51 protein-coding genes, 3 tRNA genes and 1 pseudogene (1 of these 55 cut by a window edge) are annotated in these 56,113 nt (G+C 73.4%); 33 read left to right on the plus strand and 22 right to left on the minus strand.

What is annotated here, in order from left to right; genetic code table 11:
- Both RM572_RS08700 and RM572_RS08705 read left to right on the plus strand, forming a co-directional pair.
- Nucleotides 1-108: pseudogene (locus RM572_RS08700) on the plus strand (IS5/IS1182 family transposase); the annotation flags it as partial.
- Nucleotides 105-662 carry a tyrosine-type recombinase/integrase gene (locus tag RM572_RS08705; RefSeq protein WP_311672691.1) on the plus strand — a complete coding sequence of 186 codons (558 nt, stop codon included), beginning with the start codon at nt 105-107 and terminating at the stop codon, nt 660-662. The pseudogene RM572_RS08700 and the gene RM572_RS08705, both read left to right, overlap by 4 nt.
- Nucleotides 663-732: 70 nt before the next feature.
- Here RM572_RS08705 and RM572_RS08710 read toward each other — a convergent pair.
- Nucleotides 733-805: transfer RNA gene (locus RM572_RS08710), tRNA-Arg, on the minus strand.
- A gap of 207 nt (nt 806-1,012) precedes the next feature.
- Nucleotides 1,013-1,103 (minus strand) — tRNA-Ser (locus tag RM572_RS08715).
- Between the two features lie 321 nt (nt 1,104-1,424).
- Between RM572_RS08715 and RM572_RS08720 the strand changes: the two genes are divergently transcribed.
- The gene (locus RM572_RS08720; RefSeq protein WP_311672692.1) at nt 1,425-1,961 is read left to right on the plus strand and encodes an SSI family serine proteinase inhibitor; all 537 of its coding nucleotides are present in this window, start codon (nt 1,425-1,427) and stop codon (nt 1,959-1,961) included.
- Nucleotides 1,962-2,182: 221 nt separating this feature from the next.
- The gene (locus tag RM572_RS08725) at nt 2,183-6,139 is read left to right on the plus strand and encodes a PAS domain-containing protein (RefSeq protein ID WP_311672693.1); all 3,957 of its coding nucleotides are present in this window, start codon (nt 2,183-2,185) and stop codon (nt 6,137-6,139) included.
- Nucleotides 6,140-6,496: 357 nt separating this feature from the next.
- On the opposite strand, the gene RM572_RS08730 is transcribed toward RM572_RS08725, so the two are convergent.
- The 6 genes from RM572_RS08730 to ddaH all read right to left on the minus strand — a co-directional run bounded on the left by RM572_RS08730 (nt 6,497) and on the right by ddaH (nt 12,325).
- Entirely contained in the window at nt 6,497-8,155 is a 1,659-nt protein-coding gene (locus RM572_RS08730; RefSeq protein WP_311672694.1) for a long-chain fatty acid--CoA ligase, read from the minus strand.
- Between the two features lie 122 nt (nt 8,156-8,277).
- Complete coding sequence (locus RM572_RS08735; protein WP_311672695.1) at nt 8,278-8,922, minus strand: SigE family RNA polymerase sigma factor; 645 nt, start codon at nt 8,920-8,922, stop codon at nt 8,278-8,280.
- A 259-nt stretch (nt 8,923-9,181) separates the two neighbouring features.
- Nucleotides 9,182-10,003 (minus strand): DUF1906 domain-containing protein, encoded by an 822-nt coding sequence (locus tag RM572_RS08740; protein WP_311672696.1) that lies wholly within the window; start codon nt 10,001-10,003, stop codon nt 9,182-9,184.
- 313 nt (nt 10,004-10,316) lie between these two features.
- Nucleotides 10,317-10,538 (minus strand): hypothetical protein, encoded by a 222-nt coding sequence (locus RM572_RS08745; protein WP_136183338.1) that lies wholly within the window; start codon nt 10,536-10,538, stop codon nt 10,317-10,319.
- Nucleotides 10,539-10,669: 131 nt separating this feature from the next.
- Entirely contained in the window at nt 10,670-11,425 is a 756-nt protein-coding gene (locus RM572_RS08750) for a YoaK family protein (RefSeq protein ID WP_311672697.1), read from the minus strand.
- Between the two features lie 126 nt (nt 11,426-11,551).
- Nucleotides 11,552-12,325: a dimethylargininase gene (gene ddaH, locus RM572_RS08755; RefSeq protein WP_311672698.1), complete on the minus strand. Its 774-nt coding sequence runs from the start codon at nt 12,323-12,325 to the stop codon at nt 11,552-11,554.
- Between the two features lie 138 nt (nt 12,326-12,463).
- Between ddaH and RM572_RS08760 the strand changes: the two genes are divergently transcribed.
- From RM572_RS08760 to RM572_RS08770, 3 genes are all read left to right on the plus strand, one after another.
- The gene (locus tag RM572_RS08760) at nt 12,464-13,000 is read left to right on the plus strand and encodes a hypothetical protein (RefSeq protein ID WP_311672699.1); all 537 of its coding nucleotides are present in this window, start codon (nt 12,464-12,466) and stop codon (nt 12,998-13,000) included.
- Between the two features lie 475 nt (nt 13,001-13,475).
- A complete protein-coding gene (locus RM572_RS08765; protein WP_311672700.1) occupies nt 13,476-13,817 on the plus strand; it encodes a hypothetical protein in 342 nt (113 codons plus the stop codon).
- Between the two features lie 266 nt (nt 13,818-14,083).
- Nucleotides 14,084-14,680, plus strand: a complete 597-nt coding sequence (locus tag RM572_RS08770) for a hypothetical protein (protein WP_311672701.1) — start codon at nt 14,084-14,086, stop codon at nt 14,678-14,680.
- 151 nt (nt 14,681-14,831) lie between these two features.
- Here RM572_RS08770 and RM572_RS08775 read toward each other — a convergent pair.
- Both RM572_RS08775 and RM572_RS08780 read right to left on the minus strand, forming a co-directional pair.
- Nucleotides 14,832-14,918, minus strand: a tRNA-Ser gene (locus tag RM572_RS08775).
- Between the two features lie 72 nt (nt 14,919-14,990).
- Complete coding sequence (locus tag RM572_RS08780) at nt 14,991-16,718, minus strand: S1C family serine protease (RefSeq protein WP_311672702.1); 1,728 nt, start codon at nt 16,716-16,718, stop codon at nt 14,991-14,993.
- Between the two features lie 231 nt (nt 16,719-16,949).
- Between RM572_RS08780 and RM572_RS08785 the strand changes: the two genes are divergently transcribed.
- From RM572_RS08785 to RM572_RS08795, 3 genes are all read left to right on the plus strand, one after another.
- Nucleotides 16,950-17,789, plus strand: coding sequence for a glycerophosphodiester phosphodiesterase family protein (locus RM572_RS08785; protein WP_311672868.1), 840 nt, complete (start codon nt 16,950-16,952; stop codon nt 17,787-17,789).
- Between the two features lie 174 nt (nt 17,790-17,963).
- Nucleotides 17,964-18,548 carry an ATP-binding protein gene (locus tag RM572_RS08790; protein ID WP_394813568.1) on the plus strand — a complete coding sequence of 195 codons (585 nt, stop codon included), beginning with the start codon at nt 17,964-17,966 and terminating at the stop codon, nt 18,546-18,548.
- A gap of 344 nt (nt 18,549-18,892) precedes the next feature.
- The gene (locus tag RM572_RS08795) at nt 18,893-19,861 is read left to right on the plus strand and encodes a DUF5926 family protein (RefSeq protein WP_311672704.1); all 969 of its coding nucleotides are present in this window, start codon (nt 18,893-18,895) and stop codon (nt 19,859-19,861) included.
- Between the two features lie 445 nt (nt 19,862-20,306).
- Here RM572_RS08795 and RM572_RS08800 read toward each other — a convergent pair whose 3' ends face one another.
- Nucleotides 20,307-21,149 (minus strand): bifunctional DNA primase/polymerase, encoded by an 843-nt coding sequence (locus RM572_RS08800; RefSeq protein WP_311672705.1) that lies wholly within the window; start codon nt 21,147-21,149, stop codon nt 20,307-20,309.
- Between the two features lie 592 nt (nt 21,150-21,741).
- Here RM572_RS08800 and RM572_RS08805 point away from each other — a divergent pair.
- The 4 genes from RM572_RS08805 (at nt 21,742) to RM572_RS08820 (ending at nt 27,063) form a co-directional block, all read left to right on the plus strand.
- On the plus strand, nt 21,742-23,331 hold the full coding sequence (locus RM572_RS08805; RefSeq protein ID WP_311672706.1) for a PP2C family protein-serine/threonine phosphatase: 1,590 nt from the start codon (nt 21,742-21,744) through the stop codon (nt 23,329-23,331).
- Nucleotides 23,332-23,509: 178 nt separating this feature from the next.
- Nucleotides 23,510-24,991, plus strand: a complete 1,482-nt coding sequence (locus tag RM572_RS08810) for an aminopeptidase P family protein (protein ID WP_311672707.1) — start codon at nt 23,510-23,512, stop codon at nt 24,989-24,991.
- Between the two features lie 334 nt (nt 24,992-25,325).
- Nucleotides 25,326-25,811 carry a cation:proton antiporter regulatory subunit gene (locus tag RM572_RS08815; protein ID WP_027765574.1) on the plus strand — a complete coding sequence of 162 codons (486 nt, stop codon included), beginning with the start codon at nt 25,326-25,328 and terminating at the stop codon, nt 25,809-25,811.
- A gap of 7 nt (nt 25,812-25,818) precedes the next feature.
- Nucleotides 25,819-27,063: a cation:proton antiporter gene (locus tag RM572_RS08820; RefSeq protein ID WP_311672708.1), complete on the plus strand. Its 1,245-nt coding sequence runs from the start codon at nt 25,819-25,821 to the stop codon at nt 27,061-27,063.
- Between the two features lie 82 nt (nt 27,064-27,145).
- Here RM572_RS08820 and RM572_RS08825 read toward each other — a convergent pair whose 3' ends face one another.
- Nucleotides 27,146-28,000, minus strand: coding sequence for an SAM-dependent methyltransferase (locus tag RM572_RS08825; protein WP_311672709.1), 855 nt, complete (start codon nt 27,998-28,000; stop codon nt 27,146-27,148).
- A gap of 278 nt (nt 28,001-28,278) precedes the next feature.
- Between RM572_RS08825 and RM572_RS08830 the strand changes: the two genes are divergently transcribed.
- The 3 genes from RM572_RS08830 to RM572_RS08840 all read left to right on the plus strand — a co-directional run bounded on the left by RM572_RS08830 (nt 28,279) and on the right by RM572_RS08840 (nt 30,142).
- Nucleotides 28,279-28,527: a DUF397 domain-containing protein gene (locus RM572_RS08830; protein WP_311672710.1), complete on the plus strand. Its 249-nt coding sequence runs from the start codon at nt 28,279-28,281 to the stop codon at nt 28,525-28,527.
- Nucleotides 28,528-28,615: 88 nt separating this feature from the next.
- Complete coding sequence (locus RM572_RS08835; RefSeq protein WP_394813559.1) at nt 28,616-29,515, plus strand: DUF5753 domain-containing protein; 900 nt, start codon at nt 28,616-28,618, stop codon at nt 29,513-29,515.
- A 162-nt stretch (nt 29,516-29,677) separates the two neighbouring features.
- Complete coding sequence (locus RM572_RS08840; RefSeq protein ID WP_311672711.1) at nt 29,678-30,142, plus strand: MarR family winged helix-turn-helix transcriptional regulator; 465 nt, start codon at nt 29,678-29,680, stop codon at nt 30,140-30,142.
- Nucleotides 30,143-30,167: 25 nt separating this feature from the next.
- Here the strand turns inward: RM572_RS08840 and RM572_RS08845 are convergent, their stop codons facing one another.
- Together RM572_RS08845 and RM572_RS08850 are read right to left on the minus strand one after the other, a co-directional pair.
- Nucleotides 30,168-30,716, minus strand: a complete 549-nt coding sequence (locus RM572_RS08845; protein WP_311672712.1) for a carboxymuconolactone decarboxylase family protein — start codon at nt 30,714-30,716, stop codon at nt 30,168-30,170.
- Nucleotides 30,717-31,042: 326 nt separating this feature from the next.
- Nucleotides 31,043-31,498, minus strand: coding sequence for an ATP-binding protein (locus RM572_RS08850; protein ID WP_311672713.1), 456 nt, complete (start codon nt 31,496-31,498; stop codon nt 31,043-31,045).
- 256 nt (nt 31,499-31,754) lie between these two features.
- Between RM572_RS08850 and RM572_RS08855 the strand changes: the two genes are divergently transcribed.
- From RM572_RS08855 to RM572_RS08900, 10 genes are all read left to right on the plus strand, one after another.
- On the plus strand, nt 31,755-32,570 hold the full coding sequence (locus RM572_RS08855; RefSeq protein WP_311672714.1) for a hypothetical protein: 816 nt from the start codon (nt 31,755-31,757) through the stop codon (nt 32,568-32,570).
- 233 nt (nt 32,571-32,803) lie between these two features.
- Nucleotides 32,804-33,577, plus strand: coding sequence for a YcnI family copper-binding membrane protein (locus RM572_RS08860; protein ID WP_311672715.1), 774 nt, complete (start codon nt 32,804-32,806; stop codon nt 33,575-33,577).
- A gap of 31 nt (nt 33,578-33,608) precedes the next feature.
- Nucleotides 33,609-34,271, plus strand: coding sequence for an SCO family protein (locus tag RM572_RS08865; RefSeq protein ID WP_311672716.1), 663 nt, complete (start codon nt 33,609-33,611; stop codon nt 34,269-34,271).
- On the plus strand, nt 34,268-34,867 hold the full coding sequence (locus tag RM572_RS08870; RefSeq protein WP_311672717.1) for a copper chaperone PCu(A)C: 600 nt from the start codon (nt 34,268-34,270) through the stop codon (nt 34,865-34,867). Before RM572_RS08865 ends, RM572_RS08870 begins: the two co-directional genes overlap by 4 nt.
- 14 nt (nt 34,868-34,881) lie before the next feature.
- Complete coding sequence (locus RM572_RS08875; RefSeq protein ID WP_311672718.1) at nt 34,882-36,933, plus strand: copper resistance CopC/CopD family protein; 2,052 nt, start codon at nt 34,882-34,884, stop codon at nt 36,931-36,933.
- Nucleotides 36,934-36,954: 21 nt separating this feature from the next.
- A complete protein-coding gene (gene efeB, locus RM572_RS08880; protein WP_311672719.1) occupies nt 36,955-38,271 on the plus strand; it encodes an iron uptake transporter deferrochelatase/peroxidase subunit in 1,317 nt (438 codons plus the stop codon).
- A 43-nt stretch (nt 38,272-38,314) separates the two neighbouring features.
- Nucleotides 38,315-39,250 carry a prephenate dehydratase gene (gene pheA / locus RM572_RS08885; protein ID WP_311672720.1) on the plus strand — a complete coding sequence of 312 codons (936 nt, stop codon included), beginning with the start codon at nt 38,315-38,317 and terminating at the stop codon, nt 39,248-39,250.
- 543 nt (nt 39,251-39,793) lie between these two features.
- On the plus strand, nt 39,794-41,074 hold the full coding sequence (gene serS, locus RM572_RS08890; protein WP_311672721.1) for a serine--tRNA ligase: 1,281 nt from the start codon (nt 39,794-39,796) through the stop codon (nt 41,072-41,074).
- Nucleotides 41,071-41,889 carry an HAD family hydrolase gene (locus RM572_RS08895; RefSeq protein WP_311672722.1) on the plus strand — a complete coding sequence of 273 codons (819 nt, stop codon included), beginning with the start codon at nt 41,071-41,073 and terminating at the stop codon, nt 41,887-41,889. The genes serS and RM572_RS08895 overlap by 4 nt, the downstream gene beginning before the upstream one ends.
- A 267-nt stretch (nt 41,890-42,156) precedes the next feature.
- A complete protein-coding gene (locus tag RM572_RS08900; protein ID WP_311672723.1) occupies nt 42,157-42,852 on the plus strand; it encodes a hypothetical protein in 696 nt (231 codons plus the stop codon).
- Nucleotides 42,853-42,971: 119 nt separating this feature from the next.
- On the opposite strand, the gene RM572_RS08905 is transcribed toward RM572_RS08900, so the two are convergent.
- Entirely contained in the window at nt 42,972-43,853 is an 882-nt protein-coding gene (locus tag RM572_RS08905; protein WP_394813569.1) for an SMP-30/gluconolactonase/LRE family protein, read from the minus strand.
- A gap of 152 nt (nt 43,854-44,005) precedes the next feature.
- On the opposite strand from RM572_RS08905, the gene RM572_RS08910 reads away from it, so the two are divergent.
- Nucleotides 44,006-44,443, plus strand: a complete 438-nt coding sequence (locus tag RM572_RS08910) for an Lrp/AsnC family transcriptional regulator (protein ID WP_311672726.1) — start codon at nt 44,006-44,008, stop codon at nt 44,441-44,443.
- A 6-nt stretch (nt 44,444-44,449) separates the two neighbouring features.
- On the opposite strand, the gene RM572_RS08915 is transcribed toward RM572_RS08910, so the two are convergent.
- Nucleotides 44,450-44,743: a DUF397 domain-containing protein gene (locus RM572_RS08915; protein ID WP_311672727.1), complete on the minus strand. Its 294-nt coding sequence runs from the start codon at nt 44,741-44,743 to the stop codon at nt 44,450-44,452.
- Entirely contained in the window at nt 44,740-45,555 is an 816-nt protein-coding gene (locus RM572_RS08920; RefSeq protein ID WP_311672728.1) for a helix-turn-helix domain-containing protein, read from the minus strand. The genes RM572_RS08915 and RM572_RS08920 overlap by 4 nt, the downstream gene beginning before the upstream one ends.
- Nucleotides 45,556-45,677: 122 nt before the next feature.
- On the opposite strand from RM572_RS08920, the gene RM572_RS08925 reads away from it, so the two are divergent.
- Both RM572_RS08925 and RM572_RS08930 read left to right on the plus strand, forming a co-directional pair.
- The gene (locus RM572_RS08925) at nt 45,678-46,115 is read left to right on the plus strand and encodes an ATP-binding protein (RefSeq protein WP_311672729.1); all 438 of its coding nucleotides are present in this window, start codon (nt 45,678-45,680) and stop codon (nt 46,113-46,115) included.
- Nucleotides 46,116-46,271: 156 nt separating this feature from the next.
- Nucleotides 46,272-47,270, plus strand: coding sequence for a hypothetical protein (locus tag RM572_RS08930; protein ID WP_311672730.1), 999 nt, complete (start codon nt 46,272-46,274; stop codon nt 47,268-47,270).
- Between the two features lie 48 nt (nt 47,271-47,318).
- Here RM572_RS08930 and RM572_RS08935 read toward each other — a convergent pair whose 3' ends face one another.
- The 4 genes from RM572_RS08935 to RM572_RS08950 are packed head-to-tail and all read right to left on the minus strand — an operon-like array spanning nt 47,319 to nt 50,980.
- Complete coding sequence (locus RM572_RS08935) at nt 47,319-48,047, minus strand: ABC transporter permease subunit (protein WP_311672731.1); 729 nt, start codon at nt 48,045-48,047, stop codon at nt 47,319-47,321.
- A 14-nt stretch (nt 48,048-48,061) separates the two neighbouring features.
- Nucleotides 48,062-48,979, minus strand: coding sequence for an ABC transporter ATP-binding protein (locus tag RM572_RS08940; protein WP_136183307.1), 918 nt, complete (start codon nt 48,977-48,979; stop codon nt 48,062-48,064).
- Nucleotides 48,976-49,914, minus strand: a complete 939-nt coding sequence (locus tag RM572_RS08945) for an ABC transporter permease (RefSeq protein WP_311672732.1) — start codon at nt 49,912-49,914, stop codon at nt 48,976-48,978. The genes RM572_RS08940 and RM572_RS08945 overlap by 4 nt, the downstream gene beginning before the upstream one ends.
- The gene (locus RM572_RS08950; protein ID WP_311672870.1) at nt 49,904-50,980 is read right to left on the minus strand and encodes an ABC transporter ATP-binding protein; all 1,077 of its coding nucleotides are present in this window, start codon (nt 50,978-50,980) and stop codon (nt 49,904-49,906) included. The genes RM572_RS08945 and RM572_RS08950 overlap by 11 nt, the downstream gene beginning before the upstream one ends.
- Nucleotides 50,981-51,230: 250 nt before the next feature.
- Between RM572_RS08950 and RM572_RS08955 the strand changes: the two genes are divergently transcribed.
- Nucleotides 51,231-53,162 (plus strand): SDR family oxidoreductase, encoded by a 1,932-nt coding sequence (locus RM572_RS08955; protein ID WP_311672733.1) that lies wholly within the window; start codon nt 51,231-51,233, stop codon nt 53,160-53,162.
- Between the two features lie 170 nt (nt 53,163-53,332).
- A complete protein-coding gene (locus tag RM572_RS08960; RefSeq protein ID WP_311672871.1) occupies nt 53,333-54,379 on the plus strand; it encodes a MerR family transcriptional regulator in 1,047 nt (348 codons plus the stop codon).
- A 376-nt stretch (nt 54,380-54,755) separates the two neighbouring features.
- Here RM572_RS08960 and RM572_RS08970 read toward each other — a convergent pair whose 3' ends face one another.
- On the minus strand, nt 54,756-55,466 hold the full coding sequence (locus RM572_RS08970; RefSeq protein ID WP_311672734.1) for a class I SAM-dependent methyltransferase: 711 nt from the start codon (nt 55,464-55,466) through the stop codon (nt 54,756-54,758).
- A gap of 108 nt (nt 55,467-55,574) precedes the next feature.
- Between RM572_RS08970 and RM572_RS08975 the strand changes: the two genes are divergently transcribed.
- Nucleotides 55,575-56,113, plus strand: partial view of an RNA 2'-phosphotransferase gene (locus RM572_RS08975; protein ID WP_311672735.1) — the 5' portion only. It continues 43 nt past the right edge of the window; 539 of the gene's 582 nt are visible here — the first part of the coding sequence; the start codon lies at nt 55,575-55,577; its stop codon lies beyond the right edge, outside the window.

The following is a 56,113-nucleotide window of genomic DNA, read 5'->3' on the forward strand; positions in this document are numbered from 1 at the left end:
AACAGGCTCAAGAACTCCCGAGCCGTCGCCACCCGCTACGACAAGAGGGCCTACGTCTTCCACGGCACCGTCACAGCCGCAGCCATCCGATTGTGGCTCCGACCATGATCCGCCGGACAGACCCTAGCCGGGCGGAGCGCGCCCCCGCCCGTTCGCCCGCCGGTCGCCGCTCTGCCGCTGGCAGCACCTCACGAACCGCCGAACCCCCCTTCCCGTTCGCAGGGTTCCGTGCGGGCCGCGTGAGAGATCGCGAGACGGGAGAAGGCCATCTCCACTGCGGAGGTGGCGCCTTCGACGTGCCGGCCGGGCCTCATCGGACGGTTCGCCACCCAGGTAGCGCACCCGCTTGCGCCCGGCGACCAACTCGCCGGCCGACCGATCCGGGGCGCCTCCACCGGATGCTCACCGTGCTCTGCCGGAATGCCGAGGTGCGACGCGTTCGGGTGCACGACCTCCGGCACACCTGCGGGTCGCTTCTGCTCGCGCAGGGAGTGGACGCGTGGACGATCATGGAGACGCTGGGCCGCAGTACCACCACCATGACGCTCGACACCTACGCGCACGTGAGGGAGACGACCCTCACCGCAGCGGCGGATCAGAAGAACGATGCGCTCGGGGGTGACGACGAAGGCGGCCCGACGGGGGGCCCGGCGGTCGTCTGAGCGGTGCACTGATGTCACCCGCTGATGCCAGAAGCCCCCTGCGGATTCCGCAGGGGGCTTCTGGCCTGTGCGCGCTCGGCAGGATTCGAACCTGCAACCTTCTGATCCGTAGTCAGATGCTCTATCCGTTAAGCTACGAGCGCTTGACGTCCGGCCTCTTCCGTGCCGGTCGGCGTTGCGGGGACAACATTACATGACCGGCGCCGCCAGGCGAAATCCGATTACCGCACCCCTTTCGACCTGCGAAAACGGCCTTCCAGGGCACCACTCGGGCGCCGTTCACCCAGGGCCCCGGAAACGCAGAAGCCCCGGCGGTCGGCCGGGGCTCTTCGTGATCGCTGCGGATCGAGCGGAGGCTGAGGGATTTGAACCCTCGATGGGCTTTAAGACCCAAACCGCATTAGCAGTGCGGCGCCATAGACCAGACTAGGCGAAGCCTCCAGACACACCCGTGACCCACACACGGCGGTCGGGGTATGCGTGCAGATGATGACACAGCCGGGGCCGCGCTCACCAATCGCCCTCCACGTTACTAGGCCCGGGGGCTGCCGGGCAAAGCCCTTGCCCCAGGTCGGAGCGTGGCGTTGCCCGCCACCTGAGCGAGATGCCGCCACTCGACGCCGCGATCCGCGTTGAACCGGGAAGAGACGGACATGGCGGTCCGGCCGACGGGTGCTCCGGCTCCCGGCACGCCCGAGCCGTCCCTCCGCCCGCCCCGCGCACGCACCCGCGTGCGCGCACGCACGCCCCGGGAGTTCCGCCATGCCTCGCCGTACCGCCCCCACCCTGGCCGCGCTCGCCGGCGCCGCGGCCGTACTGGCCACCCTGCTCGGAGCGGGAGCCGCCTCCGCCGCCGCGCCGCAGGAGACCGGCTTCTCGACCATGCCCCCGGCACAGGCCGACTACCTGAGCATCACCGTCTCCGGCACCGGCGACGCGCGGCACGACGGCACGCGCTCCCTCTTCTGCCACCCCGCTGGCGGCACCCACCCCCGGGCGCAGGCCGCCTGCGAGGCGCTGGACGCCGCGGTCTCCGCCGCGCGTACGGCCGGCCGCGACCCGGAGGGCCCGGTCGGCCGGTCGGGCGACACACAGCGCGCCCTCCGCGCACCGGCCGCCGGGCCGTTCGCACCCGTACCGTCCGAGGCGGTGTGCACGATGGTGCACGGCGGCCCCGCCCACGCCCGGATCAAGGGCGTTTGGCACGGTAAGCCGGTGGATGCCCGGTTCGACCGCAGCAACGGATGTGAGATGTCCCGCTGGGACCGGCTCGTCCCCGTCCTTCCCGCGCTGAACTGACCACCCGGCCCACCGCCCCAACTGGGGTTTCACCGGAAGGTGTTGACCTCACGCTCACGCTTCCCACCCGGCGCCCCCGCGCATCCGCCGCCTGAGGGGGCGCCGGTCCCCGTAGACTCTGCCTCTAGTGACGCCCCGGGGACTGCGGGCAGACTGACGGCCTCGAGCGGGCCGTTCGGCCCCGCCTCCGGTACCAGCGGCAACAGGGAGGAAGCACCGTCGTGAGCAGCAGGCCACCCCGAGGCGCTGCTCGTCTCGCCGCCATACTCGACGCGCTGCCCGATGCACTGCTCCTGGTGAACTGCAACGGCACCGTCGTCAACGCGAACAAGATCGCCCTGGAGGCCCTGGAGGCCCCGGGGACGGCACTGGTGGGCCGCGGGCTGCTCGACCTCCTCCCGGAGTTCGACCCCAACCGCATCCCCGGATCGATGCGCCGGCCGGGCGAGGACGAGGGCGAGGCCCGGACCAAGCCGACGCGCATGACCGCGCGCCGCACCGACGGCAGCGAGTTCCCGGTCGAGGTGACCAGCGCCAACCTGGAGGACGGCCGCAGCACCTACGCCTCCTCCTTCGAGGCCGCCTGGTCCGACCACGGCACCGGCGGCGGGCGCAACGCGCACTACACCGGCGACGAACTGCTGATGCTCGTCGTCCGCGACCTCACCGGCACCCTGGACACCGAGGCCGAGCTCGCCCGGCAGCAGCGGCAGACCGAGATGATCCTGCGCGCCGCCTCCGAGGGCGTCGTCGGCGTGGACACCTCGGGCCGTGTCGTCCTGGTCAACCCGGCGGCCGCGCAGATCCTCGGCTACCGCGCGGGCGACCTCGGCGGCCACGAACTCCACCCCCTGGTGCACCACTCCCGCCCGGACGGCTCGACGCTGCCCTACGAGGAGACCCCGCTCGCCGACACGCTGCGCTCCGGCCGCAAGCACCGCGTCCGCGCGGCGCAGGTGCTCTGGGCGAAGGACGGCAGCCCGGTGCCCGTCGACATGACGACGGCGCCCGTACGCGACGGCGACCAGCTCGTCGGCGCGGTGCTGACCTTCACCGACCGGCGCCCGTACGTCGCCCTGCGGGAGCGGCACGAGCAGCTGCGCGCCGTGCTCGACGAGGCGCTGCGCGGGCCGCTCGACCAGCTTCGCGACGAACTCGGCGGCCTCGCCGCCGACCCCGCCGGCCAGCTGTGGCCGGAGGCCAACCAGATCCTGCACCACCTCTCCGCCGGCTACGCGCGCATGACCACGCTGGTCGACAACGTGCTCGCGTTCCAGCGCCTGCAGACCGGCAGGGAGAAGCTGAGCACGGCACGCGTCTCGCTGGACACCGTCGTGGCCGCGGGCGTGGACGGCGCGGTCGAGCTGATCGGCCCGGGGCGCGCGCAGTTCGCCGTGCACGCCCCGCCGATCGAGGCCGAGGTCGATGCGGCGCGGCTCTCCACCGCACTGGCGCACCTGATCGCGGACGTGGCCGGGGTGGACGCCACCGGCAACCAGTCGCTGACGCCGCCGACCGGCGACTCCACGATCGTGGTCGCGGCCGCACAGCGCGGCGAGGTCGTGCGCATCGAGGTGCGCGGACCGCACCCGGGCGGCAGCCCGGTGCATCAGCCCGTCGTCAGCGGGATCGTGCGGCGGCACGGCGGCGTGCTGCAGACGCACGAGGTGCCGGGCGCGGGCGGCAGCGCGTACGTGCTGGAGGTGCCGTGCGCGGCCACCGGCGGCACCGGAGCGGCCGGCGCCGGCGCGAGCACGGACACGGACACGGGTACGGACGGCTCGGGCGGCTCGGACGGTTCGGCCGGCGCCGGGTTCGGCACCGCCGGAGCACTCGGTGCCGGCGCGGCCGGTGCCCCGGGCACGGCCGGTGCGGGGGTCCCGGGTGCGGGGACCGACGGGGCGGCCGCGAGCGGCGTGACACAGACCGGGCAGACGGACAACGAGACCACCGTGATGCCCGTCCCGGCCCAGCCCATGCGCGGCACCGAGGCGGCGCCGCACGCCGCGGTACCGGCCGCCCGTGCCCCCGAGCCGCCGCAGACGGCGCCCGCGGCGGAGCGGAGCGGCGTCCCCGCGCAGGGCGGCCCCTACGTTCCGGAGCAACAGGGCGGGACCCCACCCGGGGGAGAGGGCCCGGCGCCCACCGGACGCCGCCGGCGCGCACGCGCCGACCACCCCGAGACCCATCAACAGCCGTCCGGCGCCCCGGCGCCCCCGGCGCCCGCAGGCCCGTCTCCGGCCGGCGCGCTACCCGCGCTGCCCGGGCCCGCAGGTCCCGCACCGGCGCAGCCGCCGGGCGGCGGACAGGCCGGCGGGCAGGCGGGCGGGCAGGCGGGCGGCACGCCCCCGCAGGGCACCGGCCGCCGCGCCCGCCGCACGCTGGCCACCCCGTCCGGGGACGGCAACGAGGCTGCCGCGGCGACGCACGTACCGGCGGGTCAGCGGGCGCCGGGAGGCATGCCGGCCCTCCCCCCTGCCGCGCCCTCCCCCGCCCCGTCGCAGCAGACGGCCGCAGCAGACGGCGGCACCGTCCCGCACCAGATCCCGCCCGGCACCGGGCGCCGCGGGCGCCGCGCCGCACCTCCCGCGTCCGGGCCCGGTGGCGAGCCGGCTCCCCAGGTACCGGAGGAGGCCCTGCCGGAGCACGTGCCGGCCGGCGCCGCCGAAGGCGGCCGCCGCGCCCGCCGCCTGGCCGCGGCCCGCGCACGCGCCGCGGAGCAGGCCGCGGGGCAGGCGCCCTCGCACGAGCCGTTCGCGCTGCCGCCTGCCGAGGCGGACCGCGCCCCCGCCCAGCCCACGTCGAACGGCACGGGCACCGGCAACGGCTTCCACCCTCCCGGCAACGGTCCCGGCGCCGTCGCCGACCCCGCCTCCGCCGCAGCGGGGCGGGCACCGGCCGCGGATCCGGCCGCGGAGGAGGCACAGGCCGGGCAGCGCGCCGACCACTCCCGGGTCGCGGCCAGCCCGATACTGGGCGGCGGCCACACCCCCGAGGCGGCGAACCGCCCGGTCCGCCGGCCCGGCCTCCCCATGCCCGGCGGCGGCCAGGACGCCCACGCGGCCGAGCAGACCGGCGGCGGCATCAGCGTGCGCACCCTCGGGCAGGGGGTGCCGTTCGCCCGGCGCATCGCGGAGCACGGAAACGGGCAGGCCGCAGGCCACGCCGAGGCGCCGCCGTCTCCCGCCCCGGCCATCCCGTCCACCCCCTCCACTCCCTCCACTCCCGCGCAGGCGACGGGCTCCGGGAGGCGGCGCAAACTGGCCACCCGCGAGGGCGACGCGGCACCCGGTCAGGCCGGCCGGCCCCAGGGGCAGGGACGCGAGTTCGCCATAGGAGCACCGGAAGCAGGTGCCGCCGAGGGTCCCGAACCGCTGGACGGCCCGAACGGCGCCGTCGAGATCACCGACGGCGGCGGCATGACGATGCCGCTGCGGGCCGTCGACGACGAGCTGCCGCCCGAACCGCTGGACAACCCGCGGCGGCTGCTGGTCTGGCCCGAGCCCGACGTCTCCACGCAGCAGGCGCTGTCGGACCGCGGCTACCGGCCGGTCATCGTCAACTCCCGCGAGGAGGTGGACGCCCAGATCGCGGCCTACCCCGCCGCACTGTTCGTCGATCCCCTCACCGGTCCCATCACGCGCACGGCGCTCCAGTCGTTGCGGCAGGCCGCCGTCGCCGCCGAAGTGCCCGTGCTCGTGACCGCGGGGCTCGGCCAGGCGACCCGCGACGCGGCGTACGGCGCCGACCCGGCCGTGCTGCTCAAGGCGCTCGCCCCGCGCGACAGCGAGCAGCACCCGCCCCGGGTACTGCTCGTGGAGGAGAACGAGGTCGTCGCGCGCGCGCTCGCGCAGTCCCTGGAACGGCGCGGCATGCAGATCGCGCACGCCCCCTCGGACGCGGACGCGGTCAACGTCGCGGCGCAGATGCAGCCCAACCTCGTGGTGATGGACCTGATGCAGGTGCGTCGCCGGCGGGCCGGGATCATCGACTGGCTGCGGGTGAGCGGGCTGCTGCACCGCACCCCGTTCGTCGTCTACACCTCGGCGGGGATCACCCCGGCGGGACTGCCGCACCTCGCCTCCGGCGAGAACCTGCTGTTCCTCGCCGAACGCTCCACCAGCGACGAGGTCCAGTCCCGCATCGTCGACCTCCTCACCAAGATCGGCGCCCACTGATTCCTGCCGGGGGCGGCGCTCCGGCGACCGACAGCGCCCGCACGGCTCGCGCGGCTTCGGGCACCCTCTCTCGCGTGGGCTGCGGCGCGTGCGTCGCCGCAGCCCACGTCACAGCACCTGCCGTCACCGGGCATCGGCGCACGCGGCCTCCCGGAACCGGCGCCGACGGCATCGCCGTGGCGCCGAGGAGTGGGTGCGCGCCACCCACGCCCTCGCCGCTGACGGCGGGGCGGCGGGCGGCGGGCGGCGGGCGGCGGGCGGCGGGCGGCCACGAGGCGACGGGGTCCCCGGCGCGAGGACCCCGCCCGACGCACCACGCCCGCCGCACCTCCACCAGCGCAGCGCGCGTCCGCGCGCCTACCCGCCGACCGTCGTGATCTCCAGCTCGCGCGCCGCGTACTGCGCGCGCAGCACCTTCTTGTCGAACTTCCCCACGCTCGTCTTCGGCACCTCGCCGATCTGCGTCCACCGCTCCGGCAGCTGCCACCGCGCGATCCGGTCCGCGAGGAACGCCCGCAGCTCCTCGTACGTCACGTCCGCGCCGCCCTCCGCGAGCACCACCACGGCCAGCGGGCGTTCGCCCCACCGTTCGTCCGGCACGGCCACGACCGCCGCCTCGGCGACCGCGTCGTGCGCCATCAGGTGGTTCTCCAGCTCCACGGAGGAGATCCATTCGCCACCCGACTTGATGACGTCCTTCGCCCGGTCGGTCAGCGTCAGGTAGCCGTCGGGCGTGATCACCCCGACGTCACCGGTGCGCAGCCACCCGTCGGGGCTGAACTTGTCCTCGGGGCGCTCGGGCTCGCCGTCCGCGCCCCCGTAGTACGCCCCGGCGATCCACGGCCCGCGCACCTCCAGCTCACCGGCCGACTCGCCGTCCCACGGCTTGAAGTCGCCGTCGGGACCCACCAGTCGTGCCTCGACGCCGGCCGGGAAGCGGCCCTGCGAGATGCGGTATGGCCACTCCTCCTCGGGCGTCAGCCCGCCCGGCGGGTGGGCGAGACTGCCCAGCGGCGAGGTCTCCGTCATGCCCCAGGCGTGGCAGACGCGGATGCCGTACTGGTCCTCGAAGGCGCGCATCATCGCGGGCGGGCAGGCCGAGCCGCCGATGGTGACGGTCCGGAGCGAGGTGATGTCACGCGCCTTCTGGGCGAGTTCCGCGAGCAGCCCCTGCCAGATCGTCGGCACCGCCGCAGCGTGCGTGGGCCGTACGGTCTCGATCATCTCCGCGAGCGGCGCGGGCTGGAGGAAGCGGTCGGGCATCAGCATGCCGACGCCGGTCATGAACACCGCGTGCGGCAGCCCCCACGCGTTCACGTGGAACATCGGCACCACCGGCAGCGTGATGTCGGCGTCCGTGAGGCCCATCGACTCCGCGAGGTTGACCTGCATCGCGTGCAGGTAGATGGAACGGTGCGAGTAGACGACGCCCTTCGGGTCCCCGGTGGTGCCCGACGTGTAGCACATCGCGGCGGCCTCACGCTCGTCCAGCTCCGGCCAGTCGTACGTGGTCGGCTTGCCGGCGAGCAGGTCCTCGTACGCGTGCACGGCCGGCCGGCAGCCGTCCAGCACGGACGTGTCGCCGGGGCCGACGACGACCACGTGCTCGACGGTCTCCAGCCGCGGCAGCAGCGGGGCGAGCAGCGGCAGCAGCGTGCCGTTCACCAGCACGACCCGGTCGGCCGCGTGCCCGACGATCCACACCAGCTGCTCGGAGGGCAGGCGCAGGTTCAGCGTGTGCAGCACGGCGCCCATGCAGGGGGCGGCGAAGTACGCCTCGACGTGCTCGGCGTTGTTCCACATGAGCGTGGCCACGCGGTCCCCGCGGCCGACGCCCAGGTCGTCCCGCAGCGCGTGCGCCAGCTGCGCGCTCCGCTCCCCGATCTCGGCGAACGACCGCCGGTGCGGCTCGCCCTCCCCGGTCCACGTGACGACTTCAGACCTTCCGTGGACGGTCGCGCCGTGGCGCAGGATGCGCGTGACGGTCAGCGGTACGTCCTGCATCGTGCTCAGCACCGGGTGCCTCCCCGAGTTACGGCCGGGTAATGGTGCTGCGATTCTGGCCGCATACCGTTCGGTATGTCGACCCCCCGCCACCCCGCTTCCTGCCGCCGGCCCCCGCCGGGGGCCGGCACCGGTCAGGCCGCGGCGCGCTCCGTGGCCGGGGACGGGATCGGGACCGCCGCCGAGGTCGGGGTCGCGGCCGGGGTCGGGGAGGGCTCGCCGTGGATGTCGGCGGCGAGCCGGGGGTCCTCGCGGAGTTTGGCCAGGGCGCGGGACACCGCGCTCTTGACCGTGCCGACCGACACCCCGAGCACGCGGGCGGTCTGCGCCTCGCTCAGGTCCTCGTAGTAGCGCAGCACGACCATCGCGCGCTGACGGGCGGGCAGCGCGCACACCGCGCGCCACATCGCGTCGCGGACGGCCTGCTGTTCGGCAGGGTCGGGGCCGGGCACGGGCTCCGGCTCGGGCAGCTCGTCGACGGCGAACGTCTCGACCCGGCGCTTGCGCCACTCGGAGGTGCGGGTGTTGACCAGGGCGCGCCGCACGTAGCCGTCCAGCGCACGGTGGTCCTCGATGCGGTCCCACGCCAGATAGGTCTTGGTCAGCGCGGTCTGGAGCAGGTCCTCCGCGTCGCAGGGGTCGGAGGTCAGCGAGCGCGCGGTGCGCAGCAGCACCGGACCGCGGCTGCGCACGTACGACGTGAACGTCGGCGGCGTCCCGGTCGTGGCGGCGGCGGAGCCGGGGCGCCTCGCGCTCCGGACGGTCCCAGGCGTGGTCATGGCTCCACGCTAGGAGTGGGGCGGCGCCGGGGGATCGCCCGGAAGTCCCGAAGCGCCCTCCCCCTCAGGGAGTACGCCGCGCGGCCGCAGCACTCCCCGGGGTGGAGGGCGCTCCGCCGCGCGTCAGGGTTCCACCCGCCGGGTGGTGCCGCCGTGTCCGTGCGAGCTCCGGTACGGCGTCCGCCGGGCGGCCCGCCGGGGCCGCCCGGCGGGCGGGAGATCGCGGGCGCAGCAGCGCCGGTGCGCGGGACCGCCGACGCTAGCCGATCACGGCGACCGGCGCGTCGACCAGGTTGCGGTCGATGTTGACCGTGCGGCCGCCGTGCGTCTCCTTCACGTTGCCGCGGTACTGGTGGATGCGACGGTGCGGCTGCCAGTCGCCGGCGGACAGCGTGGGCTCGCGGGCGACGTCGGGGCGGTCGTTCCAGCGGGCGAACCACATCACCTCGGGCAGGTCCCGCTCGCCCGCGTCGCGTGCCTGCTGGAGGTGCGTCACGCCGGATCCGGCCGAGCTGTAGAAGCCGGGCAGGTAGCCGTGCCGGCTCACCTCGCGGTTCCAGCCCTGCACGAAGGTGAGGGTGACGTCGGCGCAGCGGGCGTCCTTGCGGTCGTACGCCTCCATGTCGAGGTAGAGCGGGCTCGCGGGCAGCATGCCCAGCTCCTCGGCCTGCCGTACGGCGTCCCGGCCCTCCGCGACACCCATGCGCCACGCACGGTCGGGGTCGATGGCGTAGCGGCGCTTGCGGTCGGAGTGCACGCACGGCGACTGCGAGCCGACGTACAGCGGGAGCAGGTTCCAGCCCATGTCCGTCACGCCCCGCACCCAGTCCGGGGTGAGGTGGTGCTGGTCCGGACAGGCACGGCCGCGGCCCCCGATGTAGACGCCGACGGCCCGGTACGGCGAGTCGGTCCAGGCCGCCATGGTGCCGAGGGACGGCGCCTGGCACGTGTCGAAGCCGCGCCCGGTGAAGATCTGCGCGCCGCCGAGGCGCGGGTCCTGGTCCGCGTGCGCCGGTGTCGTCGGGCCGACGACCAGCAGGGAGGCGAACGCGGAGAAGAAGACAACGAATCGTCGCATCATGTGCTTTTTGTGCCGCATGAGGCGAGTGAACGACCGGACCACCCGGCGGGGCCCACGACATGCCGAGCACCTGCTCACGGCACCGCATACTTCATCCGATCGCAGCAACCGCCCGCCCCGGCGCGCACGCGCTCCGCGTCCGCCCGCACGTCCGTCGCCAGCTCGCCCGCCCGCACGGAGCGAACGCGCACGAACGTCCGCGCGCCCGCACCGTCTTGTGCACGACGGTGCGGGCGCGGCGGACGACTACCCCTTCACTCCCCGGAAGGCCCCGGTGCGGTGGTGCGGTGCACCCGGCCTCCCGGCCCCGGGCCTACCAGAGCTCGGAGAAGTTGATGGACACGTTGTCCTGGTCGATCCAGGTCGGCCCGAGGCCGTTCACCCCGGCGTTGTTGGCCTGGTTGCCCGAACCGACCTGCGTGTTGACGATCGTGTTCGCACCGTTGTCGGCCTGTGCCACACCGCCCATCAGGGCGACCGCGAGCGGCAGGGAGGCCGCGGCGGCGATGAGGCGGGCGGTACGGATTCGTGCCATGTCTGTTCCCTCCCAGGAACCGGTGTCTCGGTGGACTGCGACGTCGCGCCCCGATGCTGCCCGTGCGACACCCCACGAACCCACCCGACCAGCCGATTCCCCCGCAAGAATGACGATCCGCCGATAAACCCCTAAGCGCCCCGCGCACGGTCGGGGCCCGGGGCGGCTCCGGCGCCCGGGCCCCCCTCCGGCGCGCGCCCGGGCCCGGGGCCCGTGCCCGGCCCGCCGAACAGGCTGACCGCCACCGCCAGCACCGCCGCCACCAGCAGCGGTGCCGTCACCCCGACGTGCAGCAGCAGCGTCCCCGAGGCCGCGCCCGCGAAGATGCTCAGCACCGCACACAGGTAACGCCAGCGATGCACCGTCGGCGTGGCACCCGGACCGGCCGTGCGCGCACGGCCGAACAGCAGCGCCAGCGCGGTGGTGACGAGGATCGTCGACATCCCCGGCACGGCGACCCGCTGCGCCGTGGCCGCACGCGCCCCCATGGCCAGCGCCAGCAGCGCCACCACCGCGTAGTGCCGGCCCGACAGCTGCGCCGACTCCTCGGCCACCAGCCCCCACGAGAGCGCCGACGCCGCGGTCAGCGCCACCGCCTCCGCGCCGATCGCACCGCGGAACCACCGGCGACCGCGCCGCTCCATTCCGCTCAGCAGCCAGTGCCCCAGGCCCAGCCCGGTCGCGAACGACGCCAGCGCCGTCGCCGTGTTGCTCACCGCCAACTGCGGTTCACCGGCCACCGCCAGGCCGAGGAACAGCACGTTCCCCGTCGCGAGCGCGCAGAAGACGCGCCCCAGCGCGATGAAGCCGACCGCGTCCACCATCCCCGAGGTGAACGTCAGCACCATCAGCCCGGCGATCTCCCGCGGGGACCGCTCCACGTCCACCCCGTCCGCCTTCCCTCGACACCGACACCTGCCGGTGCAACGGCACGGACGGCCGTGCCGTCACGGTCCCGCCGGCACGGCCGGGGTCTCACGCGGCGGGCGGCTTCACCATCGGCGCGGCCGGAGTCAGGGCCCGACCTCCCGCAGCCGCACCGACAGGCACGTCACGCACCCCTCCAGCTTCTCGAACTCCCCGATGTCCACCGGCACCGGCTGGTACCCCATCTCCGCGAAGAGTTCCGCACTGCGCGGCGCACCGGCCGACATCAGCAGCCGGCTGCCGCCCAGCAGCACCACGTGCGCCCCCTCCGGCTCCGGCACCCCACGGAACCGCGGGAACGCCGACGGCGCGTCCACCGCCTCCGGGTACCCGATCACCGTGCCGTCCGGCAGCGCCGTCACCGCCGACTTCAGGTGCAGCACGCTCGTCACCGGCACCCCGAACACCTGCGCGCCCGCCGGCTCGAACGCCGCCCGCAGCTGCCGCAGACCCTCGGCGTTCGTACGGCCGCCCTGGCCGACGTAGACGGTGTCGCCCACCTTCAGCACGTCCCCGCCGTCCAGCGTCCCCGGCTCCTCCACCCGCCGTACCTCGTACCCCAGTTCGCGGACGACCGCCTCGCAGCCCGGCACCTCACGACGCCGTTCCTCCGCTCCCGAACGCGCGAGCAGCGCCACGTCCCGGTAGACGACCACGGCGTCCTCCACGAACACCCCGTCCGGCGCCTCCTCCTCCGGAGGCACCTCGACCGTCTCCCAGCCGTTCTCCCGCAGCGCCGCGACGTACCCCTCCCACTGGCGCACCGCCCGTTCCGCATCCACGGGCGTGCGCTCGAGATGCGTGACGATCCCTTCCGCCACACGTCCGCTCGGCCGCCGTACCAACGCCTTCCCCTGCACCGCACTCGCCTCCGTTCGTCGCCCCTGCACGCACCTGCCCGGCGGCCGTTTGACCGCCTTCCGGCCAGGGCAGATTGAGTACCCCGGCGGTCCCGCCCGACTCCCCCATGCCGGATTCCCGACGACGAGGGGGAGTCCATGACCTTGGGCGCCGCCGTCCTGTCGGTTCTGCTCAGCCTGCTGAGCAGTGCCCTCTGGGCGCTCATCGTCTCCGGCGTGAAACGCCTGCCGAACCGCGAGACGACCCCGGCACCCCCACGCGGCCCCGTCCCCTTCGCCCCGATCCCCGGAACGCACCCGGGCCCGCGCCGACGGCCCTCCCCCGGCGGGCGCTCCGGCGACATCGGCCTCTTCCTCTGGCTGACAGGGCTGTGCGTCACCGTCCTCGTGCCGTTCGTCCTCGGCGGCACACTCCTCGCCCTCCTCGACGGCACCGGAGCCGCCCCCGGCTTCATCACCGAGCGCATGCGCGCCGAGGGCGGCCTCGGCTACGTCCAGTACTGGCTGGGCGTCGCCGTCCTCCAGACCCTCGCCGTCGCCCTGCTCTGGCTCCGCCCGTGGCGCGGCCGCGCCTTCGGCGTCGCGGCCGGCCTCCCGCTCCTCCTCTGCGTCCTCCTCATGTCCTGGCCCGCCTCCCGCGGCTACGACCTCTTCGACCTCACCCTCTACACCTGACGTCCCCTCGCGACGGCGCAGCGCGGCCACCGCACGCCCAGGCCGCAGCACAACGCGCGACTTCCGGCGGTCGTCCATAGTGCTTTCGTAGGCACGCGGTTGCGACTTCCGGCGGCGTTCACCGGCGCGGCCCCGGGGTACCTCACCGCACAGGTGCCGAACCGAACTCCGTTTCCGCGCCGGACCTGACAAGACCGACCCCACGGCCAGGCGCTCACCGCCCGGCCGTCGCCCCCGAGGAGCCGACTGATGGACATCATCATCCCGATCGTCGTCGCCATGATCATCGCTATCGCCATCACGTCGTCCAGGCGGCGCCGTCGCAAGTGAAACGCCCCCTGACGGGCCGGGCGGCCACTCCACCTCGTGACACGCGCGTCCGGCACGCTTGACGTGCCGGACCGAGTACCCGCACTCATGCGCTCCCCGCGCCGCGGACCTACGCTGCAGCGACGGACGACGAACGGGGTGGGGCATGCGACGTCGGTTCACCGGAGCGACCCTGGGGCCGGCGCTGCTGCTCGCCCTGATCGCGAAGGCCTGCGCTCTCCTCACCGGGCGCCACCGGCGGTGGGCGGGGAGGGCCGCCGACCGCGTGTACCCGGGGCTGCTCCACCCCTTCGAGGCCACCACAGCCTTCCCCGCGTCCCTCGGCTCGAGGGTCCGGTTCGCCGTCGAGGACAACCCCGACGCGGAGGTGATCCTCGGCTTCGAGCCCCGGGTGATGAAACGCGAACCTGCCTGCTTCGCACGGGAGTTGACGCAGACCCTCAACTCGGCGCGAGCCCTCGCCGACGACTGGCGCCATCTGGGATGACGCCTGTGGCTGCACGCCGGCGTCCCACCCACCGAGATGGCCCGGCGGGCAGGGCAGAGCGTGGAAGTCCTTTACCGGGCGTACGCCAAGGTGCTGCACGGCCTCCAGGATCGGACGAACGACCTGGTTCGATAAGGAATTGAGTCAATCCTGACAAGAGGCCATGTGGCCGATCTTCGTCTTACGAGAAATCACCCTGCCCCCAGACCATGGTGCCGACTCAACAACCACGACGATGGAGGTGAGGGGCGCCGCCCGTCGACATCATGGACAGGGGAAGCCACATAACGCTCATGGTCGGCGTCATCACTGCTTCCGTGGCTCTGCTGGGCTACTGGGTGAACCAGTACATTCAACGTCGTGAGATGAAGGCTCAGCTGTACGCAGATGCTCTGCAGGCGATCCACGACTACGAAGAGATGCCGTACGTCATAAGGCACAGGCCGGGGTCCGATGAAGAGGTGCGTGCGACGCTAGCTCAGAGGCTGAGCGAGGTCTTTGCGAGACTCAAGTACCACCAAAACCGTCTGACCATGGACTCGTCCGTCGTAGGAGAGGCGTACGCGCGCTTATTCGCGCGCACACGCCACCAGGGCGGCAACCACCGCGAGGAAGCGTGGCGTACGACCCCAGTCAGCGACGACGGGGCCATGCCCGGGGCGGCGTACTACCCCTACGACAACCATCAGGAGTTCGAGGCGTGTCTCCTGGCAATGCGACGCGAGCTGAGTCCCTGGGGGCCAGCGCTGCGGCCCACGACCCGGAGACGCCTGCGCCGTCTCTACCTGGGGCGTCCCGTCCGGAGAGAGCCTGAGTGGATGAGAGTTCGCCGACAGCAGCTGCTGAGCGCGGAGCAGGACTAGTTTCACTGCGCCCATCCTGGCCCGTGGCTGGCCCACAAGCACTGGTCGCAGGCGGGACACCGGCGGGTCAAGGTGAGGCAGGCATGCAGGTCAGCAGGGGTGCCACCGGGCCGGTGGCACCCCTGCTGACCTGCATGCCTGCCTACGTGGGCGGAGGCGGTGGGATTTGAACCCACGGTGACATCGCTGCCACGACGGTTTTCAAGACCGTTCCCTTAGGCCGCTCGGGCACACCTCCCGGTGCCGACGCCGGGGCGTCGGCACCGGGACAGCGTAGCCGTTCGGGCCGGGGCGCGGGTGGGCGGGACGATCAGCTGTCGCCCTTGCGGGACCCGAGCGTGATGTCCGTGGTCTGCCGTTCGCCGTCGCGGACGTAGGTGATCTCGACGGTCTCGCCCGGCTCGTGCGCCCAGATGGTCGCGATGAGGGTCGGGCTGCTGTCGATCCGGGTGTCGTCGAACTTGGTGATCACGTCTCCCGGTTCGATGCCGGCCTTGTCGGCGGGGCCGTCGGGGGTGACCGGTTCGCCGTCGCTGACGCGTTCGGCGATGACGGCGCCCTGGCCCTGCTGGCCGGTGGCGACGCGGACGCCGATGACCGGGTAGACGGGGACGCCGGTCTCGATCAGCTGGGTGGCGACGCGTTCGGCCTGGTCGATCGGGATGGCGAAGCCGAGGCCGATACTGCCGGCCGAGCCGCCGCCGAGGCCGCCGCCACCGCCGGACTGGATCGCGGAGTTGACGCCGATCACGGCGCCGTTGCCGTCGAGGAGCGGGCCGCCGGAGTTGCCGGGGTTGATGGAGGCGTCGGTCTGGAGGGCGTTCATGTAGGACGCTTCGCTGCCCTGGCCGTCGCTGGAGGCGACGGGGCGGTTCTTGGCGCTGACGATGCCGGTGGTGACGGTGCCGGAGAGGCCGTACGGGGCACCGATGGCGAGGGTGGTGTCGCCGACCTTGATCTTCTCGGAGTTGCCGAGCGGCAGCGGGTTGAGCTCGCGGTCGCCCGCGTCCTCGAGTTTGATCACCGCGATGTCGTAGCCCTCCGCGCGGCCGACGATCTCGGCGTCGTACTGCTTGCCGTCGGAGAAGGTGGCGGTGAGGCGTCCGCCGTCGGCGGCGCTGGCGACGACGTGGTTGTTGGTGAGGATGTGGCCCTGTTCGTCGAAGACGAAGCCGGTTCCGGTGCCGCTCTCGCCGCCGCCGGAGGTCTCGATGGTGACGACGCTGGGCAGCGTCTTCTGGGCGATGCCCGCGACGGAGTCGGGGTCGCGGCTCTCCGAGCCGGCCTCGGCGGAGATGGTGGTGGAGGACGGGGAGCTGTCGCTGCTCTCCGCCGCCCAGAAACCGATGCCGCCGCCGATGCCGCCCGCGACGAGCGCGGCGGCCAGCACGGCGGCGATGACCAGGCCGGGGCCGCGTCGCTTGCCGCCGTGCGGCGGCGGGGCCGGGGGTGCTCCCCATGGGCCCTGCGGGCCGCCGGGCCCGCCGTGGGCTCCGTGCGCGCCGAAACCGGAACCTGCCGGTCCGGGCGGACCGGGCGGGGTGCTGCCGCCGTAGCCACCGCCCGGCGGGGGCGGCGGAGGCGGGGTGGCGTGGCCGGCCGCGGCGTGTGCGGCGGGTGCACCGGCGCCCGGCGCGCCCGGCGCGGCCGGGGGAGCCGCGTGGGGCGGGACGGGCGGGAGCTGCGTGGTGTCGGCGTCGCGCGCCGGGGCGCCCTTGGACAGCGGGTCGGCCGGGGCGCCGCCGGGGGCGGGGGCGGCCGACGACGCCGGCGGAGGGGCGTCGGGGTCGATGCGCGGCAGGCGCGTGGTGTGCTCGGCGGGTGCGCCGGTTCCGGCGGGGGGCGCCTCCGGGGTGTCGGGGCGGGCCAGCGCGAAGTCCTCGTCCTCGCCGGGAGCGCGGCCCGGGGCGGCGGAAGCACCCGAGGCGGCCGAGGGCTCCGGCGCCGGGGTACCGGCCGGGGTGCCGGGCGCGGGCGCGTCCTGCGTGGGTGGCCCCTCCGCCGGCGTGGCGGCGGCGCCCTCGTTCTCGGTGCTCACAGCTCTCTCCTCAGGTACACGACATCGCCGAGTCGGACGTTCCTGTTCATCGGGTTTCCCCGAAAGCCTCCCCCATGAGCCGTAGGCGGGGCGTAAATCGCGGCCTGTGGCTCGGTCCGCAACACTTACAGCGGGCATTTCCGGCCCCTCGGGCGGTGACGCCGCCCGACGGCGCACGGTCGGTGGCACGATATCCCGGTGAGGCATGAGATCCGCCGGGCGGTGCGGCCCCTGGCCGCACGTACGGCCGACCGTATCGCCGTCGTGGCCCACCGCGGCTCCTCCGAGGACGCGCCGGAGCACACTCTGGCGGCGTACCGGAAGGCCATCGAGGACGGCGCCGACGCGCTGGAGTGCGACGTGCGGCTCACCGCGGACGGCCACCTGGTGTGCGTGCACGACCGGCGCATCAACCGGACGTCCAACGGCCGGGGCGCGGTCTCCCGCCTCGAACTGGCCGATCTGGCCGAACTCGACTTCGGCTCCTGGAAGCTGCGGCACGGGGGCGCGCGGGCAGGGGAGGAGCCGGGCACCGACCCGTACGAGTCCCCGGACACCGACAGCGGGCCGGACGCGCGCGCCGAGCGCACCGCGGTGCTGACGCTGGAGCGCCTGCTGCAACTGGTCGCGGACGCCGGACGTCCGGTGGGGCTCGCGATCGAGACCAAGCACCCCACGCGCTGGGCGGGTCAGGTCGAGGAACGCCTGCTGGATCTTCTGGACCGGTACCGGCTCGACTCGCCGGTGCGGGTGATGAGTTTCTCCGCACGCTCGCTGCACCGCGTGCGGCTGGCCGCGCCGGAACTGCCCACCGTCTTCCTGATGCAGCTCCTGCTGCCGCGGCTGCGCGACGGGCGGCTGCCGGCGGGGGTGCGGATCGCCGGGCCGAGCGTGCGCATCCTGCGCGCGCACCCCGAGTACGTGGAGCGGGCCCACCGCGCGGGCAACGAGGTGCACGTGTGGACGGTGGACGAGCCCGCGGACGTCGCCCTGTGCGCACGCCTCGGGGTGGACGCGATCATCACCAACCGCCCGCAGCAGGTACGGGAGCAGCTCGCCGCGCTCCGGTGACTCGCCCGGGCAACTGCCGGGCGCGCTCGGCGGGTTGCGTACGGCGGGGCGTGCACCGGCGCACTGAGGATGTAGTGGATCACCACGAAAACGTCAAGAGAGGAAGAACGTCCGGTTTCCTGCCGCCCGGCCTTGGGCATCCATCCCTCTGGCATGGCAAAGGAGGTCTCGGGGGTGGCGTTGGTGGTGGCACAGGAGGTGCCTACTTCGTCGTCGACCATGGCCGTGCCTCATGGTCCGGCCGGTGTGGGCACGGCACGGCGCCAGATGCGCGCCGAACTGCGTGCGTACGGGGCACCGGAAGGTCTGGTCGACGACGCCGTTCTGATCCTTTCCGAACTCCTCAGCAACGCGTGCAGACACGCCCGCCCGCTGCGCGCGGGGAGGGCCGAGGAGACCGAGGAGTACGTGCGCGCGGCGTGGAGCTGCGCGCCCGGCGGTGAGCTGACCATAGCGGTCACGGACGGGGGCGGGCCGACACGGCCGATGCCGTCCAAGCCGTCGGTCACGGCACGCGGCGGGCGAGGGCTGGCGATCATCACCTCCCTTGCGCAGGACTGGGGGGTCGACGAGCACCTGAACGTCGCCGCCAGACGGGCCCCCCGCACGGACGGCGTGCTGGGCGTGCGGCCGGCGGGGGTCACGGTGTGGGCGGTGCTCTCCGCCGGGGGCGAGGGGTTCGGCGGGGCGCTGGCCGGGCTGGATCTCACGGACCTGGACGAGGAGCTCGGAGAGCTGGGCGGCCTCGGCACGGCCTGAGGCGGACCGGCACGGCGTGAGGCGAACCGGCAGGGGCGAATCCGGCACGGCGCACGGCGAACCCCGCGCGGGACGCGTCGCGATGGCGGTTGGCCGGCCGCGCGCCCGGACGACCGGCACGGGCCCGGCGCCGGCTGCCGGGTACGGTTTCGGGCCCGGTCCGGCCGCGCGACGTGACGGCCGTCCCTCCCGCGGGTGAGTCGCACCTTCCCCAGGGCGGGGCGGCCCGGGCCCCAGAGGCCGAAACCCGGGGCGCACGCCGTCCGGCGGTACGGCTGGGGCGCGGCGGGGGCTAGGCTCGCGGCGGAAGAGTGACCGTCCGCAGACCGGGAGTACCGCACGCCATGGCCAAGAAGCGCCGCCCCCAGACGAAAGCCGGCACACCGCAGCGCGTGGACGGGGAGGTCCCCGTCGTCGGTGCGCGCGAGCCGTGCCCGTGCGGCTCCGGCCGCCGGTACAAGGCGTGCCACGGCCGCGCCGCAGCGCAGGCCGCGACGGAACTGGTCCAGCGCCCGTTCGAAGGGCTTCCCGGCGAGGCGGACTGGGTCGCGCTGCGCGAACTGGTGCCGGCCGCGACGGTGGAGCTGACCCTCAAGGACGGGCTGCCGGAGGGCGTCCCGGCCGTGCGGCTGGCGACCGTGCTGCCGATGGCCTGGCCCGCTCTGCGGCGGGACGACGGCGAGGTGCTGCTCGGCCTGCAGAACGACACCGCCTCCGGCGACCTCAGCCGCGACCTGGCGGACGTGCTGACGCGGGCGCTGGAGGCGGACCCGGGTACACCGGTGAGTGCGGCGCGGGGGGCGACCGACGGCCCGCGTCTCCAGGACCTCCTCGACGACGAGGCGCCGTTCGTCCCGCAGGTGCACACGGGCTTCGAGTTCTGGATCGACGACGCGGAGAAGGCGACGGGCGAGGTCGCGGCCTCCCTGGAGCGGGCCAACGCCGCGGCCATCCCCACTGCGCGGCTCTCGGGGGTCGAGGGCGCGTACTGGTGCGAGACGCCCGACAAGAACCACCTGCGCTGGGTGATGGCGCACCCGGAGGAGGAGCTGCTGGACGCGCTGGCGCGTCTGCACGCGGCCGGTACGTCCTCGCTGGGTGCGGACACCCGCCTGGTCGGCTCGTTCCGGGCGCACGGGCTGACCGTGCCGGTGTGGGACCTGCCGAGCGCGATGACGGCCGAGGACTGCGAGAAGCCGGCGGAGGAGTTCGCGGAGCGACTGGCCGTGGCGCTCAAGGCGGCGGAGCCGCTGACCGCGCAGGAACGCAAGGCGCGCAGCGGTCTCACCAACCGCCAGGTCACCCTGAGCTGAGAGCGCCGCACAGCTGGTCCGCCCCCGTCTCCCTGCTCAGGGCACCGCCAAGCGGAATCCACCCGCCCGCTCGTGGCGATTCCGTGGCGACCGCGTGCGGGTTTCGTGCGAACCCGGTGGGTGCGCGGCGACCTTCCGTCGCGTCCACCGGCCGTGTACCAGCGAGTAGTTCGCCCTCCGGAGCCGGGGGAGGCGAGTTTGCGTATGGCCGATCTCTTGTTACCGTTCTAAGTGCCCGGTCGCTGGTGCATCCCCCGTCGCCAGCGACCGGGCTCTTTGATGCCCGCGTCACGTAAGCGCTTCCGCGCCGGACGCCCGACGCCCGGTACCCGTACACCGCACGGCCACCCTCCGGTCCGACGCCGCCCGGACGTGCCGCCCCCGCACGCCGAGCACCGGCGGCGGCCCACGGCCCCCGCCGGTACGCGGCACACGGGCCCGATCCTCAGTACGCCAGCCGACTGCCGGTGTCCGGCGTCTCGGTGCTCGCCTCGACGAGCGTCTCGACCAGGGTCTCCATCCGTGGCAGCCAGGGGGCGGTGCCGACCGGCTTCCCGCCGGGCGCCGGGCCCGGCTGCGTACCGGGCCGCGCACCGGGCTCCGCGACGGCTGCCGTGGGTTCGGCCTCGGGCGGTCGCACCCAGTGGACGCCGCCGGTGGCCGCCGGGGTCGGCGGCAGCGCCGCATAGCCGCCGTCGCCGTGGAAGCGCAGTGAACTGGGCACCCGGTCCTGGGCGTAGAGGAGTTCGCCGAGTTCCGCGAGTTCGTACGGGCGGACCAGCAGGGCGTACCGGGTGGGCATGGCGATCACCGGTCCGACGCGGACGCCGAGCCGGTCGAACTCCGCGAGCGCGGCGCGGCCGGCCGCCGCGGGCAGGCTCAGCGCGCACGGAGCACGCCCCGCGCGGGTGGCCGCGCCGGTGGCGAGCAGCAGTGAGGCGTCGGGGCGACGCGTCCACCACCAGTCGACCATCCGGGCGTCGGTGGTCGCGGCCAGCAGCACGGGGTCGAGGGGATGCGCCCCGGGCACCACGCACTCCGGATCGCCGCAGGAGCAGCCCGCCGTGAGATCGGTCGTGACGTCGGCCGTGAGGTCGGTGGGAGTGGTTTCCGGGGAGCCGGGCGTGGGGGAGCCGGGCGCGAGCGAGGGGGCCGTCGGCCCGTGTCCGCCGTTCAGGCGGATCGACGCGCCGGGGAGCACAGGCCAGTGCCAGCGGGTGGCACAGGTGAGCGCTGCGTTCCGCAGCGATGACCGGGTCATGCGTCGCCTTCCGAGGATCTCGCGCATGAGCGCTCGTTCCTTTCCGTTAACGCCGGATCTTCTCGGTACTTCGGATCGTCGAACCCATCGTTGGCGCGTGGTTCTGGCATCGCTTCACACCCGCATGCGTACGACGGGCGAAGCGCTGCTTCGGGCGATCACGGGATCATGTCGCCGGACAAGCGTGGTACCTGGCGGGGGGTGGCGCGCACGGGGCGCTCTCCACATCGTGACTGCCCGCCGCTTCAATGGGGCACGGCCGTCGCGGACTGGGACGCGCGGGCTTCCTCTTGAGTTCCGTACCCGCAACGGACGGGGTGACTCTCCACCCGGGCCGCTCCGCCGCCTCTTTCGGGCCGCGACGGGAGCCGGGTTGTACTGCTCCGCCCAGTCGACCGTAAAACCTCCGAGCGGGGGTGGTTTTTCAGCCAATCTGAAACGATCTCGGCCTGCCCCCTGTGAGTGAGGGCGTCACAGGGACACCATCGAACCCCTGGGGACAATGCTGGACATCGTCACATCGGTGCGTGTACATCTGGATGCATTCATAGCGGAGCACCATGACATGGGGGTTTGCGATGCTATCGAGAAGAGTGAACTCGGCTGAAAGCCACCACCCATGAGCACCCCACATCTCCCGAAAGTGGCCGGTTTCAGCTCTACACTTTCGCCTCCCTCGCAAACTTCCCCGGTCGACCGCCTCGCCGCGGTCCAGGACCGCCTGGCCGGCTGGATCTCCGACCTCACCACTCTTCACGACCTCACCGAACGCCTCGCCCGCACCGACGAACTCGACGCCGCGCTGCGCGAGACCCTGGCCGCCGGTGCCACGCTGGTGGGCGCCCGCCGCGGCCTGGTCACGCTGGCCCCCGCCGACGGCCTGGGCACCGAGCACACTGTCGGGCTCGGCCTGGCGGCGGCCGATCTCGGCCAGATCGAGACGGTGCCGCGCGCGTCGGCCTCCCGCACCCGGCTGCTCGACGGTCTGGAGGACGGCCTCCCCGGCGGCCTGCGGACCGGACTCGCGAACGACATCCCCCACGGCAGCACCCACAGCAGCCCGAACGACCTGCCGACCGGCCTCGCCGTCGAGGGCCGGCCCGGTACCCGTACCACCGCGGACCTGGGCGGCGACGGGCCGGACACCCCCACCGGCCACGACACCCCCACCGCACCCGGGACACCCGCCACCGGCGAGGCCGGCGCTGCGGACGACGTGGAGCCGGAGCCGCAGGCCGACCTCGGCATCGTGCACCCCGACATCCCCGGCGACGAGACCCTCGACCCCCGGCACCGCGAGGTCGCCGCCCGCCTCGGCTTCGGCGCCAGCTACGCGCTCCCCCTGAACACGCACGACGGCACCCGGCTGGGCGTGGCCGTCTGGCTGTACGACGAGCCGGCCGAGCCCACCCGTCGCCAGCGCCACCTGCTGGAGCTCTACGCGCGCTGCGCCACCGAGCACCTGGCCCGCAGGCTGGAGCTGGCCCGTGCCCGCGAGGAGGTCGCGACCGTCCGCGAGGAGCTGCTGCCCAGCCGGCTCCCCCGGGTGCCCGGCGTACGGATGGCGGTGCGGCACCGGACCGGGCCGCGCGGCGGCGGCGACTGGTACGACGCGTTGCCGCTGCCCGAGGGAGCCCTCGGCCTCGCCGTCGGCGGTGTCACAGGCGCCGGGCCGGGTGCGATGGCGGCGATGGGACGGCTGCGCGCCTCGCTGCGCGCGTACGCGGTGATGGAGGGCGAGGACCCGGTCGCCGTCCTCTCCGACCTGGAGCTGCTGCTGCGCCTCACCGAGCCGGCGCGTACGGCCACCGCACTGTTCGCCTACGCCGAGCCCGCCGCCCGCAGAATCGTTCTCGCAGGTGCCGGGCACTGCCCGCCGCTGATCGTCGGCCCGGACCGCACGGAGTGGGTGGAGACCTCCCTCTCGGCCCCGCTCGGCATGCTGGCCTGCTGGGAGGCGCCGAGCGTGGAGCTGTCGGTCCGCAGCGGGGAGACGCTGCTGCTCTACAGCGACGGCCTGCTGCGCCGGACGGGCGAGTCCACCGACCGGGCGTACGCGCGGCTGCACGCGGTGGTGTCCGCGGCGCCGGCGGCCGGCCGCGACGACCCCGAGCTGCTCGCCGACCACGTGCTGCACACGATGCTGCCCGACGGCCGGGACCGTGTGGACGATCCGGAGGACGTCGTCCTGCTCGTGGCACGCTTCTGAACTGGGCGGACGTTCCACCCGCCGTCCCGTCCCCGCGGCGCGGGGCCGCAGCGGCCCGCCCGCCGCGCGCGCCCGGCCGCCCCGCTGACAGAAACGTCACAGGCTTTTGCCCCTGTACGGCGCGGGCCGCCGCCATACGATGGAGGGCGGTCCGGACACCCGCACGAGGAGGAGCGACGTGGCAGCCGCCGAGGAGCACACGGCCGACGAGCACACCACCGACGAGCAGACGGCCGAGGAGGAGCCGGTCAAGCAGCGGAAGAACGGCCTGTACCCGGGCGTCTCCGACGAGCTCGCCGAGAACATGCGCACCGGCTGGGCCGACACCGAGCGCACCGACCTCTCCCCGGTCCCGCAGGCCGGGCGGACCGCCGCCCGCCGCGCCGCGCTGTCCGAACGTTTCCCGGGCGAGCGACTGGTGGTCCCCGCGGGCAACCTCAAGGTCCGCTCCAACGACACCGACTACCCCTTCCGCGCCTCCGTCGAGTACGCCTGGCTGACCGGCAACCAGACCGAGGACGGCGTGCTGGTCATGGAGCCGAAGGCGGGCGGAGGCCACGACGCCGCGCTCTACCTGCTCCCCCGCTCCGACCGGGACAACGGCGAGTTCTGGCTCGGCGGCCAGGGCGAGCTGTGGGTCGGCCGCCGCAACAGCCTCACCGAGAGCGAGCGGCTGTACGGCCTGCCCTGCAAGGACGTCCGCAAGGTCGCCGAGGAACTGCGCGAAGCCACCGGCCCGGTCCGCGTGGTGCGCGGACACGACGCGGCCGTCGAGGCGGCGCTCACCGACAAGGTGACCAGGGAGCGCGACGACGAGCTGCGCACCTATCTGTCCGAGGCCCGCCTGGTCAAGGACGACTTCGAGGTCGGCGAGCTGCAGAAGGCGGTGGACTCCACGGTCCGCGGCTTCGAGGACGTGGTGAAGGTCCTGGACCGCGCCGAGGCGACCTCCGAGCGCTACATCGAGGGCACCTTCTTCCTCCGCGCCCGCGTCGAGGGCAACGACGTCGGCTACGGCTCGATCTGCGCCTCCGGCCCGCACGCGACCACCTTGCACTGGGTGCGCAACGACGGCCCCGTCCGCTCCGGGGACCTGCTGCTGCTGGACGCCGGCGTGGAGACGCACACCTACTACACCGCCGACGTGACCCGCACGCTGCCGGTCGACGGCCGGTTCAGCGACCTCCAGCGGAAGATCTACGACGCGGTGTACGAGGCCCAGGAGGCCGGTATCGCCGCGGTGAAGCCGGGTGCGAAGTACCTCGACTTCCACGAGGCCGCGCAGCGCGTGCTGGCGACCCGCCTCGTCGAGTGGGGCCTGCTGGAAGGCCCGGTCGAGAAGGTGCTGGAGCTCGGGCTCCAGCGCCGCTGGACGCTGCACGGCACGGGTCACATGCTGGGCATGGACGTGCACGACTGCGCCGCCGCCCGCCGCGAGGCGTACGCGGAGGGCACGCTGGAGCCGGGCATGTGCCTGACCGTCGAGCCGGGGCTGTACTTCCAGCCGGACGACCTGACGGTGCCGGAGGAGTACCGCGGCATCGGCGTCCGCATCGAGGACGACCTCCTGGTGACCGAGGACGGCAACCGGAACCTGTCGGCCGCGCTGCCGCGCACCAGCGGCGACGTCGAGGAGTGGATGGCCCGCCTGAAGAGCTGACCCCGCACCGAGAAAGCGGAAACAGCCGCCCGCCCCACCGGCCCGGTGGGGCGGGCGGCTGTTTCCGCTTTCTCGGTGCCTCCTACAGCCAACTTCGCCCCGCCCGGACGGACTTTCGCCCCACCGCATCCGTAAAAGGCGCCTTATGGGAACAATGCCGTCAGGTAATGTGTTGGTCAAAAGTCACCCCCCAGGCGGCCCGCGAAAGGGAACGCACCACCGCCTCGTGTCCCGACCCGGGCGGCGTCATACTCGTCCACCGCGGCCACCGGTCCGTCCCGCACGGGCGCCGGTGCCGCGCCACGACCGGCACACCGTCACCTGGAGCCCGCCCATGGAGCCCACCGCCCACTCCCGCAAGACCGTTCTCCCCGGGGTCGGCGCCCGGTACGACCTGAACACCGACGCCGGACACCACCTGTCCGTCGTCGCCCATCAGGACGGCCGCCGCATCCTGGCCTTCCACGACCCGGAGGACGACGACGCCTGCAAGGACGCGGCGCCGCTCGAACCCAACGAGGCCACCGCGCTCGCCCAGCTGCTCGTCCCCGACCCCGTCGCCCACATCCACCAGCATCTCGAGCTCGACCTGGTCACCGAACACATCGAGGTGACCAACCGGTCGCCGTACAGCGGCCGCACGCTCGGGGACACCCAGGTCCGCTCCCGGACCGGCGCGTCCATCGTCGCCGTGCTGCGCCGGACCGCCGCAGAGCCCTCGCCCACCCCCGACTTCCGTTTCGCCGCCGGTGACGTCCTCGTCGTCGTCGGCACCCGCGAAGGCGTCGACGCCGTCGCCGAACTGATCGCCGGAGGATGACCAGCCCGTGCACGACACCACCGCCATGCTCATCGAACTGGGCGCCATCATCCTCGGCCTGGGCATCCTCGGCCGGCTCGCGGGTCGCATCGGCTTCTCGCCGATCCCGCTCTACCTGCTGGCCGGCCTGGCCTTCGGCCACGGCGGTGTACTGCCCCTCGGCGCCAGCGAGGAGTTCGTCGCGACCGGCGCCGAGATCGGCGTCATCCTGCTCCTGCTCCTCCTCGGGCTGGAGTACACGGCCAGTGAGCTGGTCACCAACCTCCGCACGCAGTACCCGTCCGGCGTCGTCGACTTCGTGCTCAACGCGCTGCCCGGAGCCGCGGCCGCGCTGATACTCGGCTGGGGCCCGGTGGCCGCCGTCGCCCTGGCCGGCGTCACCTGGATCTCCTCCTCCGGCGTGATCGCCAAGGTGCTCGGCGACCTCGGACGTCTCGGCAACCGCGAGACCCCGGTCGTCCTCGGCGTGCTCGTCATCGAGGACCTGGCCATGGCGGTCTACCTGCCGATCCTGACCGCCCTGCTGGCCGGTGTCAGCCTGGCCGGCGGCAGCATCACCCTGCTCATCTCGCTGGGCACCGTCGGCGCGGTCCTCTACCTGGCGCTGCGGCACGGCCGGCACATCAGCAAGGCCGTCTCCTCCGACAACCCGGAGATGCTGCTTCTCGTCGTGCTCGGGCTGACGCTCCTGGTCGCGGGCGTCGCCCAGGAGCTCCAGGTCTCGGCCGCGGTCGGCGCCTTCCTCGTCGGCATCGCGCTGTCCGGCGAGGTGGCGGAGGGCGCGCACAACCTCCTCACCCCGCTGCGCGACCTGTTCGCCGCCGTCTTCTTCGTCTTCTTCGGCCTCCACACCGACCCGTCCAAGATCCCGGGCGTGCTGCTGCCCGCGCTGGTCCTGGCCGTGGTCACCGCCTGCACCAAGATCGCCACCGGCTGGTACGCCGCCCGGCGCGCGGACATCAAGACGGCCGGCCGCTGGCGTGCGGGCGGCACCCTGGTGGCCCGCGGCGAGTTCTCCATCGTCATCGCCGGCCTGGCGGTGAGCGTGGAGCCGCGGATCGGTCCGCTGGCCACGGCGTACGTGCTGCTGCTGGTCGTCATCGGCCCGCTCGCCGCACGCTGGACGGAGCCGCTGGCCCGCCGGCTGACCGGCGGCGGGAAGCCCGGCAGCGGGAAGCCCGGCCCCACCGAGCGCGCCGGCGCCGCTCCGGTGAAGACCGAACCGGCGGACGCGACGGCCACGCAGGGCTGACGCGCACCCCGGCAGAAGCGCCCCCGGGACGACGTCCCGGGGGCGCTTGAGTGTGCGGGCGCGCGCGGGTGCGGCGCGCGGGTCAGTGCTTGAGCGCCACCCCGGCCCACAGGCTGACGGCCGCGTCGTCCAGGCTGCCGATGTCCACCAGGCGCTCGGTGTCCGCGTCCGGGTGCCAGCGGTGCGGCACCTCCACGCCCGGCTCGACCAGCTCCAGGCCGTCGAAGAACCGCTCGATCTCGGCGCGGCTGCGCACCTGCGCGTTGCCGCCGTCCGCCTTGTAGACCTGGATGGCGCTCTTCCACTCCTCCGGCGCGAAGTCCGGCGTGCAGTGGGAGAAGACCAGGTACGAGCCGGGGGCGAGCTCGTCCACCAGTGCGCGCACCAGGTCGTAGGGCTGCTGGTCGTCGGTGAGGTAGTGGAAGAGGCCGACCAGGCTCAGCGCCACCGGCTGCGCCATGTCGAGGGTCTCGCGGAGCTGCGGCGAGTCCAGGATGTCGCGCGGCTTCATGATGTCCGCGTCGACGTACGCGGTGCGGCCCTCGGGGGCGCTGGTGAGCAGTGCCCGCGCGTGCGCCAGGACGATCGGGTCGTTGTCCGCGTAGACCACCCGGCTGTCGGGGGCGACGGCCTGCACCACCTCGTGCAGGTTGGGGCTGGTGGGGATGCCGGTGCCGATGTCGAGGAACTGGCGGATGCCCCGCTCGGCGAGGTGGCGGGCGGCCCGGTGCATGAAGGCGCGGTTGGTGCGCGCCGCGGTACGGAAGCCCGGGAAGGCGGCCAGCAGCTTCTCCCCGACCTCGCGGTCCGGCGGGTAGTTGGTCTTGCCGCCGAGGAAGTAGTCGTAGATCCGCGCGGAGTGGTGCGTGTCCAGCCCCAGGTCGCGTTCTGCCGCGGCAGGCCCGGCCGCCGGTTCGTGGTCGAGGTTGCCGCCCATGTGTGCCCCTGTCAGGTCGCCGTGGTCACCGTCCGATGCGCGGAATCGTAGTCCCCCGGACCGCGCGGCTTCCGGTCATTCTGCAACGTCAACTTCTCTGCCGGAAAGGGACGTTGAACGATCAGTACCGGTCTCTGCCTCCGAACTCTGGCCGTGCAAGCACGAATGCAATTACAGTTGTGCGCACATCGGTAAGAACACCTGCACTTGCAGCCGCAGTTGCAGCACGGACGTACGGACGCCGTACGCCGGCCCCCCTCTGCGAAGGAGACGTCGGGATGCAGATCGACAACGGAGTCCGCGCGGACCGGATCGCCGGAGCCGTGTGGCGCAAGAGCGGACGGAGCGCCCCCGGCGGCAACTGCGTCGAACTCGCGGCGCTCCCGGGCGGCCGGGTCGCCGTCCGCAACTCCCGCTTCCCGTCCGGACCCGCGCTGGTTCACAGCCGCGAGGAGATCGCCGCACTGCTGGGAGGTATCAAGGACGGCGAGTTCGACGGAATGGTCACCGAGGGCGCCCTCGGCTGAAACGGACGAACCCGTCCGGAAAGCTGTACCTGACACCCCCACAGGTGCGACACTGTGCTATCCACCGGCCACACCTGGGGAGTTGGACATGTCCGCGATGCCGCGGCCGATCGGCGCACCGTCCGGAGGCGACCTTCCCCTGCAGGACGAGGTCGGTCCCACCGCTCTGCGCATTCTGCTCGGCGCGCGGCTGCGCAGGCTCCGTCAGGACCTCGACATCACCCGTGAGGACGCCGGCAGGCACATCCGCGGCTCGCACGCCAAGATCAGCCGGCTGGAACGCGGGCAGGTCGCCTCCAAGCACCGCGATCTGGCCGACCTCCTCACCCTCTACCACGTGCTCGACGAGGACACGCGCACCGAGTACTTCGAGCTCGCCCGCAAGGCCAACGCGCCCGGCTGGTGGCACCAGTACAGCGACGTGCTGGAGGAGTGGTTCGAGCTCCACATCGGCCTCGAGGAGGCCGCGTCCCTCATCCGCACCTACGAGGTGCAGTTCCTGCCCGGCCTGCTGCAGACCGAGGCGTACGCGTACGCCGTCAGCCGGCTCGGCTACCCGAACGCCTCCGCGCGCAAGATCGACCGGCTGGTCGACCTGCGGATGCGCCGCCAGCAGCTGCTGCACCGCGCGGGCGGACCGAAGCTGTGGGCCGTGGTCGACGAGGCCGTCCTGCGCCGCCCGTTCGGCGGCGAAGCCGTCATGCGCGCCCAGCTCGAACACCTGCTGGAAGTCGGCGAACTGCCGCACGTCACACTGCAGATCGCGCCGTTCGAGGTGAGCGCCGCGGCCGCGGGCTCCCCGATCACCATCCTGCGCTTCCACGAGCCGACGCTGCCTGACAAGGTGTACCTGGAACACCTGACCAGCGCGGTCTACCTGGACCGGCAGGCGGAGATCGACCAGTACTCGATGATCATGACGCGGCTGCAGGCGCAGGCCTACACCCCGCAGCAGTCGGCGGACTTCCTCCGCGACCAGCTGGGCTGACCCGGCCCCTGCCGACGGGGGCGGGCCCCCGGACCCTCCGGACGTCTAGGCTGGACGCGCGGCACCCGTACCGTCGCGTCCCCCCGCGTCGTCGCGCGGCGGCCGCACCCGTCACGACGTCCCCGCAGCGTCGCCGCACACCGCCGGAGTCCCTGGTCCGCCATGCCCCCTTCCGCCCGTCCCGGGAACGCGCTTCCCTTCCTCCTCCTCTCGGCGTTCCGCGCCCTCATCGACGAACTGCACGTGCGGCTCGCCGAGGCGGGCCACGGAGACCTGCGCCCCGCCCACGGCATGGCGATGCAGATGATCAGCAGAGGCGGCGGCGTCTCCGATCTCGCCCGGCGGCTCGGTGTCTCGAAGCAGGCCGCCAGCAAGACCGTCACCACGCTCGAACGGCTGGGCTACGCGGAACGCAGACCGGACCCGCGCGACCAGCGCCAGCGCGCCGTCGCCCTGACGGCCCGGGGCGTGGAAGCGCTGGCCCTCTCCGGCGACATCCTCAACCATCTCCGCGACGAGTGGGCCGCGGTGGTGGGACCGGGCGAGATGGACGGGGTGGAGGAGGCCCTGGCCAGGCTGGGCGGACACGGAAGCCTCGACGGGATCGGGGACTGGCTGGGCGCGTGACCTCTGCGCCGGTCGCGGGCCGGCCTCAGTGCTGCGGGTGCCAGGCGAAGGCCCGGAAGGGCTCGTCGACCGGTGCCTCCGTCAGGCGGTTCGCATAGGTCGAGAGGGTGTAGACGCCCAGGCCGAGCACGACCTCCAGGGCGTTCCGGCGCGTGTACCCGGCGTCCAGGAAGCCCTGCATGAGGTCCGGCCGGACGCTGCCGCAGCCGGCCATGACGGCGAGGGTGAAGACGCGGAGTGCCTCGAGCCGCGTGTCCTCCAGTGGCCGGCGTTCCCGCAGCGCCTCTACGAGGGAGGCGTCCGTGCCCGACCGACTGAGCATCGCGGAGTGCAACGCCACGCAGTAGTGGCATTCCACCGAGGTGGCCATCGTGAGGATCAGGACCTCGCGTTCGAGCGGGGTGAGCGACGTCGTGTCGAACAGCTTGTTGCCGTTCAGGAACCCTTCGAGCAGTTCCGGCGACTCGGCCATCATCGCGACCGGCGCGGGGACGAAGCCGAAGCCCCGGGCCGTGTTCTCAAGGTGCGGGCGTGCCCCCTCCGGGGCGGACGCGACGTCATGGCGGACGAACATCGTGGTCGGTTCCTCTCTTCAGCCGTGGGCCCGGGTGACGGAGTCGCCTCCCGGTCGGGCGCGCTGTCGGCGCCGGGACGGCGGAGGGCGCACGCCGTGCGTCGGCGGCGCGACAGGTGCCGGAGCGCCTCGGGTGGGTGGTCCCGCGCGACGCGCCCGGCACCCGTCCTCCTCCGCCCCTTCGACCAGGGCCGCGCAGCCTCCCCCTCCATTTGGTCAACCAGGTTGACTATATCGGAGGTTCACTCGCGCGGTCAGGGTGTTTTCAGAGACGGGGGCAGAAAAAGCCCACCCGCCGGGCCGGCACCGAGGGGCTGCGGCGCGTCTCAGCCGGCGCGGACCAGCGCGTCGTCGCGCCACTTGAGGATCTTGTCGAAACTCACCACGGCCCCGCCCTGCTGCGGCCTGTTGGCGAAGCGGACGTGGTCCGCGAGCGTCTCGATCAGGTACAGGCCGCGCCCGTCCTCGGCGTCCGCGGCCGCCGCGCCGGGCGGCGGGGGCGCGGCCGGACGGCCGGCGCTCGCCGCGGGGAAGCCCGGGCCGCCGTCCGTCACCTCGATGTGGCAGGTGTCGCCGTCGATGCACGCCGTCACCCGGTACCCGTCCGCGCCGCCGCTGCCGTGCTCCACGGCGTTGGCGCAGGCCTCCGACAGAGCGACCGCCAGGTCGTACGAGATCTCCGGGTCCACCCCGGCCGAGTCCATCGCGCCGAGCAGCATCCGCCGGGCGAGGGGCACCGTGGCCGCCTCACGACGCAGGTGCAGAGACCACCAGATGCTCATGCTCAGCCTCCAGGCCGCGGCTCGACGTCGGACCACGAGGGCCCGTCCGGCCATACCCGTACCTATTGCCAAGGGGGTCGCCGGATAAGCCCCGACCCTGCGGTACCCCCCGATCGGCGGACGCGCCCGGCCCTCCGCCCGGTGTACGGCCACCCGCGCACGCCCCACGGCTCGGGGCACGTTCTCCCGCCGCGCCCCACCGCTCCCGGGCCCTGCCGGGGGCGGCAGGAGGAGCCGGTGAGATGATGACGCCGCCATGACTGCCGGTGCGGATCTCAGACTGCTGCGGGCCGCGGTGTTCACCGCGGTCTGCGTGCTGCTGTCCGCCGCCGGACACTCCGCGGCCGCCGGTACCCCCGTGCCGCTGTGGACGCTCGGCGCCGGCTGCGCCGTCGTCCTCGCCGCCGCCGTACCGCTCGCCGGGCGGGAGCGTGCGCTGCCCGGCATCGCCGCCGCGCTCGCCGCGGGGCAGGTCGTGCTGCACGTCCTCTTCTCCGCCGGGCACGCCCCGGCCTCGGCCCCGCCCGCGCGGCCGGACGACCACGGTGTCACCGCGCTGGCCCGCTCGCTGCTCTGCGGCGACGGCGGACGGGCTCTGAGCGAGGGCGAGGCGCGGCGGATCGTCGCCGACGCCGGGCTCCCCGCCGAGACCGCCGCGCCGGGGGCAGGCGGAGCCCACCCGCACGCGGGCGGTGCGGACGCCGTACCGACCGCCCTGGACGCGGCGCTCGCCCAGCTGTCCCTCCCCATGCTGCTCGGCCACCTCCTCGCCGCCGTCGCGCTCGGCTGGCTGCTGCGCCGCGGCGAAGCCGCCCTGTGGCGGCTGGTGCGGCTGTCCGCCACCACCGCCCGCGCGGCGGAGGAGCTGCTGACCGTACGGGCGCTGCGGGCGGCCGTACGGCTGCTGGGCGCGCTGCGCCGCGGCCTGACCGCAAGCGGCGGCCACGGCCCGGACGCCGTACGCCGCGCCGACCGGGACCGGACGCCCGACGGGCCGACCGCGCCGCTGACCGGGGCCGTGACCCGGCGCGGCCCGCCGCCCGCGAAGGACGACCTGCACCTGGCGGCCTGACACCCGCACCCCGGAACGGGGGCGCCCGCGCGCAGCTGCGCGCTCCGGCGCAACCGGACACGCCCGCGCACCGTTGCGCCGGGCGGTCCGAGGCGGTGTCGCGCGCTGCCGACCCCCTTCCCCGCCCCTGCGCCGTCGCGCGCCGGTCCGCGCCTCCGATGCGCCGGACCGTATCCGGCCACGCCCCGCGTGCCCGGGAGTGGGCTCCTTCGCGAGAGGAAAGAACGCCCGTCATGACCACTGCCCCGACCGCCAGTCGCTTCCCCGCCGTCCTCGGCCGCCGTGCCGCCGCCACCGGCGCCCTCACGGCCGCCGCCGTGCTGCTCTGCGCCGGCCCGGCCGCCGCGCACGTCACCGTCGACCCCGACCAGGCCGAGCAGGGCGGCTACAGCGTCGTCAACTTCAAGGTCCCCAACGAGCGGGACGACGCCGGCACCGTCAAGCTCGAGGTCAGCCTGCCGCCGGAGCACCCGCTGACGTCCGTGCAGCCGCAGGCCGTGCCCGGCTGGGACGTCGAAGTCACCAAGTCCGAACTGGACGAGCCGATCGAGCAGCACGGCAAGCAGATCACCGAAGCCGTCACCAAGATCACCTGGAGCGGCGGGGAGATCGAGCCGGGCCGCTTCCAGCAGTTCCCCGTCTCCATGGGCCGGTTGCCTGAGGACGCCGACCAGCTCGCCTTCAAGGCCCTGCAGACCTACGAGGGCGGCGAGGTCGTGCGCTGGATCGAGGTGCCCGGCGAGGGCGCCGCCGAGCCGGAGCACCCCGCCCCCGTCCTCCAGCTCGCACCCGCCGACGACGCCGGCCACGGCCACAGCCACGGCGGTGACGACAAGGCCGCGGACGCGGACGCCCCGAAGGCCGGGGCCGACGGCACGGAGGAGACCGCCGCCGACACCTCCGGCGGCACCGACACCACCGCCCGCGTCCTCGCCGTCGCCGGCATCGTCGTCGGCATCGCCGGAGTCGCGTTCGGCATCCTCGCCGGTCGCCGTCGCGGCGCCTGACCCAGAGAAGGAAGCCAGGTAAGACCGAGTCATGCGCACCACCCGAGTACTGAGCGCGGCCGCCGTCGTCCTGACGGCGGCCCTCGCCCTGACCGCCTGCGGCGGCGACACCTCGACCGGCGGCACATCCGACGTCGCCTCCGTCGAGGGTGCCGACCAGCCGCGCGGCGGCGTCACCCTCGACACGCCCTTCCCGAAGCCCGACCTCACCCTCACCAGCGACGAGGGCGAGGAGTTCGACCTGATCGAGGAGACGAAGGGCCACCCGACGCTCCTCTTCTTCGGCTACACCAACTGCCCCGACGTGTGTCCGCTGACGATGAGCAACATCGCCGTGGCCAAGGCCGAACTCAGCGAGGAGCAGCAGCGGAAACTGCGCGTCGTCTTCGTCACCACCGACCCCGAACGCGACACCCCGAAGCGCCTCGACGCCTGGCTGGGCATGCACGATCCGTCCTTCGTCGGGCTGACCGGCGACTTCGACACCATCCAGGCCGCCGCCCGCGGCGTCGGCGTCCACATCGAGGAGTCCTACGAGAAGAAGAACGGCGACGTCGTCTCCACCCACGGCGGCCAGGTCCTCGCCTTCTCGCCGAAGGACGACAAGGGGCACGTGCTGTACACCGAGGGCTCGGCCACCCCGCAGATCCTCGGGAAGGAACTGCCGAAGATCATCAGGGGGGAGACGCCGTGAACACGACCCGCGCCCGCGACCCACGCCGCCACCACCGCCGAACGGCCACCGCCGCGTCCCTCGCGCTGACCGGCGCCCTGGCCCTCGGCGCCTGCTCCACCGGCACGTCGGCGCAGGCGGGACACGGGGACGACGCCCAGCACGAGGAGGGCCTCCAGGTCACCGGCGCGTACATGCCGGCGCCGCTCATGACCGACATGGCAGGCGGCTACTTCGTCGTCCGGAACCACGGCGCGAAGGACGACCGGCTGACCGAAGTCACCAGCGGCCTGGCCGAGTCGGTCGACATGCACCGGACCGTCGACGGGCAGATGCAGCGGGTCGACTCGCTGCCCGTGCCCGCCGACGGGAAACTCGAACTGCGCCGCGGCGGCAATCACCTGATGTTCCACGACCTGGACCGGAAGCCCGCCGAGGGCGACACGGTGAAGGTGAAGCTGCACTTCGCGCACCACGACCCGGTCACCGTCGAGGTCCCCGTCAAGGCCACCCACCACGATCCGTCCGCCGGAGACCCCGGTGAATCCGGCGACTCCGGCGACTCCGGCGACTCCGGCAGCCACGAGGGCGACGGCGGACACGAGGACCACCACTGAGACAGGTCGTGACCATGCCGTCCACCACCGCCCACCGCGGCCGGCGCCGCACCGCGACGCACGGCACGCTCGGCGTGCTCGCCGTCCTCGCGGCGCTCTGCGCGTACCTGCTCGGCGCCGCGCCGCCAGCAGCCGCGCACGCCGTCCTCACCGGCAGCACCCCCGCGGCCGGGGCGGTGGTGGACGCGCAGCCCGAGGACGTCGTCCTCACCTTCTCCGAAGCCGTCCAGCTCTCCGACGACTCGGTACGCGTCCTCGCCCCCGACGGCAGCCGCGCCGACACCGGCGAGACACGCGAGCGCAGCAGCGCCTCCGGCGGCGACGCCCGGTACGCCACCCCGCTGCGCGACGGCCTGGCCGACGGCACCTACACCGTCGCCTGGCAGGTCGTCTCCGCCGACAGCCACCCCATCTCCGGTGCCTTCACCTTCTCCGTCGGCGCCCCCTCGAAGACCACCGTCGCCCTCCCCGACCAGGAGGCGGGCGGCGGCGCGGTCGGCGTCCTCTACGACCTCGCCCGCTCCATCGCCTACGCCGGGCTCCTGCTGCTCGTCGGCGGCGCCGGATTCGTCCTCGCCTGCTGGCCGCAGGGGACGCGGGTGCGTGCCGTGCAGCGCCTCGTCACCGGCGGCTGGGTCGCCGTGACCGCCGCCACCCTGGCCATGCTGCTGCTGCGCACGCCGTACACCGGCTCCGGCCGGCTCGTCGACGCCTTCGACCTCGGCGGGCTCGCGGACGTCGTCGGCACCAGGACCGGCACCGCGCTGGTCTCCCGGCTGCTGCTGCTCGCCGCGGCCGCCCTGTTCACCGCCGTGCTCTTCGGCACGTACGCCCGGACGGCCGCCGACGGCGACCCCGGGAACGACGGCGAGGGCGACCCGGCGCGGCGGCGGGACCTGGTGATCGGCCTGAGCCTCGGCGGCGGCGTGGTCTCCACCGGCCTGGCCGTCACCTGGGCGGCCTCCGAGCACGCCTCCAGCGGCATCCAGACGGCCGTCGCCATGCCCGTGGACGTCGTCCACCTGCTCGCCGCCGCGGCCTGGCTCGGCGGCCTCGCCACGCTCGCCGTCGCCCTCCGCTCCGGCACCGGCGCCGTCCCCGCGACGGCCGCACGCCGCTTCTCCCGCATCGCGCCGGCCGGCGTCCTGGTGCTGGCGCTCACCGGGACGTACCAGTCGTGGCGCCAGGTCGGCTCCTGGTCCGCCCTGACCGGCACCGACTACGGGCGCCTGCTCCTGCTCAAGCTCGCCCTCATCGTGCTCCTCCTCGTCGCGGCATACGGCTCCCGCCGCTGGGTCACCCGCCTGACGGCACCCGACCGCACGACGGCACCGGCGGCCGGTAGCCACCGTGCCCAGCCGGACCCATCGGTGTCGTCAGCGGCGCGGACCGGCGCGAACTCCGCCGTGCACCCCGCCCCGGCAGGCACCTCGGGGGCGGCCCGCGCCACCGCCGCGAGCTCCCCCACCGGGACGGGCGCCCCCGGCGCCGACCCCGCGCGGGCGGCGCAACTCGCCCGGCAGCGCGCGGCCGTGGAGGCGGCGCGGCGCCGCCGCGCGCGCGACGCGGACCCGGACCGGCGCGGCCTGCGCCGCACGGTGCTGGTCGAGACCGGCCTCGCGGTCGCCGTGCTGGCCGCCACCACCCTGCTCACCGGCACCGAGCCCGCCCGCACGGCGCAGGCGGCGGACACCGGCGCCGGGCCCTCGGCGACCGCACCGGCCGGGCCGCGCGAGCTGACCGTGCCCTTCGACACCGGGGGCCCTCGGGGGAAGGGGAAGGCGAAGGTGACCCTCGACCCCGGCGGCACCGGCCGCAACACGCTCGACCTGCGACTCACCGACGCGTCCGGGAAGCCGCTGGACGTCCCGGAGGTGCGGGTATCGTTCACGCTCCCCGCCCAGGAGATCGGTCCGCTGCGCGTCGCTCCACGCGAGGACCGCCCGGGCCGCTGGCGCACGACCGGCCTCCGGCTTCCCGTCCCCGGCGCCTGGGAGATGGCCCTCACCGTCCGGACCTCCGACATCGACCAGATCACCGAGACCCGTACCGTCCGCATCGGCTGACCCACGACAGGCACCGCACCCATGCCCAAGAAAGCCCAGCCCAGCGTCCCCTCCGGACCGGCCTCCGCACCGGCCCCCGCCACGAGCACCGCGCCCGCGCTGTCCCGCCGCCGCCTGCTCGGCGCGGCCAGCGCCGCCGGGGCCACCGGCCTCGCCCTCGGCGGCACCACGGGCGCCCTCGCGCACGCCGCCACCTCGGACGCCCCGCCCACCGCACTGAGCAGCGTCGGCACCGGCCGGGTGGCCTTCCGCGGCACCCACCAGTGCGGCATCACCACGCCGCTCCAGGCGCACGGCCGCCTCGTCGCCTTCGACCTCGCCCCCACCGCGGGACGGGCGGAGGCCGCCGCGCTGCTGCGCCGCTGGTCGGACGCCGCCGAACGGCTGATGGACGCCGTCGGCACCGACAGCCCGGCGGACGGCCCTGCGTCCGGGATCGCGCTGGACGCCGGGCCGTGCTCGCTCACCGTCACCTTCGGCTTCGGCCGCAGCCTCTTCGCCCGCACGGGTCTCACCGACCGGATGCCGGACGCGCTGCGCCCGCTGCCCCGTTTCACCGCGGACGCGCTCGACCCGGACCGGTCCGACGGCGATCTGTGGGTGCAGATCGGCGCGGACGACCCGCTGGTCACCCTCCACGCGCTGCGCGTGCTCCGCGCCGAGGCCGGTGAGGCGGCCCGGCCCCGCTGGGAGATGGCCGGCTTCAACCGCACCCCCGGCGCCACCGCCCGGCCCATGACGCCCCGCAACCTGATGGGCCAGGTCGACGGCACCAACAACCCCAGGCCCGCCGACGACGACTTCGCGGACCGGATCTTCGTCCCGCGCGGCGGCGAGCCGGACTGGATGGCGGGCGGTTCGTACGCGGTCGTGCGCCGTATCCGCATGCTGCTGGATGACTGGGACGGCACCCCGCTGCAGGAGCAGGAGCAGGTGATCGGCCGCCGCAAGTCCGACGGCGCCCCCCTCTCCGGCGGACCGGACGCCTCCGAGGACACCGCGGTGGACCTGGAGGCCCGCGACTCCTCCGGCAGGCCCGCGATCGCCGCCGACGCCCACGTACGGGTGGCCGCGCCGGAGACCAACGGCGGGGCTGCGATGCTGCGGCGCCCCTTCTCCTACCACGACGGGCTGCGCGAGGACGGTGCGCCGGACGCCGGGCTGCTCTTCGTGGCCTGGCAGGCGGACCCGCTGACCGGCTTCGTGCCGGTGCAGCGGAAGCTGGACAGCGGGGACGCGCTGTCCCGGTTCCTCCGGCACGAGGCGAGCGGACTGTTCGCCGTGCCGGGCGGGCCGGCGACGGGCGAGTACGTGGGTCAGCGGCTGCTCGAGGGCTGAGACGCGGCAGGTCGCCCCTTTTCGCCGCACTACGCTGTGCTGCATGTCACCGTCACCCGCGAGCCGTTTCACCTATCTCGGTCCCGAGGGGACCTTCACCGAGGCGGCCCTGCGCACGCTTCCGGAAGCCGCGACGCGCGAACTCGTGCCGATGGTCTCGGTGCCGGCCGCACTGGACGCCGTACGCGCGGGTGAGGCGGCGGCTGCCCTGGTGCCGATCGAGAACTCGGTGGAGGGCGGGGTGACCGCCACCCTGGACGAGCTGGCGAGCGGCGAGCCGCTGATGATCTACCGCGAGGTGCTGCTGCCCATCGCGTTCGCGCTGCTGGTCCGGCCCGGCACCACGCTGGACGCGGTGAAGACGGTGACCGGGCACCCGGTGGCGCAGCCGCAGGTGCGGAAGTGGATGGCGCGCCATCTGCCGGAGGCCCAGTGGGAGTCGGCCGCCTCCAACGCGGACGGCGCCCGGCTGGTGCAGGAGGGACGGTTCGACGGGGCGTTCGCCGGGGAGTTCGCCGCGGCGACGTACGGGCTGGAGCCGCTGGTCACGGACATCCACGACGCGGAGAACGCGCAGACGCGGTTCGTGCTGGTCGGCCGCCCGGCCCGGCCGTCGGCGCCGACCGGTTCCGACAAGACGTCGGTGGTGATGTGGCTGCGCGAGGACCACCCGGGTGCGTTGCTGGAGCTGCTCCAGGAGTACGCGGCGCGCGGGGTCAACATGATGCGCATCGAGTCGCGTCCCACGGGGGAGGGCATCGGCCGGTACTGCTTCTCGGTCGACTGCGAGGGGCACGTGGCGGACCGCCGGGTCGGGGACGTGCTGATGGGGCTCAAGCGGGCCTGTCAGCGGGTGCGGTTCCTCGGCTCGTACCCGCGCGCGGACGAGGTGCGGCCGACGCTGCGGCCGGGGACGACGGACGAGGAGTTCGTGGCCGCCGCCGACTGGCTGACGAGGTGCCTCGACGGCCGTCCGTAGCCGCCCCGGCGCTGCGGCCTGGGACGCGCTGACTTGTCCACAGAGTTATCCACAGGCGGAGTCAGGTGCTCCGTTCCGCCTGTGCACAAGTCGACACGCGAAACGGACACTGTCGACAAAACCGCATGGAGACCTCAGAGTCACCCACACGGTGGCACGCGACCGTACGTCACCTCAATTCCCGTGATCAACCCTCAAGGGTGAGTCAATCCCGCTCGAATGAGTGGGTATCCGGGGTTTGAAACAGGAATTCCACGTGCCCCCGGAGGCGCCGACGAGGGATCTTGAATTGTCCACAGCTCACCCCGTCCCGCCTGTGGACAATTCAGCGAGCACGCCCTCGCGCTGTGGATAACTCAGGGGTGAGCACGCCCCCGCGAGCCCGCTGAGGGCGGTCGCCTGCGCCGGGAATTCCGCCTCGCCCCACTGCGCGCCACGATTACCGGGATTCCCGAGTTTCCCTATTTGCCCCGAATGGGACATAGCGGGAGGGAAAGGGATTTCAGGTCGATCGCGGGAGGTCGGGCCGGGTAGTCTGACGGCGTGATTGACCTTCGACTGCTTCGCGAGGACCCCGACCGTGTGCGCGCCTCCCAGCGTGCCCGAGGAGAGGACGTCGACCTCGTCGACGCCCTCCTCTCCGCCGACGAGCGCCGCCGGTCCTCCAGCGTCCGCTTCGACGAACTGCGAGCCGAGCAGAAGCAGCTCGGCAAGCAGGTCGCCAAAGCGCAGGGCGAGGAGAAGACCGCCCTGCTGGAGCGCACCCGCGAGCTGTCCGCCGCCGTGAAGGCCGCCGACGCCGAGCAGGACGAGGCCGCGTCCGAGGCCCAGCAGCTGCTGCTGCGCCTGGGCAACCTGGTGCACCCGGACGTCCCGGTCGGCGGCGAGGAGGACTTCACCGTCCTGGAGACCCTCGGCGAGAAGCGCGACTTCGACGCCGAGGGCTTCACCCCGCGCGACCACCTGGAGCTGGGCGGCCTGCTCGGCGCGATCGACATGGAGCGCGGCGCCAAGGTCTCCGGCGCGCGCTTCTACTACCTCACCGGCGTCGGCGCCCTGCTGGAGCTGGCCCTGGTGAACGCCGCCCTCGCGCAGGCCACCGAGGCCGGCTTCACCCCGATGCTGACCCCGGCGCTGGTCAAGCCCGCCTCCATGGAGGGCACCGGCTTCCTCGGCCAGGCCGCGCAGGACGTCTACCACCTGGAGCAGGACGACCTGTACCTCGTCGGCACCTCGGAGGTGCCCCTCGCCGCGTACCACATGGACGAGATCCTGGACGGCGGCCGGCTGCCGCTGCGCTACGCGGGCTTCTCGCCGTGCTTCCGCCGCGAGGCCGGCAGCTACGGCAAGGACACCCGCGGCATCTTCCGCGTGCACCAGTTCGACAAGGTGGAGATGTTCTCCTTCGTCGCGCCGGAGGACGCCGAGGCCGAGCACAAGCGCCTGCTGGACTGGGAGAAGCAGTGGCTGACCTCGCTGGGCCTGCCCTTCCAGGTGATCGACGTGGCCACCGGCGACCTGGGCGCCTCCGCCTCGCGCAAGTACGACTGCGAGGCGTGGATCCCGACGCAGGGCAAGTACCGTGAGCTGACCTCGGCGTCGAACTGCAACGAGTTCCAGGCCCGCCGGCTGGCGGTCCGGATGCGCGGCGAGGGCGGCAAGGCCCGCCCGCTCGCCACCCTCAACGGCACGCTGTGCGCGGTGCCGCGCACCATCGTCGCGCTGCTGGAGAACCACCAGCAGGCCGACGGTTCGGTGCGGGTGCCCGAGGTGCTGCGGCCGTACCTGGGCGGACGCGAGGTGCTGGAGCCGGTCGCCACGTGACCGCCTCCCCCGCGCCCTTCCCGTACAAGCTGATCGCGACGGATCTCGACGGCACGCTGCTGGGCCCGGACGAGACCGTCTCCCCGCGCACGCGGGCCGCCCTGGAGGCGGCCTGCGCGCGCGGCGCGGCGCACCTGGTGGTGACCGGCCGCTCGGTGCCGTGGACGCGTCCGGTGCTGGAGATGCTGGGCCACGAGGGCCTGGCCGTGTGCGGGCAGGGCGCGCAGCTCTACCACGCGGGCGAACGGCGGATGCTCACCTCGGTCACCCTGGACCGGCGGCTGGCCGAGCTGGCGCTCGCACGGATCGAGGACGCCGTCGGCCCGCTGGCGCTCGCCGTCTCCCGTGACGGGGTGGACGGCCAGGTGCTGATCGGCCCCGGCTACGGGGAGGGCGAGGGACTGCTGCCGTCCGTGCCGCTGGAGAGCATGGCCGACGCCTGGGCCGAGCCGCTGAACAAGCTGTACATCCAGCACCCGACGCTCAGCGACGACGACCTGGGCCGTGCCGCCCGCGAGGCCGCCGGTGACCTGGTGAGCATCACCGTCTCCGGGCCGCGCATCGTGGAGATCCTGCCGCTCGGCCTCAGCAAGGCCAAGGGCCTCTCGTTGGCCGCCCGGCGGCTGGGCGTGCACGCCTCGCAGACGATCGCCTTCGGCGACATGCCCAACGACATCCCCATGTTCGGCTGGGCCGCGCACGGCGTGGCGATGGAGAACGCCCACCCGGAGCTGCGGTCCGTCGCCGACGAGGTCACCACGTCGAACGCGGACGACGGGATCGCCCTCGTCCTGGAGAAGCTCCTCGCCCAGTGACGGCGCTTCGCACACGCGCGGCGTAACCGTACGACTGTCCGCTCGTTGCACAGTCTGCGCGGAGGCGACCCGAGTGTGTGGCGACGAGAGTGTGTGAAGTGGCGGTGGCCGGCGGAGGCGGGTTCGAGCCCGTTCTCGCCGGTGGTGCAGTACGTGACCGGATGAGCTGATCTCCGCTCCTGGCTCCTGGATACGGACACCCGAGCGGCCCCCGGGTGAGTGGGGCGTCATCGTCCTGTCCGTATGAGCCCCGGGAGGGGTCGCTTCATGTACTCCGAATCCGTCCTGCTGGAGTCGCGCTCGGCGCGCTCCGGCATGAGCCACCACGTCGAGGTCCTCGACAAGGTGAAGACGCTGGCCCTCGCGCCGGACGGCGTCCACGCGACGACGCGGGACGTCGCCGCGTACTTCGAGGTGAGCGAGTCGACTGTGAACAACTTGCTCGACCGTCACCGCGAGGAGCTGTCGAGCAATGGGTTGCGCATCCTGCAGGGCTCTGACCTGCAGGAGTTTGTGAACCTCACCATGAGGTTCACAAAGGCAACTGCGAATAGTTATCCACAGCGGCAGCGGAGCCTCGCCGTCTACAGTCGGCGCACGGTGCTCAACGTGGCGATGCTGCTGCGGGACAGCGAGGTCGCGCGACGCGTGCGGGCGTACCTGCTCGACGTCGAGGCGGAGGCCGCGCCGGTGTCGTCGGCACTCGAACCGCGTGTGGCCAAGCTGGAGTCGGCCGTCGGGGACATCGGCGCGATGTTCCAGGAGCTGGGTCCGGTGATCCACCGCATGTCGGTCCGGATGGAGCGGATCGACCGGCGCATGGTGAACACCGAGCGGCTGGTCTGTGAGATGAGCCGTCGGACCGCCGACATGGGTGAGGAGATGCGCGGCATGCGCACCGACCTCGACCACGTCATGCGCGCCACCGGCGTCGAACCGGTCCGGCGACGCGGGGAGGGCTGACCCCTTCGCGGTGCGGGGCGCGCGGTCCTCAGCGCGCCCCGCACCGCGAATCCCCCGCGTCGGGTGCGAGGCCCCTCCAGCACTCGCACCCCGGCGGCTCACCACGGCGGTTCACGGCGTCACTGCCACCGCGGTCGCCCCGGGCCGGTGGGGTGGATGCCCCTCACGCCCGTCACCAGGGAGTAGAGGGAGGTCGTGGCGGTGATGAAGAGCCGGTTCCGCTTCGGGCCGCCGAAGGCTAGGTTGGAGACCGGTTCCGGCACGTTGAGGCGGCCGATGAGTGTGCCGTCGGGGTCGTAGCAGTGCACGCCGTCGCTCATGGCAGCGGCCCAGAGGCGTCCGGCGGAGTCGAAGCGCAGATTGTCGAACCGCGCGTGCGGCCGCTTCGCCGCTTCGGCGAAGACCTCGCCGTCGGACAGCGAGCCGTCGTCGCGCACGTCGAAGACCCGGATGAAGCCGGCGCGGGTGTCGGACACGAAGAGCTGCCGTTCGTCCGCCGAGAAGACGAGCCCGTTCGGCGCGCCGAAGCCGTCCGCGACCACCTCCACGCCACCCGTCACGGGGTCGATGCGGTAGACGTGGTTCGCGCCGATCTCGCTGTCCGCGCGGTGGCCTTCGTAGTCGCTGGTGATGCCGAAGTCGGGGTCGGAGAAGTAGACGGCGCCGTCGGACTTCACCGCAGCGTCGTTGGGGCTGTTGAGGCGCTTCCCCTGCCAGCGGTCGGCCAGCACGGTGAGCGTTCCGTCGTGCTCGGTGCGGGTCACGCGCCGGTTGCCCTGTTCACAGGTGATCAGGCGCCCCTCGGCGTCGAGGGTGTTGCCGTTGGTGTGGCCCGCGTGGCGGCGGAAGACGCCGACCGCGCCGGTCTCCTCGTCCCAGCGGAGCATCCGGTCGTTGGGGATGTCGCTCCAGATCAGCTGCCGCCAGGCGGGGAGGTAGAGCGGGCCCTCGGCCCAGTGGGAACCGGTGTGCAGGACCTCCAGGTCGTCGTCGCCGACCATGCAGCGCCCGGTACGGAAGCGCTCGTCGAGACACTCGTACAGCGGGAGTCGTTCTACCGTCACAGGAAGGTCCCCTCCGAACCACCATCACCCGATCGTGCGATATGCAGGATGTCATACAGTGAGAGGCGAAGAACACCGAACGGAGAACTGTGGACGAGATGGATCGTGCGCTGCTGGCGGAGTTGCAACGGGACGCGCTGACGCCGTACGCCAAGCTGGGCGAGGCCGTCGGGCTGTCGGCCGGGGCCGCCCACGAGAGGGTGCGCAAGCTGCGCGAGCGCGGCGTGATCCGCCGGACGACGGTCGACGTGGCCCCGGAGGCCGTGGACGCCGGCGTACTGGCGTACGTGATGGTCGAGTCGACGTCCTGGATGGGCGATTCGGCCGAACGGTTCGCGGACGTGCCCGAGATCCAGGAGGCGCACGTCATCACCGGCAGCGCGTCGGTACTGGTGAAGGTGCGCACGGCGTCCACCAGTCAACTGCAGGACGTGTTGCGGCGGTTGTACGAGATCGAGGGTGTCAGCGGCACACAGGCGACGGTCGTCCTGGAGACGTTCTTCGAACGGCCCGTGCGCGTGAAGTAGCGGGGCCTACCGGAGCGAGCCGAGGAAGCGGCGCCAGGCGTGCGGAGGCAGGCACAGCGTCGGCCCGGCTATGTCCTTCGAGTCCCGGACGTGTACGGCCACTTGGCCCGCCGCGACCTCGACACACTGACCGCCGCTGGAGTCGCTGTAGCTGCTCTTCGTCCACCCGACGGCGACTTCCACGCACTCGCCGCCCCCCGAGTCGCTGTAGGTGCTCTTGCGCCACTCCACGGCGACCTCCACGCAGTCGCCTCCGCTGGAGTCGCTGTAGCTGCTCTTCACCCACGTCAGGTCACTCATAGCTCACCCGTCAACTGCTCGATCAGCTTCATCGATTCCTCCACTCGGAGGGCCTGACGACTGATCATGGCATGACGGTGGGCAAGCGGCCCTACCTCGGCAGGCTTGGAAACGAACGTGCTGTGGCCGTTCGCCTCCATGTAGGCCAACGTCTCTCGGTCAGGCGTCTCGACCAGTTTGGCGGGCCCCTGCAGTCCCGCATGCCCAGAACGGCTCGCCTCCATGACCTGGAGGGTCACATGGGGCAGGGCCGCCGAGTCGAGTAGATGCTGATACTGCTCCTTCATCACCCCTGGCCCGCCGAGCCGTCTCCGGAGGGCCGATTCCTCGATCACGATGTTGATCACGCAACGTGGCTTGCGCGAGAGAAGCGCTCTTCGCTCCACGCGGGCGGCAGCCAGGGCATCGACCTCTTCCTCCTCCAAGGGCGGGAAGCCGAACCGCAGCACCGCTCGTGCGTAACTCTCTGTCTGAAGCAAGCCGTCGATCACCTGCGTGCAGAACGACGAGACGCTCAGCGCCTGCTGCTCGAGTTGAACGAAGCCCTGGAAGTGCTCCGGGTACCGCTCGAGTCGTAGGTACTTCCCAGCGGCAGCGATGACGCCTCCGGCGTCCAGCGCGTGTTCGGCGGCGTCGATGAAGCCGTCGGTGGCCGGTTTGGCGCAGGTCTCGACCGCGCTGACGGCTGCGCCGGTGTAGTTCATGCGTGTGCCCAGTTCGTTCTGGGACAGGCCGACCCTGACCCGCAGCAGCCGCAGGACCTCCGCGAAGTACTGGCCGGCCGGGGAGACCACCATCATGCCGGGTGCCATCCGCGCTCACCCCCTTCAACTCGTCTCAACGCCTCTCAACGCGGGCCGGGTCGGGCTCAACGATCGACCCCGTTGACATGCGACTACTACCGAACGTAGCTGCTCGTGGCGAATCTGGTGATATGAAACCGGAAAGTGATGAGACCTCTCCCGCCGTCGCGTCGTTCGTGTGGTGGCGGCGGTATCCGTCGACGCCGCGCAGCGTCACGGTGGCCCGGCATCACGTGGTGGACGTACTGACGGAGTGGGGCGTGGGGGAAGACGGGGTGGCCTCGGCGGAGTTGGTCGTCTCGGAGCTGGTCACCAACGCCGTGCGGCACGGACTCGTGCCGGGTCGGCTGGTCGAGCTGCGGGTGACGTACGACCTGGCGAAGATGCTGACCGTCGAGGTGTCGGACGCGGGCGACCGGTGGCCGCCCGCGACGGTGCCCGAAGACCCGGGCGACGCCGCCGAGTCGGGGCGCGGGCTGGCGCTGGTGGCGGCGTTCTCCGACGGGTGGGGCGTGCGGGACCGGGAGGTCGGCAAGACCGTGTGGGCCCACCTGCGGGCGTGGGAGTGATTATCACACTGCGCAACGAACGGTCATCGCACGGTCACAAGAGGAGGTAGTGTGCCCCTCGACGGGGTCGCCTCGACCGAAAGAGGCGGTCCCCAGCCGGTGTTACAGCACCGGCCGGGGCCCTACACCCACGAAAGACTTCACAGGAGTCCCTGGATGCTCCGGAATGTTAACGCGCCCCCACGTGCCTTCACTCAGATCCCGCACACCATCGTGCGCCATCCCCGCCTGTCCCCGGCGGCCAAGACCCTGCTGACGTGGCAGCTCTCCCTCACGGCCGACGACCGGCAGTGCCTCAGTGAGACGGCTCGTCGGGCCGGTATCCGGAAGACCGCGTTCCAGCGCGCCAAGCGCGAGTTGCTGGACGAGGGCTACGTGCACGAGTGGCGGGTGCGGGTCGAGAGTGGCCGGTTCCGGACCGTGCAGCTGGTGTCCAACGTCGTGCTGACGCCTGCGGAGGCGCTGGCGTTGCGGGACGGCCGGGAGCACGGCGCCGAGCCGTCGCCGCCGGGTGCCGGTTCTCCGACCGTCGGTGAGCCGACGGGCCGGACGGACGGCCGTCAACCAAGGAAGAACATCAGGGAGAACACCACCCGACCCACCGAGCAGGCGTCGGGCGAAGAGGCGTCGGGCGCACGCGAACCGGGACGCCGGCGGCGGGCGGCGGCCGAGGCGTTCCTGCGCACCCTGGTGTTCGCGGACCGCCGGCTGGCGATGCCCGCCCGGGTGATCCGCGACCTGGCGCCGCTCCTGGTGCCGTGGCTGCAGAGCGACTTGAGCGCCGAGGAGATCCGCCGGACGCTGACCGGAGGGCTGGGCGGCGACGTGCGGTCGCCGGTGGGCGTGCTGCGCTGGCGGCTGCGGCACGCGCTGCCGGACGTGCCGCCCGCCGTTCCGGCCGCGCCGCGCCCGGAGCCGAGGGTGGCCCGGATGCGGGAGTGCCGGGGCGAGCACACCCAGTCGTTGCTCTTCACCCCGAGGCCGGGCGTGGAGGGGGACCTGTGTCCCGAGTGCCGGGCGGAGGGGGCGGCCGTCCCCGACTTGCCACCCGAGCCCGAACGCGTGGGCTTCGAGCTGTTCCGCGCGAGCAGAAGGCCCCGTGCGGACCGGCCCGCGCGCGCGGAGGAACCGGCGACGCCGGGGCCGCGACGGTGAGGTGTCGCGGTCCCCGGCGTCGGCCGACCGGGAAGGTGCCGGAGGGGGTTACTGCTCGCCCGCGAGGGTGAGGGTGCGGAGTTTCTGCCCGGCCCACCAGGTGCCGCCCACCGTGACGACCGCGAGCAGGATCACCGCGAGCGTCAGGCCGACCTCGGACGTGATGAGGCCTTCGCCGCCGATCTCCTGCGCGACGGCGAGGGACCACTGCTGAACGGACAGGGTGAGGGCGCCGGCGATGATGTTGCCGACGACGGCCTCCCAGACCAGGGCGTAGACCAGACCGATGACGACGGCGTGCCGGGTGACGACGCCGAGCAGCAGGAACAGCGCGCTGTAGGCGAGGGAGCCGACGGCGGCGGCGACGGCGTACGCGACCGCGAGCTGCTGGCTGTTGCCGTTGAGGACGAAGCCGGCCAGCAGCGTGGGCACCGCCGAGAAGGCGACGGTGACACCGACGGCGACGTACAGCTTGGTGAGGATGATGGTGGAGCGCTTGAGCGGCTTCGCGAGCAGGTAGACGACGGAGCCGTCGTCGATCTCCGGGCCGATGGCTCCGGTGCCGGCGATGACGCCGATGAGCGGGACCATCGCGGAGAGGGCGAAGCCGCCGAGGAGCTCGGCGGTCAGCTGGTCGTCGGCCCCGACCAGGACGCGTACGAGGACGGCGACCAGGAGGAGCAGCGCGGGCAGGGCCGTGAGGATCAGGCCGCGTTTGCGGCCGAGGAGGGCCCGGAAGGTGAGGCGGGCGACCGTGGGGTCGTAGAGGTTGCTCATGTCGTCTGCTCCTTTCAGGCCGCGACGAGGTAGGAGAAGACGCTTTCCAGGGACTCGTCCGAGGGCGAGACCTCCTGGAGCCGAATGCCGTGCTGCCGCGCGACGCGGGGGAGCAGCTCGGTGAAGCGGGTGAAGTCGACGGCCTGGATGCGCAGGGCACGTTCGTCGGCGTCGAACGCGATGCCGGAGGTGCAGCCGTCGGCGATGAGGGCGGCGGCCAGGGCGCGGTCGTCGCTGGAGCGGACGAGGTAGCGGTGCGGGCGGTCGGTCATCAGGCGGCGGATCTTGCGGAAGTTGCCGCTGGCGGCGTGCCGTCCGGCGACCACCACCTCGATGTGCGACGCCAGTTGCTCGACCTCCTCCAGGATGTGGGAGGAGAAGAGCACGGTGCGGCCCTGGTCGCCCATCTGCCGCAGAAGGGTCATGAGCTGCATGCGCTGGCGGGGGTCCATGCCGTTGAACGGCTCGTCGAGCAGCAGCACGGACGGGTCGTGGACGAGCGCGGACGCCATCTTGACGCGCTGCCGCATGCCCTTGCTGTAGGTGCTGATGCGGCGGTCGGCGGCGTGTTCCATCTCCACGGTGGCCAGCGCGTTGCGGGCGGCGGCGCGCGGGTCGCGGAGGCGGTGCAGCTCGGCGTTGGCGAGGACGAACTCGCCGCCGGTGAGGTAGTCGTACATGCCCTCGCGCTCGGGGACGAGCCCGATCTCGCGGTAGACGTCCTGGTTGCGCCAGACGGTGGCGCCGTCGAGGGTGACGGTGCCGCTGGAGGGCGGAAGGAAGCCGCTCATCATGTGGATGAGGGTGGACTTGCCCGCGCCGTTGGGGCCGAGCAGGCCGGTGACGCCGGGGCCGATCGTCATGGTGATGTCGTTGACGGCGACGACGTTGCCGTACCAGCGGGAGACGTGGTCGATCTGGAGGGTGGTCACAGCCCGGCCTTTCGGTAGCGGCGCAGCAGGAGGGCGTAGGTGCCGGCGATCAGGACGGCGATGAGCAGCACGTAGCCGGTGCCTTCGGCGGCGGTCAGGTCGACGGCGCCGGGGAAGGCGGAGGGGCCGCCGAGTACGGCCTGCTGGAAGCCGGCCATGAGGGTGCCGGGGGAGCCGAGGCCGAGCCAGCCGATGAGTTCGGGGGCGTTCTGGCCGTAGGCGGTGCCCTGGAGTGCGGAGACCAGCATGTAGGGGATGGTCAGCACGGCGATGACGGTGGCGATGCCGAAGCCGCGGCGCGGGGTGAGGGCGGCGAGGAAGAGGCCGATGCCGGCGTGCAGGGCCGCGAACAGGGCGGAGAACAGGAGGCCCTTGGCGAATCCGAGGGTCTGGTCGGTGAAGTCGAGCTTGGCGAGCAGCGCACCGACGTACAGCAGGAGCACCGGGGTGGCGGTGAAGACGAACAGCGCGGCGGTGAGGGCGGCGTACTTGGCGCTCACGTAGTCGCGGCGTTCGATGGGGCGGGAGAAGTACAGGGGTGTGGTCTTGAACCGCAGGTCGAGGGAGACGGCCTGGGGTGCGGCGGCGGCGACGAAGATGCCGACGACGGGCTGCAGGAAAAGGGCGTACTCGGTGTAGGCGACGGGGAGTTCACCGGCGCCCGTGACGACGGTGACGGCGACCATGATGAGGGCCGGAAAGGCCATCGAGGCCGCCAGGATCATCGGCAGGACCTTGGACTTGGCCGTCCGGCCGAGGCCGTAGGCGCCGCGCAGCGAGTGGACGAACAGCGACCGGCGGGCGTAGGCGCGGCCGAGGCGCGGGCCGTCGTAGTGGCGGTAGCCGATGTTGTGGATCACGTCCGCCGCGGGGGCGGAAGCAGGGGCGGAGGCGGGGGTGGAGGCGGAGGTGGGGTTTCGGGTCTCAGGCGACATCGCCGCTGTGTCCTTCCTGCGGGCGGGCCGCCGCGAATTCGGGCGTGCGGGCGTCGGTGCCGGGGGCAGGGCCGGTGGGCTGCCCGGTGTTCCGGTCGGTGTGCGCACCGGGGGGCCCTTCGGCGTGCTGTTCGGGGCTCTCGGTGAAGACCTCGGCGATGCGGTGGCGGCGCTGTTCCATGCGGATCAGGCCGATGCCGAGGTCGGCGACGGCGTCGCGGACGACGTCGTGCGTGGCGCCGTCGACGACGTCGACCAGCAGCAGGTGTCCGCTGCCGGGGGCTCCCGGGGCACCGGGGGCGTGGACGGTGAGTCCGGCCTTGGTGAGGGCGTCGCGGAGTGCGGCGGTGCCGTCGGGGTGGGTGTCGGTGTCGGTGACCTCGACGGCCAGCGAGGCGGTGCTCTGGGTGAAGTCGGCGGTGGAGGAGGAGCGCAGAAGCGTTCCGCCGTCGATGACGACGACGTGGTCGCAGGTGCGTTCCAGTTCGCCGAGCAGGTGCGAGGTGACCAGCACGGAGATGCCGAAGTCGGTGTGGACGCGGCGGATGAGGCCGAGCATGTCGTCCCGGCCGACGGGGTCGAGCCCGTTGGTGGGCTCGTCGAGCAGGACGAGCTGGGGGTCGTGGACGAGTGCCTGGGCGAGTTTGACCCGCTGCTTCATGCCGGTCGAGTAGCCGCCCATGGCGCGGTAGCGCTCCTCGTAGAGGCCGACGTGACGCAGGGTGTCGGCGGTGCGCTCGCGGGCCGCGGTGGCGGGGAGGCCGGACATCCGTGCCATGTGGACGACGAACTCGGTGGCCGAGACGTCGGGCGGCAGGCAGTCGTGTTCCGGCATGTAGCCGACGCGTTCACGGATCGCGGCGCCCTCGCGGGAGACGTCGAGACCGAGCACGCTCGCGGTGCCCTCGGTGGCCGGGGCGAGACCGAGGAGGATCTTGATCAGGGTCGATTTGCCGGCTCCGTTGGCACCCACCAGGCCTGTCACGCCCGGTGTGATGTCCATCGTCAGCCGGTCGAGAGCGGTCACCCGTGGGTACCGCTTGGTCAGGCTCTGGGTAGCGATCACAGTCACGGAGACGACGGTAGTGGCCGTGTGGGGCGTGTCACGTCCCCCTGGAGGGCGGGATCGGGGTCGTACCGGAGGCGGACGGGCCACTAGGGGTCTGCTTCCGGGGGAGGGCGCGGGGTCGGGGTCCGGTGGGCGGAGGCGCTGGTGTTACCGGCGGTATCCACAGGGTGGGGCGGAGCCTTGACGCAGCCATCGGACGTTGTCACATTCGATGGTGTCAGTTCAGGCGGGGCAGGGAGGGGAAGCCATGGCGCAGGACGGGCAGGGCGGGCGTGACGGGCAGCACGGGCAGGGCGGGCAGGACGGGCAGGGCGCGCTGGGGAGCGTCGGCGACGGGCGGGTCACCGGGAAGGAGCGGCGGGTCGTGACCCGGGAGGGCGTCGAGCTGGCCGTCGCGGAGCTGGGCGACCCGGAGCGGCCGACCGTCCTTCTGGTGCACGGGTATCCGGACAGCAAGGAGGTGTGGGCGGACGTCGCCCCCCGGCTGGCCGAGCGCTACCACGTGGTGCTGTACGACGTGCGCGGCCACGGCCGTTCCAGCGCCCCGAGGCCGCTGCGCGGGGGCTTCACGCTGGAGAAGCTCACCGACGACTTCCTCGCGGTGGCCGAAGCGGTGAGCCCGGACCGTCCCGTCCACCTGGTGGGGCACGACTGGGGCTCGGTGCAGAGCTGGGAGTTCGTCACGGTGTCGCGGACGCGGGGGCGGGTGGCGTCCTTCACCTCGATGTCCGGGCCCTCGCTCGACCACTTCGGCCACTGGATCAGGCAGCGCGTCGCGCACCCGACGCCGCGCCGGGTCGGGCAACTGCTCGGGCAGGGAGCCAAGTCCTGGTACGTGTACCTGCTGCACACCCCGGTGCTGCCGGAGCTGGCGTGGAAGGGGCCGCTCGGGCGGGCCTGGCCCCGGCTGCTCGAGCGGGCGGAGAAGGTGCCGGGCGGGGCCTACCCGACCGCCTCGCTGCCGAGGGACGCCGCGCACGGCGCATGGCTCTACCGGGACAACGTGCGCTCCCGCCTGCGGCAGCCCCGGGAGGACTGCCACGCGCACGTGCCGGTCCAGCTCATCACCCCGACCGGTGACGTCTTCCTCAGCGAGGCGCTGTACGACGGTCTGGAGCGCTGGGTTCCGCACCTGACGCGCCGGACGCTGCCTGCCAAGCACTGGGTGCCGCGCACCCGGCCCGACCGGATCGCCTCCTGGGTGGGGGACTTCGTCGACGCCGTCGAGTCGGGCGGCTCCGTGGCATCGGGCGCCTCCGTCGAGTCGGGCGGGGCCGCGCCGTCGGGGGCGGTCGCCGCCCGGGGCGGCGCCCGGGCGGGCGTCGTCCCGCGGAGGCGGCGCCCGGCGCCGTACGCCGACCGGTTCGCCGGGCAGCTGGTGCTGGTGACGGGTGCGGGCAGCGGGATCGGCCGGGCGACGGCCCTGGCCTTCGCCGCCGCGGGCGCACGCGTGATCGCCGTCGACCGGGACGCGGCCACGGCCGCGCGTACCGCCGAACTCGCCCGGCAGAGCGGCGCCAAGGAGGCATGGGCCGAGGTCGTGGACGTGGCCGACGGCACGGCCATGGAGGAGCTGGCGGCGAAGACCGCAGCCGAGCACGGCACGGTCGACGTGCTGGTCAACAACGCCGGGATAGGCGTCTCCGGGGGCTTCTTCGACACCGGAGTGGAGGACTGGCAGCGCGTGCTGGACGTCAACCTGTGGGGGGTCATCCACGGCTGCCGGACCTTCGGCCGGCAGATGGCGGACCGCCGGCAAGGCGGCCACATCGTCAACACCGCCTCCGCCGCCGCCTTCCAGCCTTCGCGCGCACTGCCCGCGTACTGCACGTCCAAGGCGGCCGTGCTGATGCTGAGCGAGTGCCTGCGAGCCGAACTCGCCGGGCAGGACATCGGGGTCTCCGCCGTCTGCCCGGGCTTCGTCACCACCAACATCACCACGACGGCCCGCTTCACGGGCGTGGACGAGGAGGAGCAGGAACGGCTGCGGGAGCGGACGACGCGGCGGTACGCGCGGCGCAACTACCCGCCGGAGCGGGTCGCGTCGGCGGTGCTGCGGGCTGTGGCGGAGAACCGGCCGGTGGTGCCGGTGACTCCCGAGGCGCGCACCGCGCACGTGCTCGCCCGGATGTATCCGCGTGCGCTGCGGGCGATAGCCCGGGTCCGGCCGCTCAAGTGACCGGCGGGAGCGGCAGCAGGGCCACGAGCGGCGACGGGGGCGGGAGCGGCGACGGGGGCGGGAGCGGCAGGTCGTGGCCGTCCCTGGCCGAAACCGGGTTCACGGACGAAGCGGGGCCCGCCGACGAGACGGGATCGGTCGACGAGACGGGATCGGCTGCCGGCTACCGGATCGAGGACCTGGCGCATCTGAGCGGCGCCACCGTCCGCACCATCCGGTCCTACGCCGACCGGGGGCTGCTGCCCCGGCCCGAACGGCGCGGCCGGGCGAACCTGTACGGGGACGCCCACCTGCTGCGGCTGCGACAGATCGCGGAACTCCTGGACAGGGGCTACACGCTGGCCTCGATCCGCGAACTGCTGGAGGCGTGGGACTCCGGCCGCGGGCTGAGCGGCGTGCTGGGGCTTGCGGCGGAGGTCGCCGGTCCGTGGAGCGACGAGGAGCCGCAGCGGCTCACCCGGCGCGAGCTGGACGCCCTCTTCGGCGACACGCCCGACGACGCGGCCGTGGGGGAGGCCGTACGCCTGGGTGTACTGGTTCCCGCCCCGGGGGACGCGGGCGAGGACGTGTACGTCGTCCCCAGCCCTCAGGAGCTCGCGGTGGCGGCCGAGTTGCACGCGGCGGGGGTGCCGTTGTCCGCGGTGGCCGGGCATCTGCGGGAGTTGCGCAACCAGGTCGAGCACATCGCCGAGCGGTTCCTGACCTTCGCGGACCGGCACGTCTTCGCCGACTACCTCGCGGGGAGCGGCCCGCCGACGGACGCGGAGACGGCGGAGGTGGCCGGCCTGGTGCGCCGGCTGCGTCCGCTGGCCCGGAAGGCGGTCGACGCGGAACTCGCCCGCGCCATGCAGGTGCTCTCCACCCGCACCCTCCGGGCCCACCTGCGGACGGCGACGGGACGGCCGGGCGCGGGCGGCCCCCTGATGGCGGGCATCGCGGGGACCGGCGCGGCCGAGAGCGCTGGTCGGTCGGAAGCCGACGTCCCACCGGCGGCGCGGGAACCACAGGAGCGGGAACCACAGGACGGGCGCCCGCCGCAGGAGGGGCGGACGCCGCAGGAGGGGCGGACGACACCCGTCGACCTCCCCGCGGCGACGGTCGCCCGCGTCCGCGATCTGGTCGGCGAGGAGAACGTCGCGGCGTTCGTGGCCGCGGCGACGGAACGCGAGGCGGCCGCCCGGATGATGGACGGCCTCACGCGGCGACGCCGGCGCTAGGTGTGTTGTCCCGGCACGTTGGTGACAGGCGACACGCTGCTTGTGGTCCTTGCATGAGGTGAGGGCCTTCTGGTTCCGGTGCGGATTGCGACATCTACGCCGAACGCCAGGAGGCCCTCGTGTCCCACCGTAACGCCCCGTTGACTCCGACCGGTCGCCTGCGTCTGGCCCGTTGTGTCGTGGACGACGGGTGGCCGCTGCGGCGGGCAGCGCCACCGTCCCGCAGACGTGCGGCGGGTCTGCCCCGCCGCCTACGGCGGTGCCCCGCGTCGCCGCCTCGCGTGCTTACGGCACGCACGCGCGCGCCCGCGGATGCCCGGTGACGCGCATGCCCCGGCACTGGGACAGGGGCCGCCCCGTGCCCGCCGACCCTGCGTCAGACCTCGGCGACCAGTGCGTAACGCTCGTCGTCGACCGGGCGGCCCCACAGCGCGGCCTCGCCGCCCAGGGGTACCGTCCGGACGGCGGTGACCAACGGGCTGACCGCCTCGGCGAGTTCCTCCGCGCCGACTCCCCCGTGCCACGGCAGCGCCCGCGCCGCTCCCGCGACGTACGGCGCGGCGTCGGCCGCGGACTGCCGCCAGCGGCCCTCGACCAGCACCAGCCGCCCCCCGGGCCGCAGCAGGGAGACCCAGCGCCGAAGCGCCCGGTGCGGGTCGGGAAGCGTCCACACCACGTGCCGCGCCAGCACGGTGTCGAAGGTCCGGTCACCGACCGGGGGGTCGCCCGCCTCGCCCAGCAGGAACCGCGCCCGCACCCCGGCCGTCTCCGCCTTCTCCCGGGCCCGCCACACCATCCCCGGCGCCGCGTCGACTCCGGTGACCACGTGCCCGGCCTCCGCAAGCAGCAGCGACAGCGAGCCCGTGCCGCAGCCGGCGTCCAGCACCGAACCGGCCGGCCCCGGCACCCACTCCAGGAGCCGCCGCGCCCAGGCATCCCGCGTCCGCGCGTCGCGGAGGCCGTGGTCCGGCTCCTCGTCGTAGGTCGTGGCGGCGGCGTCCCAGTAGTCGGTGATGCGGTCGGTGATGCGGTCGGTGGTGGTGTGTTCGGTGGTCTGGTCGGCGATGACGGCGGCTCGGCTCTCCATCCCCGCATCGTCCCAGCCGCCACTGACATCGGCACCGGGCCCCGTACAGCCCCCCGCCGCCCGGAAAAGCAGGTGCCGGACCGGTTGCGGCACGGCAGGCTGGGGCCGGTGAAACCCCAGCGCGACGTGCGCATCTCGAAGTACCTCTCACGGCATCTGCGCCACGATCCCGGCCGGATCGGCCTCCTCCTGGACGCGCACGGCTGGACCCCGGTCGAGGCGCTGCTGCAGGCCGCCGCCGACCACGGCTTCCCCTTCACCCGCGCCGAGCTGGAACACGTGGTGGCCGCCAACGACAAGCAGCGGTTCGCCCTCGACGCCGTCGGCGACCGCATCCGCGCCCAGCAGGGCCACTCCGTCGAGGTCGACCTCGGGCTGCCCGACGCCGAGCCACCGGAGTGGCTCTACCACGGCACGGTGGCCCGCTTCCTGGACGCCGTCCGCGCCGAGGGCCTGCGCCCGATGAGCCGCCACGACGTGCACCTCTCCCCGGACCGGGAGACCGCCGTGCGCGTCGGGGCGCGCCGGGGCCGCCCGCTCGTGCTGGCGGTGGCCGCCGGGGAGATGCACCGCGACGGCCACACCTTCCGGCTGAGCGGCAACGGCGTGTGGCTCACCGAGGCCGTGCCGCCCCGTTACCTGCGGAT

The organism is Streptomyces hazeniae, assembly GCF_031845485.1.
Lineage (GTDB): Bacteria > Actinomycetota > Actinomycetes > Streptomycetales > Streptomycetaceae > Streptomyces > Streptomyces hazeniae.

Excerpts from the sequence above, each read along its gene's own strand:
- RM572_RS08840 (WP_311672711.1), top strand. The coding sequence starts at position 29,678 with ATGCCCCCTTCCGCCCGTCCCGGGAACGCGCTTCCCTTCCTCCTCCTC.
- RM572_RS08735 (WP_311672695.1), bottom strand. The coding sequence starts at position 8,922 with ATGACCACGCCTGGGACCGTCCGGAGCGCGAGGCGCCCCGGCTCCGCC.
- RM572_RS08795 (WP_311672704.1), top strand. The coding sequence starts at position 18,893 with ATGGCCAAGAAGCGCCGCCCCCAGACGAAAGCCGGCACACCGCAGCGC.
- RM572_RS08905 (WP_394813569.1), bottom strand. The coding sequence starts at position 43,853 with ATGGTCGGCGACGACGACCTGGAGGTCCTGCACACCGGTTCCCACTGG.
- RM572_RS08740 (WP_311672696.1), bottom strand. The coding sequence starts at position 10,003 with ATGATGCGACGATTCGTTGTCTTCTTCTCCGCGTTCGCCTCCCTGCTG.
- RM572_RS08945 (WP_311672732.1), bottom strand. The coding sequence starts at position 49,914 with ATGTCGCCTGAGACCCGAAACCCCACCTCCGCCTCCACCCCCGCCTCC.
- RM572_RS08955 (WP_311672733.1), top strand. The coding sequence starts at position 51,231 with ATGGCGCAGGACGGGCAGGGCGGGCGTGACGGGCAGCACGGGCAGGGC.
- RM572_RS08770 (WP_311672701.1), top strand. The coding sequence starts at position 14,084 with ATGGACAGGGGAAGCCACATAACGCTCATGGTCGGCGTCATCACTGCT.
- RM572_RS08850 (WP_311672713.1), bottom strand. The coding sequence starts at position 31,498 with ATGAGCATCTGGTGGTCTCTGCACCTGCGTCGTGAGGCGGCCACGGTG.
- RM572_RS08845 (WP_311672712.1), bottom strand. The coding sequence starts at position 30,716 with ATGTTCGTCCGCCATGACGTCGCGTCCGCCCCGGAGGGGGCACGCCCG.
- RM572_RS08935 (WP_311672731.1), bottom strand. The coding sequence starts at position 48,047 with ATGAGCAACCTCTACGACCCCACGGTCGCCCGCCTCACCTTCCGGGCC.
- RM572_RS08860 (WP_311672715.1), top strand. The coding sequence starts at position 32,804 with ATGACCACTGCCCCGACCGCCAGTCGCTTCCCCGCCGTCCTCGGCCGC.
- RM572_RS08855 (WP_311672714.1), top strand. The coding sequence starts at position 31,755 with ATGACTGCCGGTGCGGATCTCAGACTGCTGCGGGCCGCGGTGTTCACC.
- efeB (WP_311672719.1), top strand. The coding sequence starts at position 36,955 with ATGCCCAAGAAAGCCCAGCCCAGCGTCCCCTCCGGACCGGCCTCCGCA.
- RM572_RS08720 (WP_311672692.1), top strand. The coding sequence starts at position 1,425 with ATGCCTCGCCGTACCGCCCCCACCCTGGCCGCGCTCGCCGGCGCCGCG.
- RM572_RS08865 (WP_311672716.1), top strand. The coding sequence starts at position 33,609 with ATGCGCACCACCCGAGTACTGAGCGCGGCCGCCGTCGTCCTGACGGCG.
- RM572_RS08835 (WP_394813559.1), top strand. The coding sequence starts at position 28,616 with ATGTCCGCGATGCCGCGGCCGATCGGCGCACCGTCCGGAGGCGACCTT.
- RM572_RS08915 (WP_311672727.1), bottom strand. The coding sequence starts at position 44,743 with ATGAGTGACCTGACGTGGGTGAAGAGCAGCTACAGCGACTCCAGCGGA.
- RM572_RS08920 (WP_311672728.1), bottom strand. The coding sequence starts at position 45,555 with ATGGCACCCGGCATGATGGTGGTCTCCCCGGCCGGCCAGTACTTCGCG.
- pheA (WP_311672720.1), top strand. The coding sequence starts at position 38,315 with ATGTCACCGTCACCCGCGAGCCGTTTCACCTATCTCGGTCCCGAGGGG.
- RM572_RS08765 (WP_311672700.1), top strand. The coding sequence starts at position 13,476 with ATGCGACGTCGGTTCACCGGAGCGACCCTGGGGCCGGCGCTGCTGCTC.
- RM572_RS08705 (WP_311672691.1), top strand. The coding sequence starts at position 105 with ATGATCCGCCGGACAGACCCTAGCCGGGCGGAGCGCGCCCCCGCCCGT.
- RM572_RS08815 (WP_027765574.1), top strand. The coding sequence starts at position 25,326 with ATGGAGCCCACCGCCCACTCCCGCAAGACCGTTCTCCCCGGGGTCGGC.
- RM572_RS08760 (WP_311672699.1), top strand. The coding sequence starts at position 12,464 with ATGACCTTGGGCGCCGCCGTCCTGTCGGTTCTGCTCAGCCTGCTGAGC.
- RM572_RS08900 (WP_311672723.1), top strand. The coding sequence starts at position 42,157 with ATGTACTCCGAATCCGTCCTGCTGGAGTCGCGCTCGGCGCGCTCCGGC.
- RM572_RS08970 (WP_311672734.1), bottom strand. The coding sequence starts at position 55,466 with ATGGAGAGCCGAGCCGCCGTCATCGCCGACCAGACCACCGAACACACC.
- RM572_RS08925 (WP_311672729.1), top strand. The coding sequence starts at position 45,678 with ATGAAACCGGAAAGTGATGAGACCTCTCCCGCCGTCGCGTCGTTCGTG.
- RM572_RS08745 (WP_136183338.1), bottom strand. The coding sequence starts at position 10,538 with ATGGCACGAATCCGTACCGCCCGCCTCATCGCCGCCGCGGCCTCCCTG.
- RM572_RS08805 (WP_311672706.1), top strand. The coding sequence starts at position 21,742 with ATGAGCACCCCACATCTCCCGAAAGTGGCCGGTTTCAGCTCTACACTT.
- RM572_RS08875 (WP_311672718.1), top strand. The coding sequence starts at position 34,882 with ATGCCGTCCACCACCGCCCACCGCGGCCGGCGCCGCACCGCGACGCAC.
- RM572_RS08800 (WP_311672705.1), bottom strand. The coding sequence starts at position 21,149 with ATGCGCGAGATCCTCGGAAGGCGACGCATGACCCGGTCATCGCTGCGG.
- RM572_RS08825 (WP_311672709.1), bottom strand. The coding sequence starts at position 28,000 with ATGGGCGGCAACCTCGACCACGAACCGGCGGCCGGGCCTGCCGCGGCA.
- RM572_RS08930 (WP_311672730.1), top strand. The coding sequence starts at position 46,272 with ATGCTCCGGAATGTTAACGCGCCCCCACGTGCCTTCACTCAGATCCCG.
- RM572_RS08830 (WP_311672710.1), top strand. The coding sequence starts at position 28,279 with ATGCAGATCGACAACGGAGTCCGCGCGGACCGGATCGCCGGAGCCGTG.